The sequence below is a fragment of the Psychrobacter glacincola genome (assembly GCF_904846075.1).
Taxonomy (GTDB): domain Bacteria; phylum Pseudomonadota; class Gammaproteobacteria; order Pseudomonadales; family Moraxellaceae; genus Psychrobacter; species Psychrobacter glacincola_C.
The window spans coordinates 461,371-519,041 of the sequence record NZ_CAJGZH010000003.1; the positions used below are offsets into that span (position 1 = coordinate 461,371).

Annotated in this window: 41 protein-coding genes, 1 tRNA gene and 1 pseudogene (2 of these 43 only partly in view); 7 read left to right on the forward strand and 36 right to left on the reverse strand. The window is 43.5% G+C overall.

Annotated features, from left to right (window positions below; translation table 11 throughout):
• On the forward strand, positions 1-238 hold the 3' portion of the coding sequence (locus JMW85_RS13155) for a Cof-type HAD-IIB family hydrolase (protein WP_227681881.1). It extends 593 nt beyond the left edge of the window; 238 of the gene's 831 nt are visible here — the last part of the coding sequence; its start codon lies off the left edge, out of view; the stop codon is at positions 236-238.
• 75 nt (positions 239-313) lie between these two features.
• Here the strand turns inward: JMW85_RS13155 and JMW85_RS13160 are convergent, their stop codons facing one another.
• Positions 314-577 carry a hypothetical protein gene (locus JMW85_RS13160; RefSeq protein ID WP_201582069.1) on the reverse strand — a complete coding sequence of 88 codons (264 nt, stop codon included), beginning with the start codon at positions 575-577 and terminating at the stop codon, positions 314-316.
• A gap of 418 nt (positions 578-995) precedes the next feature.
• On the opposite strand from JMW85_RS13160, the gene JMW85_RS13165 reads away from it, so the two are divergent.
• Complete coding sequence (locus JMW85_RS13165) at positions 996-2,117, forward strand: ABC transporter substrate-binding protein (RefSeq protein WP_227681884.1); 1,122 nt, start codon at positions 996-998, stop codon at positions 2,115-2,117.
• A 214-nt stretch (positions 2,118-2,331) separates the two neighbouring features.
• Here the strand turns inward: JMW85_RS13165 and JMW85_RS13170 are convergent, their stop codons facing one another.
• The 12 genes from JMW85_RS13170 to JMW85_RS13225 all read right to left on the reverse strand — a co-directional run bounded on the left by JMW85_RS13170 (position 2,332) and on the right by JMW85_RS13225 (position 20,692).
• Positions 2,332-3,576 (reverse strand): FUSC family protein, encoded by a 1,245-nt coding sequence (locus tag JMW85_RS13170; RefSeq protein WP_201582070.1) that lies wholly within the window; start codon positions 3,574-3,576, stop codon positions 2,332-2,334.
• A 236-nt stretch (positions 3,577-3,812) separates the two neighbouring features.
• Positions 3,813-5,048, reverse strand: a complete 1,236-nt coding sequence (locus JMW85_RS13175; protein ID WP_201582071.1) for an FUSC family protein — start codon at positions 5,046-5,048, stop codon at positions 3,813-3,815.
• A gap of 162 nt (positions 5,049-5,210) precedes the next feature.
• Positions 5,211-6,632 carry an FAD-dependent oxidoreductase gene (locus JMW85_RS13180; RefSeq protein WP_201582072.1) on the reverse strand — a complete coding sequence of 474 codons (1,422 nt, stop codon included), beginning with the start codon at positions 6,630-6,632 and terminating at the stop codon, positions 5,211-5,213.
• Between the two features lie 180 nt (positions 6,633-6,812).
• Positions 6,813-11,276 (reverse strand): glutamate synthase large subunit, encoded by a 4,464-nt coding sequence (gene gltB, locus JMW85_RS13185; protein WP_201582073.1) that lies wholly within the window; start codon positions 11,274-11,276, stop codon positions 6,813-6,815.
• A 911-nt stretch (positions 11,277-12,187) separates the two neighbouring features.
• Positions 12,188-13,261, reverse strand: a complete 1,074-nt coding sequence (locus tag JMW85_RS13190; RefSeq protein WP_201582074.1) for a hypothetical protein — start codon at positions 13,259-13,261, stop codon at positions 12,188-12,190.
• Positions 13,262-13,390: 129 nt separating this feature from the next.
• Positions 13,391-14,500 carry a 3-dehydroquinate synthase gene (gene aroB, locus JMW85_RS13195; protein ID WP_201582075.1) on the reverse strand — a complete coding sequence of 370 codons (1,110 nt, stop codon included), beginning with the start codon at positions 14,498-14,500 and terminating at the stop codon, positions 13,391-13,393.
• A 118-nt stretch (positions 14,501-14,618) separates the two neighbouring features.
• Positions 14,619-15,179, reverse strand: coding sequence for a shikimate kinase AroK (gene aroK, locus JMW85_RS13200; RefSeq protein ID WP_201582076.1), 561 nt, complete (start codon positions 15,177-15,179; stop codon positions 14,619-14,621).
• Positions 15,180-15,343: 164 nt separating this feature from the next.
• Positions 15,344-17,683, reverse strand: a complete 2,340-nt coding sequence (gene pilQ / locus JMW85_RS13205; RefSeq protein WP_201582077.1) for a type IV pilus secretin PilQ — start codon at positions 17,681-17,683, stop codon at positions 15,344-15,346.
• Between the two features lie 27 nt (positions 17,684-17,710).
• Positions 17,711-18,244: a pilus assembly protein PilP gene (locus JMW85_RS13210; RefSeq protein WP_045453409.1), complete on the reverse strand. Its 534-nt coding sequence runs from the start codon at positions 18,242-18,244 to the stop codon at positions 17,711-17,713.
• Positions 18,244-18,978, reverse strand: coding sequence for a type IV pilus inner membrane component PilO (locus JMW85_RS13215; RefSeq protein ID WP_045453405.1), 735 nt, complete (start codon positions 18,976-18,978; stop codon positions 18,244-18,246). The genes JMW85_RS13210 and JMW85_RS13215 overlap by 1 nt, the downstream gene beginning before the upstream one ends.
• Complete coding sequence (locus JMW85_RS13220; RefSeq protein ID WP_193009080.1) at positions 18,975-19,637, reverse strand: PilN domain-containing protein; 663 nt, start codon at positions 19,635-19,637, stop codon at positions 18,975-18,977. The genes JMW85_RS13215 and JMW85_RS13220 overlap by 4 nt, the downstream gene beginning before the upstream one ends.
• Positions 19,637-20,692 carry a pilus assembly protein PilM gene (locus JMW85_RS13225; RefSeq protein WP_201582078.1) on the reverse strand — a complete coding sequence of 352 codons (1,056 nt, stop codon included), beginning with the start codon at positions 20,690-20,692 and terminating at the stop codon, positions 19,637-19,639. Before JMW85_RS13225 ends, JMW85_RS13220 begins: the two co-directional genes overlap by 1 nt.
• A gap of 193 nt (positions 20,693-20,885) precedes the next feature.
• Between JMW85_RS13225 and JMW85_RS13230 the strand changes: the two genes are divergently transcribed.
• Positions 20,886-23,534, forward strand: coding sequence for a penicillin-binding protein 1A (locus JMW85_RS13230; protein ID WP_201582079.1), 2,649 nt, complete (start codon positions 20,886-20,888; stop codon positions 23,532-23,534).
• Between the two features lie 185 nt (positions 23,535-23,719).
• On the opposite strand, the gene JMW85_RS13235 is transcribed toward JMW85_RS13230, so the two are convergent.
• The 15 genes and pseudogenes from JMW85_RS13235 to JMW85_RS13305 form a co-directional block, all read right to left on the reverse strand.
• Positions 23,720-24,241, reverse strand: coding sequence for a DUF6586 family protein (locus tag JMW85_RS13235; protein WP_201582080.1), 522 nt, complete (start codon positions 24,239-24,241; stop codon positions 23,720-23,722).
• 167 nt (positions 24,242-24,408) lie between these two features.
• Positions 24,409-28,641 carry a DNA-directed RNA polymerase subunit beta' gene (gene rpoC / locus JMW85_RS13240; RefSeq protein ID WP_201582081.1) on the reverse strand — a complete coding sequence of 1,411 codons (4,233 nt, stop codon included), beginning with the start codon at positions 28,639-28,641 and terminating at the stop codon, positions 24,409-24,411.
• Between the two features lie 188 nt (positions 28,642-28,829).
• Positions 28,830-32,948, reverse strand: coding sequence for a DNA-directed RNA polymerase subunit beta (rpoB, locus tag JMW85_RS13245; RefSeq protein WP_201582082.1), 4,119 nt, complete (start codon positions 32,946-32,948; stop codon positions 28,830-28,832).
• A gap of 805 nt (positions 32,949-33,753) precedes the next feature.
• A complete protein-coding gene (gene rplL, locus JMW85_RS13250; protein WP_011514491.1) occupies positions 33,754-34,125 on the reverse strand; it encodes a 50S ribosomal protein L7/L12 in 372 nt (123 codons plus the stop codon).
• A 126-nt stretch (positions 34,126-34,251) separates the two neighbouring features.
• Positions 34,252-34,779, reverse strand: coding sequence for a 50S ribosomal protein L10 (gene rplJ, locus JMW85_RS13255; protein WP_045443904.1), 528 nt, complete (start codon positions 34,777-34,779; stop codon positions 34,252-34,254).
• A gap of 446 nt (positions 34,780-35,225) precedes the next feature.
• Positions 35,226-35,927 (reverse strand): 50S ribosomal protein L1, encoded by a 702-nt coding sequence (gene rplA / locus JMW85_RS13260; protein ID WP_045443901.1) that lies wholly within the window; start codon positions 35,925-35,927, stop codon positions 35,226-35,228.
• Entirely contained in the window at positions 35,928-36,359 is a 432-nt protein-coding gene (gene rplK / locus JMW85_RS13265) for a 50S ribosomal protein L11 (RefSeq protein ID WP_010201717.1), read from the reverse strand.
• Between the two features lie 91 nt (positions 36,360-36,450).
• Positions 36,451-36,981: a transcription termination/antitermination protein NusG gene (gene nusG / locus JMW85_RS13270; protein ID WP_045443893.1), complete on the reverse strand. Its 531-nt coding sequence runs from the start codon at positions 36,979-36,981 to the stop codon at positions 36,451-36,453.
• A gap of 57 nt (positions 36,982-37,038) precedes the next feature.
• Positions 37,039-37,527, reverse strand: a complete 489-nt coding sequence (gene secE, locus JMW85_RS13275) for a preprotein translocase subunit SecE (protein WP_201582083.1) — start codon at positions 37,525-37,527, stop codon at positions 37,039-37,041.
• A 51-nt stretch (positions 37,528-37,578) separates the two neighbouring features.
• Positions 37,579-37,654: transfer RNA gene (locus JMW85_RS13280), tRNA-Trp, on the reverse strand.
• A gap of 381 nt (positions 37,655-38,035) precedes the next feature.
• Positions 38,036-39,226, reverse strand: coding sequence for an elongation factor Tu (gene tuf, locus JMW85_RS13285; RefSeq protein WP_055124836.1), 1,191 nt, complete (start codon positions 39,224-39,226; stop codon positions 38,036-38,038).
• Positions 39,227-39,450: 224 nt separating this feature from the next.
• A pseudogene (gene fusA, locus JMW85_RS13290) lies at positions 39,451-41,576 on the reverse strand (elongation factor G).
• A 345-nt stretch (positions 41,577-41,921) separates the two neighbouring features.
• Positions 41,922-42,395 (reverse strand): 30S ribosomal protein S7, encoded by a 474-nt coding sequence (rpsG, locus tag JMW85_RS13295; RefSeq protein WP_021814163.1) that lies wholly within the window; start codon positions 42,393-42,395, stop codon positions 41,922-41,924.
• Positions 42,396-42,601: 206 nt separating this feature from the next.
• A complete protein-coding gene (gene rpsL / locus JMW85_RS13300) occupies positions 42,602-42,976 on the reverse strand; it encodes a 30S ribosomal protein S12 (protein WP_011281154.1) in 375 nt (124 codons plus the stop codon).
• Between the two features lie 458 nt (positions 42,977-43,434).
• Positions 43,435-44,628, reverse strand: a complete 1,194-nt coding sequence (locus tag JMW85_RS13305) for an EcsC family protein (RefSeq protein ID WP_201582084.1) — start codon at positions 44,626-44,628, stop codon at positions 43,435-43,437.
• Between the two features lie 496 nt (positions 44,629-45,124).
• Between JMW85_RS13305 and JMW85_RS13310 the strand changes: the two genes are divergently transcribed.
• Together JMW85_RS13310 and JMW85_RS13315 are read left to right on the forward strand one after the other, a co-directional pair.
• Positions 45,125-46,360 (forward strand): beta-ketoacyl-ACP synthase II, encoded by a 1,236-nt coding sequence (locus JMW85_RS13310; RefSeq protein WP_060491876.1) that lies wholly within the window; start codon positions 45,125-45,127, stop codon positions 46,358-46,360.
• Positions 46,361-46,398: 38 nt separating this feature from the next.
• A complete protein-coding gene (locus JMW85_RS13315) occupies positions 46,399-48,051 on the forward strand; it encodes an anthranilate synthase component I family protein (protein WP_227681886.1) in 1,653 nt (550 codons plus the stop codon).
• Positions 48,052-48,175: 124 nt separating this feature from the next.
• On the opposite strand, the gene hisC is transcribed toward JMW85_RS13315, so the two are convergent.
• The 8 genes from hisC to JMW85_RS13355 form a co-directional block, all read right to left on the reverse strand.
• Positions 48,176-49,309 carry a histidinol-phosphate transaminase gene (gene hisC, locus JMW85_RS13320; RefSeq protein WP_201582086.1) on the reverse strand — a complete coding sequence of 378 codons (1,134 nt, stop codon included), beginning with the start codon at positions 49,307-49,309 and terminating at the stop codon, positions 48,176-48,178.
• Between the two features lie 79 nt (positions 49,310-49,388).
• A complete protein-coding gene (gene hisD / locus JMW85_RS13325; RefSeq protein ID WP_201582087.1) occupies positions 49,389-50,684 on the reverse strand; it encodes a histidinol dehydrogenase in 1,296 nt (431 codons plus the stop codon).
• Between the two features lie 289 nt (positions 50,685-50,973).
• A complete protein-coding gene (hisG, locus tag JMW85_RS13330; RefSeq protein ID WP_045447985.1) occupies positions 50,974-51,669 on the reverse strand; it encodes an ATP phosphoribosyltransferase in 696 nt (231 codons plus the stop codon).
• A gap of 147 nt (positions 51,670-51,816) precedes the next feature.
• Positions 51,817-53,085: a UDP-N-acetylglucosamine 1-carboxyvinyltransferase gene (gene murA / locus JMW85_RS13335; RefSeq protein WP_201540651.1), complete on the reverse strand. Its 1,269-nt coding sequence runs from the start codon at positions 53,083-53,085 to the stop codon at positions 51,817-51,819.
• Between the two features lie 105 nt (positions 53,086-53,190).
• A complete protein-coding gene (locus tag JMW85_RS13340) occupies positions 53,191-53,436 on the reverse strand; it encodes a BolA/IbaG family iron-sulfur metabolism protein (protein ID WP_025652491.1) in 246 nt (81 codons plus the stop codon).
• Positions 53,437-53,564: 128 nt separating this feature from the next.
• Complete coding sequence (locus tag JMW85_RS13345; protein WP_227681887.1) at positions 53,565-54,572, reverse strand: alpha/beta hydrolase; 1,008 nt, start codon at positions 54,570-54,572, stop codon at positions 53,565-53,567.
• Positions 54,573-54,848: 276 nt separating this feature from the next.
• Complete coding sequence (locus tag JMW85_RS13350; RefSeq protein WP_087814772.1) at positions 54,849-55,679, reverse strand: BON domain-containing protein; 831 nt, start codon at positions 55,677-55,679, stop codon at positions 54,849-54,851.
• 216 nt (positions 55,680-55,895) lie between these two features.
• Positions 55,896-56,381, reverse strand: a complete 486-nt coding sequence (locus JMW85_RS13355) for a YraN family protein (protein WP_201582088.1) — start codon at positions 56,379-56,381, stop codon at positions 55,896-55,898.
• A 135-nt stretch (positions 56,382-56,516) separates the two neighbouring features.
• On the opposite strand from JMW85_RS13355, the gene rsmI reads away from it, so the two are divergent.
• Together rsmI and JMW85_RS13365 are read left to right on the forward strand one after the other, a co-directional pair.
• Positions 56,517-57,485 (forward strand): 16S rRNA (cytidine(1402)-2'-O)-methyltransferase, encoded by a 969-nt coding sequence (gene rsmI, locus JMW85_RS13360; protein ID WP_201582089.1) that lies wholly within the window; start codon positions 56,517-56,519, stop codon positions 57,483-57,485.
• A gap of 54 nt (positions 57,486-57,539) precedes the next feature.
• On the forward strand, positions 57,540-57,671 hold the start of the coding sequence (locus tag JMW85_RS13365) for an adenosine kinase (RefSeq protein ID WP_198330257.1). It continues 888 nt past the right edge of the window; the window shows 132 of its 1,020 coding nt (coding positions 1-132); it begins with the start codon at positions 57,540-57,542; its stop codon lies beyond the right edge, outside the window.

Consider the following 57,671-nt stretch of genomic DNA (forward strand, 5'->3'; position numbering starts at 1 on the left):
AGAGGCATCCAAGGCGCGAGGCATTAAAGACGTCTGTCAATATTATGGGGTAGATGCCAGTGAGTGTATGGCGTTTGGTGATGGAATGAATGATTTAGAGATGTTTGACTTGGTCGGCTATGCGGTGGCGATGGGTGATGCAAAGCAAGAGTTGATTGCGCGCGCAGACTTTGTTACGGGTACGATTGAGGAGCGCGGTATTCAGTCGGTGCTTGAGCAGTTTCATATTGCGTCTTAATAATCAGACTTTGCAAATTGCTATTTATCTAGGACGTGTTTTCATTTTTAAAATAAGGACACGTCCTAGATAAATCTAATCACGCTTCGTCATTAAACTATAAATCCAACTACCAATTTTATAAAATCCGATCACGATCAAAATAAGCACCACCGCTGCCAGCACATAGGCCAACCAAACAGGCACATTACTCAACCAGCCAATCGTAAATGCCAAACCCATGTACGTCTCAACCGGCCAATTAACGATAGGTGTCGGCGAGCCAGCGTTAAACATGGTCATAAAGGCAATTATGCCAAGCACAGCAGTAATCAGTCCAGCGCGTTTACGATTATTCATCTTTTGCCTCTTTTAATTCGAACCATTTAATTAACATTCGATTGTTTTTATTTTATCAGTAATCTTTGCATCTTATAAAAACCACGTTGTAAACTCATGGCTTAAGGGTAAAGCAGCTCTCATCATAGCATGATTATTTACGCTTATTATCTTACTCAAAGACAGCAGTAAATCTCATATTTGTGCTTTTATAGATTCTTCAGCCATTTATCAGTGCCACTTTTAACAATATTATGAAGAACGAACTTCCTCCTTGCCCTTTAAATTCTTAACAATCATAGCCATAATAGTTTCACAACTGGCTCGATACCTTATATTCAGCACTTAGTATTCAGCACTTAGTATTTAGCCCTTAGCTTCCATTATCTATCATTTAACTTTTTACTCATTTGCATCATTCTTATTTAGGAGAGATATTTTGACTCATTCATCATCGCCCCACAACATTGCTCGTAGCGCTCATATACTACCAAAAGCACTATTAGCCGTGGCTGTTGGGCTAGCACTTGCTAGCTGTAGTAAGTCAGACAATACGGCGGCTGATGGTACAGCGGCGAGTGCTGAAACGCTCAATCTGTATAACTGGTCAGAGTATATGCCGCAAGAAATCCTTGACGGCTTTACTGAGGAGACAGGTATTCGGGTCAATTACACCACTTTCGATTCTAATGAAGCCATGTATGCCAAGCTCAAACTACTCGACGATTCTAGCCAATATGACTTAGCCATCCCATCGACCTATTATGTCGAAAAAATGGCCAAAGAAAGCTTACTGCAAGAGCTCGATAAATCCAAATTGAGCAATTTTAAGAATCTTGATACGTCTTTTACCAATACCAAGGTTGATCCAGAGAACAAATATTCGATTCCTTATATGTGGGGCAGCACCGGTCTTGCCATTAATGGTGACAAGGTAGATCCTGCAACCGTAAATAGCTGGAACGATTTATGGCGTCCTGAGTATAAAGGGCAAGTGATGCTGATGAACGATATGCGCGAAGTGTTTGGCATGGCGCTATTGACCCTTGGGCATTCAGGTAATAGTAAAAATCCTGACGAAATCAAAGCCGCTTATGAGAAGCTCACGACCTTGATGCCAAATGTAAAGACCTTTAACTCGGATGCCTCGCGCATGCCTTATATGGAAGGCGAAACCACGGTTGGTATGAGCTGGAATGGTGAAGCTATCATCGCCAATAACGAAGGCTTGACCAGCTTGGTTTATAAATATCCAACTGAAGGCGCTATCTTGTGGATGGATAATTTTGTGATTCCGAAAAACGCCAAACAAGTTGATGCAGCCCACAAGTTTATTGACTACTTGCTGCGTCCTGAGAACTCTAAAATCGTCAGCGAAGAGATTGGTTATGCCTCGCCTAATATGGCTGCGCGTGAGATGATGCCAGAAGAAGTGAGAAACAATCCAACCATCTATCCGAGCAAAGACGTACTGGCAAAAGCGGAATTCCAAGAAGATGTGGGCGATGAAGCATTGCAAGTCTATCAGCAGTATTGGGATAAGCTAAAAACTGGTCGTTAATCACTGTTTGTTGATAGCTGTTTTAATCACTGTTACCGCAAAAAAATGCTGACTTAATAAAGTCAGCGTTTTTTATTTATTCTTTATTGGCTTTTATTTAGCTTTTATAGTCGGTTCAATATAATTTGGATACAAGGAAGGCGAGCGAAAGTACTACCAATAGTAGACTAAGCGAGCCTGACACCGTATCTGATTTATATAGGATTGACTGTATTTATAAGTGCAAATCAGTTTCACTACCTTTATGCTCGATACGGCGCTGCTCGCGGCGTTGATAGCGCAGACCGGAGGCGGCAAACCATTGCGGCTTAGTCGTTTGCAATAAATCACTGAGCCGCTGCAATTGTACTTGTAAGGTTTGCGTGAGCCAAAAATAGCCTTGCCACTCAAAGCCTAAGTTTTCTACGCTTGGATATTCTGATACGGCGATGCGCGTAATCGGTCGAAATACTTCATCATTTGGACTACGTAATACCGCCGCCATATGCTGCATCGCTTGCGTCAATTCGTGCTGATAATGGATAAGTAAAATATGATTTTCATCGTCAATCTCAATATTAGCCAAACGCGGTGCGGCACTTAACAGTAAATCAATGGTGCCAATGATATTACGATGAGTACGCTGAATGGTTTCTAGTGTTTCCTTTTCAATACCCGATTCACTTGCTGTGGCGGCGATATGCGGGCGCACGGCAAGCAAACGCTTATTGATTTTTTGTAGCGCTTTCACCAAAGACTTATTGACGGGTGTATCTGGTATAGAGCTGTTCGATGGATAAATAATACTGGCCGAACTGGTCGCCTTACTATACTTAAATGGCTTGGGCACTAATACATCCGCATCAATATGATTGCCAACCCCTGCATACAAATTGCTGCAGGTTTCAAGATTACTGGCCAATAAAAACCGCCACATCAACGTCGACTTCAGCGGTAAAATTAACGTCGCGGCCACCGCTACTCCTGCACCAAGCAAAATATTGAACGCGCGATATAAGCCATCTTGAGTAATATTGCTGTGGTCAGGACTCGACACAATCATCAGCATGGTAATACCTGTCAGCAGACCGATATAGCCCAATTGCTTGACTGCCACATAACCGATGATGCCACTGATAATGCCAATCAGTGCATAATATAGCCACAACCAGCCACCGATATCTTTAATCAGCCATAAGAAACTAAGCCCAACCACTACCCCAAGCAAAGTACCCAATATCCGCTCTTTAGCCTTGGTATAAATCGCCCCTTGATATTGCAACAAACCCAAAATCACGAACACGGTAATGGTCGTCCACTCACCATGCGGCAAGTGCGTAAACTCATTTAACAAGAGCGCAATAAGTACAGCCAGACCCAAACGCACGGCATGCAAAACATCTGCATGCTGATAACGGGCATAAGGCTCTACAAACGGGGCGGTCAATCGTTGCCAAAAAGTCGGTTTCACGCAGGGCATCTCTTATAAGTGAAAGAATAAAAAATCGGTTAAATTCTAGCTACTGGCTTAACCACTGATAAAGCGCTGATAAAGTCATGACCAAAAAATAACGCCTTTTACCTATTAAAAGATAAAAGATGCTGAAGGTCAAAACATGCTAGCACATAACGACAAAAAAACACCCTAACAACATCGCATTTGGCTATTGGTAATGCTGAAAGGTGCTGACAAATACTTGCCAGCATCTCCTATATTTACAAGTGTAAATCGGACTCGCCCCCCTGCTCTTTCATTCTACGCTGCTCACGCCTTTGATAGCGCAGACCAGAAGCAGCATACCACTGCGGTTTGGTCGTTTGTAGCAGATCACTTAACTGTTGCAGTTGTGCTTGCAACGTTTGCGTCAACCAAAAATATCCTTGCCACTCAAACGTTGCATACTGTACGCTAGGATATTCTGATAGCGCAATGCGCGTAATAGGTCGAAAAGTCTGATCGCTTGGACTGCGTAGTACTGCCGCGATATGCTGCATGGCTTGGGTGAGCTCGTGTTGATAGTGAATCAGTAGCGTATGATTATTGTCATCGATATCGATATTCGCCAAACGCGGTGCTGCACTGAGCAATAAATCGATGGTACCAATGATATTGCGATGGGTACGCTGAATCGTTTCTATCGTCTCTTTATGAATGCCGGACTCGCTTGCTGTTGCAGCGATATGTGGACGTACTGCGAGTAATCGCTTGTTTATTTGCTGCAGCGATCTTATCAACGCTTTATTAACAGGCATATCTGTAGTAGCACTATTTTTGGGATCGTTTGGGCTAGCTGAGCTTATCGTCTTAGTATAAATCATCGATTTAGGAGCCACTATTTCAGCATCGATATGATGCCCGACACCAGCATAAAGCGTACTACAGGCTTCTAAATTATTTGCCAATAAAAATCGCCACATCAACGTCGACTTTAGAGGTAAGACCACTGTCACCATGACCGCAATACCTGTACCGATTAAGATATTGAGTGCACGATAGACACCATCTTGCGCCATATTAACTTGATTCAAGTTAGAGACGATCATCAGCATAGTAATGCCAGTGAGTAACCCAGTATACCCTAGCCGCCTGACCGAAAAATAACCAATAATCCCACTGACGATACCAATAAGTAGGTACTCTATCCCTAACCAAGCCCCCGTCCCTTTATTGAACCATAAGATTGCAAATGCCACGACAATACCCAAAACCGTGCCTAGTACTCGCTCTTTGGCTTTGGTATAAATAGCGCCTTGATACTGTAGCAATCCTAAAATAATAAAGACGGTGATCGTCGTCCATTCTCCGTGTGGAAAATGGCTTATTTGATTGGCTAATAGGGCGAGCACGATGGCTGCACCGATACGTATGGCGTGCAAGATATCAGCGTGCTGATAGCGCGCATAAGGTTCAATGAATGGTGCAGTAAATCGTTGCCAAATTTTTGGTTTCACGCACAGGTACTCTTATTAATTGAAGAATATATAGTCAATGAAAAGTAATCTCGAACCATCATGTACTGCTGATATCAAAAAAAACGTCTCTTACCTGTTAAAAGGCAAAAGACGTTTGAGATCTAAATAGAGCTATCAATAATTGGATGTCAACCAAACCCATTATACCTCTAAGAAGTCCAAAATACCTTCAGCGGCTTCACGACCTTCCCAAATCGCGGTCACGACCAAATCAGAACCACGTACCATATCACCACCAGCAAATATCTTGGGGTTTTTGGTTTGGAATTTAAAGGTTTGCTTTTCTGCTGCCAGCACGCGACCGGAACTGTCCATTGTCACTTGCTGAGACTCAAACCAGTCAGCAGGGCTAGGACGGAAGCCAAAGGCCATAATCACAGCATCACATGGGATAATTTCTTCTGAATTAGGAATCGGCTCAGGACGCTGACGACCACGATTGTCTGGCGCACCCAAGTGAGTCGTGACGACTTTCACGCCATTCACTTTACCATTCAAACCAATGATTTCTGTCGGTTGACGATTGAATAGAAACTCAACGCCTTCCTCGCGAGCATTGACCACTTCGCGGCGCGAACCTGGCATGTTCTCTTCGTCACGGCGATAGGCACAAACTACTTGCTCAGCGCCTTGGCGAATACTGGTACGGTTACAATCCATCGCAGTATCGCCACCACCTAGCACCACCACTCTTTTGCCTTTAAAGTCGATATATTCTTCAGGATTTTTTTCCCAATCGTTGCAGCGATTGACGTTGGCAATTAGGTAATCTAGCGCATCATGAACGCCTTCTAGTTCTTCACCAGCAAAGCCGCCACGCATATAAGTGTAAGTACCCATGCCCATAAATACCGCATCGTACTCACTTAACAGTTCATCAATACTAATATCAGTACCGATTTCTGTCTCAAGACGAAATTCCATGCCCATGCCTTCAAAGATGACACGGCGGTTACGCATGACGTCCTTTTCCATTTTAAATTCTGGAATACCAAAAGTCAGTAAACCACCAATTTCAGGACGCTTATCAAACACAACTGGTTTTACGCCGTTTCTAACGAGTATATCCGCACAGCCCAAACCTGCTGGCCCTGCACCGATGATCGCGACTTTTTTATCTGTCCAAACCACATCAGACATATCCGGACGCCAGCCAAGTGCAAAGGCGGTATCGTTGATGTACTTTTCGACATTACCAATGGTCACAGCGCCAAAGCCATCATTTAAGGTACAAGCGCCTTCACATAAGCGATCTTGTGGACAGACGCGGCCGCAGACCTCAGGCAACGTATTGGTGCGGTGACACAATTCAGCCGCTTGAAATATCTGCCCTTCGGTGGCCAATTTGAGCCAGTTAGGAATATAGTTATGTACAGGGCACTTCCATTCACAATAAGGGTTACCACACTCCAGACAGCGGTGCGATTGCTGCGCAACGGCTTCACTCTCGAACGGTTTATAAATTTCAACAAATTCCGTTGAGCGCGTTGCGATGTCTTTTTTGGTCGGCTCAAGCCGTGGTACATCTAAAAACTGAAAGCTATTTTCTAAGCGTTTTGCCATGGTATTGTCTCTTTAATATGAGGCTTTTTATATCAAGCTTTTTTAAAGTGGGCGGTGACAGTCAACGATGTCTCATTTATCGCAAAATTAAGAGCTTTATATCGTGACCGTCACTTACCTGCTGAAAACCTCTGAGTTAAAAGGTTTTTAAAAGCGGAACATTGGATAATCCAAGCAAAGCTATTGTGGGTCAGCCATGGTGGTTTTGAGAAGGCTCGCAATGTTTGCCGCTTTAGGCTTCACCAAATAAAACTTACGAACATAGTGCTCAAAGTCAGCCAATATCGTCTGACCCCACGCGCTGCCTGTTTTATTAACATGTGCTTCAATCACTTGCTGCAAATGAATACGATGCTCTTCGGTTTGCTCACTTGAGATACGATTCAGATCGATCAGCTCATGGTTACAACGGTCAAAGAAATCACCTTCCATATCGAGTACATAAGCGAAGCCGCCTGTCATACCTGCTCCAAAGTTGAGACCCGTACGCCCAAGAATAGTGACAATACCGCCTGTCATATATTCACAGCAATGATCGCCTGTGCCTTCGATGACTGCGTGCGCGCCAGAGTTACGTACTCCAAAGCGCTCGCCAGCAGTACCAGCTGCATATAGTTTGCCGCCCGTTGCGCCATATAAGCAGGTATTACCAATAATGGCAGTCTCTTGCGCCGTAAAGCTTGAGTCTTTTGGTGGATAAATAACAATCTCACCGCCAGCCATGCCTTTGCCGACATAATCATTGGCATCGCCTTCTAGCTCAATATTTAGACCACCTGCATTCCAGACACCCAAACTCTGCCCAGCAGTGCCAGTCAGATGCAGTTTAATTGGCATATCACTCATGCCAAGGTTGCCCCATACTTGCGCAATCTCACCAGAGATACGCGCGCCAATAGAGCGATCACAGTTACCGACATAATAGCTATAATCGCCGCCATTACCTTGACGAATATTGAGCAGCATATCACTAATCATCTGTTCAGCGAGTAAGCCTTTATCAAACGGCTCATTACGCTCAACCTGACAGGTTTGGGCTTTACCACTACTGGCCGGATGGCTAAATAATAATGGCGTTAAATCCAAATGACGCTGCTTATCCGTGTTGCCTTCTAATACTTCAAGCAAGTCAGTACGTCCAACCAACTCTTCCATACTACGCACACCAAGGGCGGCAAGCCATTCACGCGTTTCAGTTGCTACAAATTTAAAGAAGTTAATCAACATCTCTGCTTCACCAATGAAATGCTCATCACGTAGCTTGGCTTTTTGCGTCGCAACCCCAGTCGGGCAATTATTAAGATGGCAAATGCGTAGGTATTTACAACCAACGGCAATCATCGGCGTGGTACCAAAGCCAAAGCTTTCTGCCCCAAGGATGGCGGCTTTTACCACATCAAGACCAGTCTTTAGACCACCATCAGTTTGAATACGAACTTTATGACGCAAGCCATTTACTCGTAGTGATTGGTGGGTCTCAGCCAGTCCTAGCTCCCATGGTGAGCCTGCATGATGGATAGACGATAGCGGAGAGGCTGCTGTGCCGCCATCATAGCCTGAGATAGTGATTAAATCGGCATAGGCTTTTGCCACACCAGTCGCGATAGTACCAACGCCCGGACGTGAGACCAGTTTCACCGATACCAAGGCATCTGGATTGACTTGCTTTAAATCAAAAATCAGCTGCGCCAAATCTTCGATAGAATAGATATCATGATGCGGTGGCGGTGAAATCAACGTCACACCCGGTACAGAATAACGTAAGCGCGCAATCAGAGCATTGACCTTACCACCCGGCAACTGACCTCCCTCACCCGGCTTGGCACCCTGTGCAACCTTGATTTGCATCACTTCGGCTGAACGCAAATACGCTGGGGTGACGCCAAAACGACCCGAGGCAATTTGTTTGATCTTTGAGTTACGCAGCGTGCCATAACGTACTGGATCTTCGCCGCCCTCACCAGAGTTTGAACGTCCACCGATGGTATTCATCGCCATGGCAATCGCTTCATGGGCTTCAGGTGACAATGCCCCTAACGACATGCCCGCCGAGTCAAAGCGCGTCAGAATGGATGAGATATCCTCTACGTCATTCACATCGATAGAGTTATCTGTTTTTAATTGCAATAAATCACGCAAGGTCGCCACAGGACGGCTATTAACCAAATCAGCATAATGACGATAATTGTCGTAATCACCCGTACGAACCGCGGTATGCAGGCTATTAATCACGTCTGGGTTAAAGGCATGATATTCTTTGTTGAAGACAAACTTCAGTAAGCCACCTTGATCGAGTGGCGCGCGGCGCTTGAAAGCATTCGCCGCTAGCTGTGCTTGATCGGCAGCTAAGTCAACAAAGGTCGCACCTTTAATACGACTCTGTACGCCTTTGAAACATAGGCTCACCACCTCTTCAGAGAGTCCGACTGCTTCAAATAACTGCGCGCCGCGATAAGAGACAATGGTCGAGATGCCCATTTTTGATAAGATTTTTAGCAAGCCTTTATCCAAGCCTTTACGGAAATTAACCCGCGCTTGAATCGGATCGCCAAGCAGCTCGCCAGTCGCTACTAAGTCGTCAATAACATCATAAGCCAAGTATGGATACACGCAAGTCGCACCAAAACCAATCAATACTGCCACTTGATGCGAGTCGCGCGCCAAACCAGTCTCAATGATTAAATTAGCATCAGTACGAATACCTTGACCAATCAAATAATGATGCACCGCACCCGTTACCATGATGGCGTTGGCTGGTACTTTATCGGCATCGATGTGTTTATCAGACAACACAATCAAAGTGTGACCAGCTCGGATGCTGTTAGCCACTTGCTCGCAGATAGCCATGATGGCTTCTGATAACTCAAGGGTGCGATCATAGTTTAAATCAATACGCGCCATTTTAAAGGCTGGATCACCCAAGGTCTCAAGCTGCTGCATCTTGCTGGCTGACAGTACAGGCGACGATAAGATAATACGGTGTGCATCTCGCGCTGATGGCGCAAACACATTGGTCTCAGCACCGAGGCAGGTCTGCAATGACATCACGATAGATTCACGCAATGGATCAATCGGTGGATTGGTCACCTGTGCGAACTGCTGGCGGAAAAAGTCACCGACATGGCGGATTTGCTGCGACAACACTGCCATGGGCGTATCATCACCCATTGAACCGACAGGCTCTTGACCATTTTCGGCGTTGGGGCGGATAATTTCAGTACGCTCTTCATTGGTGATGTGATACATTTTTTGCAGTGTTTTTAGCTCATTACCACGGCATGTTTGCGCTGCTAATTCTTCCTCTAAACGCTCATCATCACGGATACGGGTTGCTTCTTCACGCAGCCATTTACGATACGGATGGGCTTTTTTCAGTAATGTCGCAATCGCTTTAGTATCTAAAATTTGACCCGTTAAAGTATCAATAACGAGCATTTGACCAGGGCCAACGCGTCCTTTTGCCAATACATCTTTTGGCGAGTAATCCCACACACCAACTTCAGAAGCAACGGTGATATAGCCGTTCTTGGTCGTCACCCAGCGCGATGGGCGCAGACCGTTACGATCAAGCATACAGACCGCATAGCGTCCATCTTGAATCACCAAACCTGCTGGACCATCCCACGCTTCCATGTGCTGCGAATAAAACTCATAAAAGGCGCGCAAATCCATATCCATGCTATCGACATTCTGCCAAGCAGGTGGCACGAGAATCGACATCGCATGGAATAGATTCATACCACCTGACATGAGGACTTCAAGCATATTATCTAAGCTTGATGAGTCAGAGCCCGTACTGTTCACCAGTGGCGTCAACTCATTCAAATTGGGCAGTTTTTCTGATTTTAGTTTTGGCGTCCGTGCCTCAGACCAGTTGCGATTGCCTGTGATGGTGTTCAACTCGCCATTGTGGGCAAGATAACGAAACGGCTGCGCCAAAGGCCAACGCGGCAAGGTATTGGTGGAGAAACGTTGATGAAATACCACGATATGCGATGCCAAACGCGCATCTTGTAGATCCAAGAAAAATGCTGGCAAGTCTGATGGCATCACCAAACCTTTATAGATAATCGTCTGACAGCTTAATGAGCACACATAAAACAGCTCATCATCAGCCAAGCGCTGCTCTGCTTTTTTGCGTGCGACAAACAGTTTACGGTTAAAGTCATCCGCTGCCAAATCATCGGGTGCGTTGACAAACACTTGCTTAAAATCAGGTAAAGTCTCACGGCCAATGTCACCGACGATGCTCAAATCAAGCGGCACATCACGCCAGCCAGCAACCTCTAATCCTTGGGCGACAATCTCATCGCTAAGCACTTGGTGGCTATCACGAGCTTTTGTCTCATCTAAATTGACAAAGATCATACCAACGGCAAAGTTGTCAGTAATCGCGAACCCTTGCTCAGCAGCAATACCTCTAAAAAACTCAACAGGCGTCGCCAGTAGTAGACCACAACCATCACCCGTTCTACCATCAGCAGCAACACCGCCGCGATGGGTCATACAGCTTAGACTATGAATAGCAGTTTTTACCAAATCATGGCTGGCTTGTCCCTCAATATGAGCGATCAAACCAAAACCACAGTTATCAGAAAAATCATCTGGCGTGGCCAGGTGGGTTTGCGAGGAAATCATTGACATGGCTAGTCCTTTTAGGTGAACGGGCAATTTATGCATCCAATGCAGATCATAAACTGAAGACCGTAAGCAGAACGGGCTAATAATTAATATTCGTATATCCGAATTAATAAATGGTGTGACGCTCATAGACATCATACTTTGAGACTAAGGTGAAAGCTTTGGCACTTCCAGTCATTGCATGATATTTCAATAGATCATTAACATATTAAAAGATAGTAAACGGTCGCCCTTGGCAATGACATACAGCCCTGTATACCCGTTACCTAATCATCAATAACGCAATGTCGCTATCTTGAGTGTCACTTGTTATCACACCATGCCTAGCAATCCAGACTGATTGACTACGCATGTAATAACCGTGCATTTGATTAATTTTGAATATCTGACGCTCTGTAATCAAGCGCTTCATTCACTCTAAAGAGAGCGATAATAAGAGAGGTTGCGCCACTTGCAATAGCTTAATTATAGATAGCAAGTGACAACGCTTGAGACAAAAAATTTTAGTAACGTATCTTTTAAATGATAGAAGTTTACCAATTCACTGTTAAAAAACAATTTTTACGATAACTATACAGAACGTCGCCCACAGTTATATTAGTTAATGACGGACAAAAAATCTAGTCTTTTCTATCGATTCACCCACCATATTTTGTAAGAGAACTTATTACTATTGGTTATAGGATGATTAAATGTTCTATGCAAATTTTGATACATAGTATCTGTGACAAGGCTTAGTTGAGATACTTAATTAAGATCAACTTCTTTTGGAAATGTATTTTTAGTACTAGTTATATGCTGGATGATGCTCCAAAAAAAACCCCACTAACCAGCTTGTCAGTGGGTTTTTGTCAATCATAGTGGTAACGAGGTTATCATAACTATCAACGATATGGTCAAAGGACAGATATACTCTAATTATTTTTGTCTTCTATCAGCGTTTTCATACTATCGTTACTGTTCTTAGGAGGATTGGTATTCTTGCTAGTAGCGTTTGCGCCAGAATTTGTGCTACTGGTACTACTTGGCGGCTTTGGTGTTGCGACTACTGGGGGTTTTTTAGTGGTATTTTCAGTGCCTGATGTCGCTGGTTTTTTATTCTCTGATTCAGACTTAGTTCCACTACCTTCATTTTTAGGTGCTGTGACAGAGGAGACTTCCTCTTCATTGCCAACAATACGCTCTTCAGTGACCGATAAAGTATCGGAGGTATCCGCTGACTGACGGATACTTTCATTGTCGCTGTTACTGGCAGTTTCTTGACTGCTACGACCAGCATTGTCCCCATTATCCGTTTCTGGCAGTGGCTGGCGCACTGGCACTTCGCGCTTAGTCGGTTTTAAATCAACAGAACGTGTGCGTCTGATACTCAAATCTTTAACTGGATCAGGGCGTTCATAATTATCAATGATACCGACATAACGATTGATCTCTTCTGGCAACACGCGCACATTGGCTGGCAACTTAAAGTCTATCAGTTTTGCCGCGCCAACGGCTTCTTGTGGACTACTCATGAGCCCATAAGTTAACATATAGCGAACTTGATTTTCATCGTCAAGATAACGGAAATAAGCAAATTTATTACGGTCTGCGCGGCCTTCTAGATAACTGACAATCACATCGTTTTCGGCGACATTCATCACCTGCACTGTCCACTTACCTTTATTCGCCAACAAATAACGTTTGTCTTTAAACTCAGCAGGATAATTGCGCAAATCACGCACCGTCGTATCAAAACTAATGGGCTGCACGTCGGTATCAAGCTCGTGTAACGACTCTATTTTTAAGGGCTGCTCAAGCTCAGCACTCAATGGTTGCGGTGCTGATATGGGGGCATTTTCAATTTTGGCACCCATTGCTGGCGTTTGACTAAACATCCAAATCAGAGCCGTAACCACACCCAGCAGCAAGGTCATTATCAGCCAAATCAACGCTTGACGGCGATATGACTGGCTAGCGGTACGCGGCGTCGATCTTGAAGCTGCCATGGGAGTATCCTTGGTGAAAATAAAGTTGACCGCATTCAAGAGATGCGCAGTAAGTAGAATGGCGGCGAGCCAGTCTGCTTTAAACCGTTGCGTTCAGTGAGCATTCACGAGCACTAAAGCGTTAAGACATTATACGCGGTGTTGTGACAATACCTCGTGCAAAAGACCTTCATCGAAATCATTGGTCAATACGGCCTGACCCAGTGATTTTAACAAAATCAGGCGGATTTGTCCGTGTTTCACTTTTTTATCATGTCCCATCAAGCTCAGCGCCGTTTGTGTATCAATGCGTGGCGGGGTGATAGGCAAATTCGCTAAGGTTAAAATACGCTTAATACGAGCAACGTCTTCGACCATTAACCATCCCATTTTCTGTGATAACTCTGCGGCTTGTACCATGCCAGCAGCGACTGCCTCACCGTGTAGCCAATTGCCATAGCCTTCATGTGTTTCAATGACATGACCAAAAGTATGACCGAAGTTTAACAATGCTCGCACGCCTGACTCTCTTTCATCTTGCGCGACGACATCCGCTTTATACTGACAGCAGCGTTTTACGGCATCACCAAGTACCGCTAAATCCAAATCCATCATCGCCGGCAGATTGACTTCCAGCCAATCTAAAAACGTGATATCCATAATGAGCGCGTATTTAATGACCTCAGCCAACCCTGCTGACAACTCGCGCGCTGGCAAAGTCTTGAGCGTACTCATATCAGCAAGGACCATTTGCGGCTGCCAAAAAGCGCCAATCATGTTTTTGCCTTGAGGGTGATTGATGCCCGTCTTACCACCAACGCTCGAATCCACTTGTGACAGTAGCGTGGTTGGAATCTGAATAAAATTTACACCACGCATAAAGCTTGCTGCAGCAAAGCCAGTCATATCACCAATAACGCCACCACCTAAAGCAATAAGCGTAACGTCACGATTAAAATGCGCTGCCATTAATACATCGTAAATTTGATTGATACTGGTCTGATGCTTATATTGCTCACCATCTGGCAATACGCAAACACGCACAATGAACTGCTCTGTTAACTCTTTTTCTAAAGCATTTAGGTATAAAGGCGCAACAGTATCATTAGTGACAATCAATACTTGGCGACCACGAATATAAGGTGTGATCAGCTTTGCCATACTGTTGTGATCTATCGCTGTTTTTTCAGTAATGACGATTGGATAGTCATGGCTTTGCGTATGAACCGTTAAGCCGTCATGAAACAGTGGCGTTGCCATTAAACACTCCCTAAACATTTTGAATGAGATAAAAGTAGCTGAGCTTAACTAGGGCGCGTCCTGATTTTTATCGCCATTTTTAAATGAGGACACGCCTTGATAAAGTTTACCATTATGGTTAATTTTCTTTATCTTCTGCTGCTATAGCAGTCGAGTCAGTAAATGACTCTAGTTGCTGTAAGAGCTGATTGACCATATGACGGGGATAAGTATGACCAGTTGGCATAATAATATGAGCGACTTGGCGATATAAGGGATCACGGGTGCTATATAAATCTTGCAAGATTTTTCTAGGATTTGGCTGCTGTAACAGTGGTCGTGATTTGTCTTTAGCCGTGCGAGCCATTTGCACATCAACTGGCGCATTCAAATAAACCACGATGCCGCGCTGATGCAAAAACGCTCTGTTTTCAGCACACATCACAGCGCCACCACCGGTCGCTAAGACGATTTGGTCTTTTTGAGTCAACTCATCGATGGCGCGCGTTTCACGCTCACGGAAGCCCGCCTCGCCTTCTTTAGCGAATATCCAAGCAATGTCAGCCCCTGTCTGCGATTCAATGTACCAATCACTGTCTACAAAGGTGCGCCCCAACTGCTTAGCCAGCAATTTACCGATGGTTGTCTTCCCTGCTCCCATCGGCCCTACTAAAAACACCGACGGCAATTCCTCCACCATAATACTTACTCAGCTAAATTAGCTATGATACAACGTCATTGATATTCTGGCTAGTAATGAGCGTTGATTATTGTTAGTAAAATTCAATCAATATGGAAATTTTCCCATAAAAAAAGCAAGCGTTGATGCTTGCTTCTTTTAAGCGAAAACCAATCAATAAATGATTAATCTATGCGGCTAATACCATCATTGATTAATTTTGGCGTGATAAATATCAATAACTCTTCTTTAGAATTACTACGCACGTCTTTACGGAAAGCGCGACCAATATAAGGCAGGTCTCCCAAGAACGGTACTTTATCAACACCATTGCTGGTACGATTCTTAAAGACACCACCCAACACAACCGTTTGACCATCTTCGACAATAACATTGGTTGAAATAGAGTCTTCAGCAATAGCAACCTGATTGTTAATAATGGTTGGCGTACCGTTAGTGATTAACAATTGCAAACCGATTTTGCCATCTGGGGTGATATTTGGTGTGGCCTCTAAACTCAATGCTGCTTCTTTAAAGCTAGTGGTAGTTGCTCCACTGGCAGACGCTTCTTGATAAGGAATCTGCGTCCCTGAAGAAACTTTCGCCGTTTGCTTGTCTGCTGTCAGAATCTTCGGCGTAGAAATCACTTCACCGCGATTATCCGCTTGCAGTGCTGACAATTCAAGATCAAGCATCACATCTGACATGCTAAGCAAGCCAAAGGCAATGCTACCAGCAGGGTTGGCAACCCCTAAATCGACGTTTAAGTTATCAGGACGAGTAATATCGTATGAAGGATAAGAAACTGTTTGACCATTTACCGTCGTCGTTTCTACATCAAAGTCTTTTAAATCCCATAGCGTTTGATTACTACCACCGACCAATAAATTACGGTTGTTAGCAGCACCATTTGACAAGATACCCCAACGAACCCCAATCTCTTTACTAAAGCTATCAGTGGCACTCACAATACGCGCTTCAATCATAACCTGACGGACTGGAATATCAATTTTACCAATCAACTTATGGATATTCTCGATACTGTCAGCCACATCTTTAATAATTAAGGTATTGGTACGCTCATCTACCGTTACCGTTCCACGATTAGACAATAAGGTATTGTTATCAGCAGCATTTGCATTGCTGCCACCTGATGAGCCACTGCCTTGAGAAATAAGTGTCAAAACATCTGGCGCTTTTGCATAGCTAAGACGAATATATTCTGTGCGTAATGGCGCAAAAGATTCAACCGCTTGCTGTGCTTCAAGCTCACGTGCTTCTTGCTCAGCAAGCTCGGTGGAAGGCGCAACCAAAATGACATTGCCATTTTCACGCTTACCAAGATTCTTACTCTTTAGAATAATATCTAGCGCTTGATCCCATGGGACATTAATCAGGCGTAAGGTGATATTGCCCGCGACTGAATCACTAGCCACAATATTCATTTCTGTGAACTGCGCTAGGATATCTAAGACACTGCGAATCTCAACGTCTTGAAACTCCATAGATAGCGCTTCACCGCTATAGACTTTTTCTTCAAGTGTTGGCTCACGTAGTAGCTCAGGTTTTCTGATATTAATATTCAGCTGATTGCCTGATTGATAAGCCTGATACTCATAATCTTCTTTGACATTAATAGTAATTACACCATTTTGACCTTGGTTTTTAGTATCAATACTATCAACCAGACCACTATTAATATTCAAACGGCGCAATAAATTTCTTGGCACGGTGCTACCCGTTAAGCGTACCACTAACTTGTTGCCTTGACGTTGTACATCAACGGGAATGGCTTCATTGGTAAGTGCGATGCTAACGTTGCCACCACCATCATTTCCTGCGGCAAAATTGACGGCACTCAAACCATCATAGCTATATTGCTTACTCACTTGCGATGCAGCAAGTTGTGGGCTTAATAATGGGTTAACTCTGACCACCATGGTATCAGCAGGCACTTGATTTTTAACCACCGTTTTACTGGCTATATTGACTGCCGGTGCACTACTGGTTTCTACAATCGGTGTAACGACTGCTGTCGTCGTGATCGCATTATTGTCATTGAGTACGTCTTGGATAGGATCATTGGTCATTACTGGACGATTAGGATCGGTAATGGTTAATAGTAAATCGTTACCCTCAATCGATGTCGTATAGTTACCTGCCTGTTTTAGCTCAACAATCAGGCGCGTAGTACTGTCACTATTTAACGTCGTGACCTTATCAATCATACCAATATTGTATTCATTAAAGCGACTAGCAAGTCCATTCTGTACTTTTTCAAAATCTAGTACCAAACGGCTAGGGTTATCAAGCTGATAGGCGGCAGGTAACACTGGCAAACCGTCAAATCCCAAACGCATTTGCGTCACTGCTGGTGCAGTTTGTACCACAGAAACTTCGTTAATGCGCTGTGCGGCATGGGCACTATTACTCACTGCTACCATGCTGATTGCCAATGCTGAAATGGCAAAAGCAGAAGATACGCGGTTGCTCATCATCATTACCTTGTTATTGCGTACTGTCATTATTTATTCCTCAAAAAATCTGCCGACTTAGCTTATGGGTGAAACCAACGACTGGGGTTTTTCAACAAACCCAGCGCGGCTGTCTGGCACAATTTCAATCAAGTTAATCTGGGTCGGCGTGATTTCAACAATACGGCCGTCATTTAGTCCAAGATAATCACCTACTTTCACACTCGCGACTGAACCATCAGGGCGTTGTACCAACGCATATCGCTGACCTTCAGGTGAAATTACGACACCACGAAAAATCAGTTGCGATAGCTCATATTGCTCAAGAGGTTCTTTCACTCTGGTAATGTCAGGACGCACACCATCGATGGAAGTGGTAGGACCTTGGACATTGACTAAACTCGGTGGTAAGAATGGACTGCGCTGTGCGCTGGCACTATAAACAAAGTCTTCTACTAGCTCAGCTTTGGGCGGTGGTTCAATAGGTTGAGCTGGCTGATTACGGATATCGGTCATTGATTGCTCCGCCATACCAATGCGATCCGCACACCCTGTTATGGACAATACAGCCATGCTTAAAACCAATAGCGTAGGCAGTTTTTGAATATTCATTAGTTGCCTCCTGCATTATCAGTGGTCGCAGCGTCAGTGACAGCAACCGTTTCATCACCCTCAGGGTCAGCTTCTTTTGAACGATAGGTTTTGGTTTGCAATACCAAATTAAGCTCCGGTAAGACATCCAATGTCGGCTGCGGATTGCTGACCTCAAAATCATGCATAGTAATGATTCGTGGTAAGGCGGCAAGACCACTAATAAAGCTACCGAACTGATGATATTCACCCAAAGCAGCAATGCGGATAGGTTGCTCAATAAAAAATTCGTTTTCAATCTCAGGCTCTACTGAAATGTCTTGAAAACGTATATTGCTGCCGACACCCGTCATGTTAATGCCCTCAACCAGCTCTGATACACGCGTATCTTTTGGTAGCTGATCGAGTAAGGTATTGAACTCAGCTTCCATTTGGACAACTTGCTCTTGGTAAGCTTTTAAATGACGCGCGCGTGATTCTTTTTCACGATAGCTATCAAGTAACGTTTGTTGCTGGCTCTCAGCAGCATTGATCTCATCGATCTTACTACTAATCGGTAAAGCCCACGCCAACGCTGCGATGAGCGTAATGATAAGCCCTATTACCGTTACCTTTACAGGTAATGGCCAGCTGCCGTAGTTTTCAGAGTCCAACGATTCAAAACTGCGGCGGAATTCCTGTAAATCAAACTGTTGCTTTGGTTTCAAGGCTGTTTTTTTGGTTTTAATCAGGCTTTTTTTACGGTTAAGCTTCATAACTCACCTCCAGGTACAGTGGTACCGTCAGCACCTTCTACAGGAACGGCTGTTTCCGACTGTACTTTGGTCGTGATCACAAACTGTACATAACTGTCTTCAGGATAAATAGGACGCGGCTGTTCGCCAGCGGTGACCGTATTATTAAGCACTGGTGCAGATTCGTAAGCACTGATATTTTGTTGGATATTACTAACGGCTGAATCACCCATCCATTTACTATCATCAAGATTACGAATCAAACTTGATACAATATTAGGATTATCAGCTCGACCTGTCAGCGTCAAAACATCGCCTTCACGTTTGAGGTTATTCAAATAGAGTGCCGGCGGGATAGCTTTAGCAAGATCATCCCATAAACGAACAGGCACAGGACGTCGACCCTGCAAGTCTTGAATGACTTGCATACGTGAAATAATATCGTCACGGCGCTGCTCCAGACTATCAATTTCAGTCAAAGCCGTATCTAAAAGCGCATTTTCTTTTTCAATCAATGCGTTCGCATCAAGTTGTTCATCAAGCTCGTTGTTAAAGTAGCTCCATGAAGCAAATGCAGCCAATAAAGTAAGCAAAGTCACTGCCACTACTAACGTGAGAAATTCTTTATTGCGACGCTCGCGCTCTTCTTGGCGCCAAGGTAATAGGTTAATACGAGCCATTAGTCGAAGCTCCTTAACGCAAGACCGCATGCAGCCATTAAACTTGGTGCATCAATGGCCAGTTGCTCATTATCGATATTTGGGGCAATAGTCATATTGATAAAAGGGTTGGCAATACTGACAGTCACCCCAAGTTTTTGCTGTGCCATACCAGCAAGACCAGCAATAGAGCTACTACCACCAGCAAGAACCACATGATCGATACTACTGTATTGGCTTGAAGAGAAGTAAAATTGCAACGAACGAGTAATTTGTTGGATGGTATTCTCAATAAAAGGCGTCAATACATCAAGGTAGTAGTCATCTGGTAAGGTACGCTCACGCTTGCTGATAGCCGCTTCTTCAGCAGATAGTCCATAACGATTTTGTATCGCTTCTGTCAACTGAACACCACCAAATAGTTGTTCACGGCTATAGATAAACTCACCGTTCTTAGCGATATATAAAGTCGTTTGATTATGACCAATATCTATCAAAGCCACTAATTCTGGGGCATTTGGCAAATTATCTACCATGAGTCCGAAAGCACGCTCTATCGCATGGGATTCGATATCCATGACCTTCGTTTGAAGACCACCAAAGGTTAAGGCATCAACTCTTTGGTCGACATTTTCCGAGCGTGATGCGGCAAGTAAGACTTGCACCATATCATCACTTGCCAAAGAAGGCCCTAAAACTTCAAAGTCTAAGTTGACGTCTTCTAATGGATAAGGTATGTATTGATCAGCATCTAAACGTATTTGAGCTTCGCGCTCAACATCGCTTAGCGCAGCATCCATATCAATAATTTTAGTAATCACTGCTGACCCTGATACGGCAGTTGCAGCATTACTACCAGCGACGTGACAGCGCTTAGCTAAGTTAGCAATGATATGACCGACCGCTTCGGTGTCTACAAGAAGTTTATCGACGACTATACCTTCTGGCAATCTTTCGATGCCATAAGATTTTAGATGAAACATGCCTTGCTGACGCTGTATGTCAACCAACTTTACTGAAGTGGCACAGATATCAACACCAATCAAATGTCGACTTTTTGAAGTAAATAGCCTCACAAACTCTATACCTTATATTAAGTGTACAATCTGATAGTTATTTGTAATAATTCAGTACAATACTTTACTTAACAGATAGATTCAAGCATTTAAATAAGTTATTAAGGTCAACTTACACATTTATTATGACCTGCTGATTTTGTTCAAGGTATAATACATTACCTGTTGCAAATTTTAATTGATAAGTCTTCTTATGACCAAAAAAAATGCTACCGCCCGTCTCATTCACTTTTTGGTGGGGCTTGTTATCGCCTGCTTGGCATTGGCAGTTATCTTAGCACTTGCTGTGCCCATTGGTTTTTATGGGATGGCGATGTATTTATCGCCTACCCTGCCTAGCATTCAAGAGATTAAAATAGCAAATTTAGAGATGCCATTACAGATATATAGTAGTGATGACAAACTCATTGGCCAATATGGTAACCGTTTGTCTTTACCCGTTACTTTTGAAGATATTCCTGAAAATTTGACTCATGCTTTTTTAGCAGCAGAAGATGCGTCCTTTTTCCAGCACAGTGGTATTAGTATTAAAGGTCTTGGTCGCGCAGTGACAGAAGTAGTGACTGATGACGACAGCCAAACGGGCGGCTCTACCATTACTATGCAGGTTGCCAAAAACTACTTCTTAAGTCCAGAGCGTACCTTAAATCGCAAATTAGTCGAGCTATTTTTAGCACGTAAAATAGAAGATGAGCTCAGTAAAAATGATATCTTGACGCTTTATGTCAACAAAATCTATCTAGGCGAAGGCGCTTATGGTATCCGCGCCGCGGCAAAAAAATATTATAGTAAATCACTAGAAAATCTCACTATTGCTGAAACAGCAATGTTGGCAGGTCTGCCCAAAGCCCCTTCTAAATATAATCCTGTTGCCAATCCCAGTCGCGCGCTGACTCGCCGCAACTGGATTATTGGACGCATGCACGAGTTAGGCTATATCAGCGAAGCACAACGCGACGAAGCGATCAGCTCACCAGTAGGCATTAACCTCTATAAAGAGAAGCTCGACGTCAATATGCCATATTTGGCAGAAATGACACGCTCTACATTGGTCAATCGCTATGGTGAGCAAGTGATGCATAGTGGATGGCGGGTACGCCTTACGGTTGATAGCAAAGCACAGACAGATGCGGAAACAGCGGTACTGACCGGTTTGGTGGCTTACGAACATCGTCATGGCTGGCGCGGGGCTGAAGCAAATGATGAACCGCTAGAAAATTTCAGTCGCTATAGCAATATGACTCCTGCCAAAGTCACCAAGGTTAATGCTCGCAGTTTTGAGGCGACAATGCCCTCTGGTGAAAATGTGACCGTTGGTTGGTCTGGGATGAGCTGGGCACGCAAGTATATTTCTGCCAATCGTATCGGTTACTTTCCTGACAACGCCCGCCAAATTGTAAATAAAAACGATATCATTCGTTTGATACCGACCACGAATGGTAATTGGCAGTTGGGACAAATTCCCAAACTACAAGGAAGTCTGGTCTCCTTGAATCCAGAAACTGGCGCTGTTAAAGCATTGGTCGGTGGCTTTGACTTTAATCACAGTAAATTCAATCGTGCTCTACAAGGCTGGCGTCAACCAGGCTCAACCATTAAACCGCTTGTCTATACTGCTGCTCTAGAAAAAGGCTATCGCCCAGATAGCATTGTTTCGGATCGACCGATTCAAGTGGGTGACTGGAAACCGAAAAATTCTGATCAACGTTTTTTAGGCGAAATCACTTTACGCCGTGGACTTTATTTATCTCGTAACTTAGTCTCTATTCGTCTCTTACAAGCCATTGGTATCTCTGATACCCGCGACCTATTAGATGAATTCGGACTTGATAAAGAAAAGCTACCGACGACTCTGTCGTTAGCGTTAGGTGCAGGACAAGCAACACCATTACAAATGGCAACAGCCTATGCCACGTTCGCGAATGGCGGTCACCGTGTACAGCCGTATTTTATCGAACAAATTTATAATTATAATAATAACCTCCTCTTTCAGGCAAACCCACGCCAAGCGTGTGCCACCTGCTTCAATGAAAAACTTGAAGACCTCAATAAAAATCTCATCGAAGATTATAAGAAGTCAATTGAAAATGAAGACAGTGCTATCGATGATGAAGTGATGGTTAAAGAACAAAATTTAGAAAATATTGATAACATTGAACAAAACGGTAAAGCGCTAAATTTAAAGGTTTATGATGCTAGCCCACAGGCCGATCGCTTAAAAGCACCCGCGGTTCAATATGCAGTGGCTAAGCAAGCACCTCGAATCTTACAACCCAGAGTCGCTTTTGAGATGGCAGATATCTTACGTGACGTCGTACAGCGTGGTACGGCAGTACGAGCAAAGGCTTTAGGTCGTGATGATATTGGTGGCAAGACCGGTACCACCAATGAAGCAAAAGACGCTTGGTTTGCAGGTTTTCATCCTACCAATGCAACGGTCGTATGGATGGGTTTTGATCAACCATCAACCATGGGTCGTCGCGAATATGGTGGTGTGGCAGCCCTACCCGTTTGGATGGATTTTATGAAAGCCCAACTTAAAGACACGCCTCATCAATGGGTATCTATCAATAACCGCGCCAAATCGAAAAAGCAAAAACAAAAAATTATAGAAATGACTGATGATGGTATTCTGGCCGATGATGAAGATACGGATAGCAGCGAATCAGAAAAACCAGTTAAGACACAGACTCAACAGCGTAAATCACCACCAGCTGAGCCTGTTGAAGTACAAACTAGCTCTCAAGCAGCCAAACCTAGTAACAGTCGTAGTAATGATAGCGTGCCGCAAAACCCTTTATCGGTAACACCCGTTGAGCGCATGCCACCGATACCAGAGTAGACAACCATTAATAATATAAACTTATGACGCAAAAAAAGGCTTATTTGGCACTCGCTAAATAAGCCTTTTTTATACTCAATACTTTGCTCAATACCACTCTATTAAAGGACAGTCATCAGTCAACTAGGACACGTCTTCATTTTAAAAATGGTGATAAAAATGAGATAAATTTTTAATAACTATTTTTAGAACTCAACCATACCAGCACGTAATTGCTCAATCAGCTCTAAGAACTGCTGACGCCATTCTCGTATTGTCGTCTCATCTGGCAGCCATTGATTTGACAAGGTCACAACGTTAACAATAAGATCAGGCGAGGCAGTATTGCTTGGTGTTTGATCTACGATAGTATCTGGCGGCACGGCGTACAGACAACGCTGATACGCACGCTCTATATTGGCCAAAAAACCCTGCTGCTGTAACTGCTGTAACCGCTGAATCTCAGGCGATACTTGGGTACGCTCGCTCAATGCTTGCTCGATATCTGATAATGTTGGTGCGCTCATGTTTAAACTATAAAAATAACCTAGCTCTTGGATAAATGCGAGAAAGGCACCGTATAGATGAAAAATAGCAGTTTCACAATGCGCTTGATAGTTCTGCTTATCATCGGTACTTCCCGCCGCTTGGCAAGATAGACGACAGAAATACAGTTTTTGATTGGTTCGATCTGCTTGATATTTGGCAACGCGGGTTTTACCTGCCATTTGCGACTTATCCTTATATGAAGTGTAAATTAGGGCATATTTTCCAGTGTACTATTTTTTTAGATAACAGTACCATGCATTTCTCACTTTATTGCACACACAAAAAAGCCAGCAACTTAGGCTGGCTTTTTATCAAATTAACAATAAATTAAAGACGCTTAATACTATTAATTATCCTGATTAAGCTCTTGTGCAAAGGCTTCATCAAAGCTTGCGAAGTCTTTACTATCCGTGCTCGCTGACATATCAAATGCTGCATTGTCAAACCCTGCTTTAAGATCTTTATCTAGCAGTTTTTGCTCCGCTTTCTCTTTGCGTGCTTTATGATAAGCAAGACCCGTACCAGCAGGAATCAAGCGACCAACGACCACGTTTTCTTTCAGACCACGTAGCTCATCCACTTTACCAGTCACGGCAGCCGCAGTTAGTACACGAGTCGTCTCCTGGAACGATGCTGCTGAAATAAAGCTTTCTGTTGCCAGACTTGCTTTGGTGATACCTAGTAATTGACGCTCGAACTGTACTGGGAATTTATCTTCCGCTTCCAGCTTCGCATTCAATGCTTTGATATCAGAGTACTCTGCTTGATCGCCTTTGAAGTGGTTTGAATCGCCGCCATCGGTAATTTCAACTTTACGCAGCATCTGACGAATGATAACTTCGATATGCTTATCGTTGATTTTTACACCCTGCAAGCGATAAACGTCCTGTACTTCGTTAACGATGTAATCAGCAAGTGCAGTCTGACCTTTCAAACGTAAGATATCATGTGGATTCTGTGGACCATCAGCGATCACTTCACCACGTGCTACCGTTTCGTTTTCAAAGACGTTGATTTGACGCCATTTCGGGATTAGCTCTTCATGAATCTCACCATCTTCATTGGTAATAATGAAGCGGTTTTTACCTTTAGTCTCTTTACCAAAGCTAACCACACCTGACATTTCTGCCATGATGGCGTGATCTTTCGGACGACGTGCTTCAAACAAATCAGCAACACGCGGTAGACCACCGGTAATATCTTTAGTACCTGAAGAGGCTTGTGGTACACGACCCAAAATCGAACCAGCTGCTACTTTTTCACCATCGCTGACGCGAATGATGGTTTCAGCTGGTAAGAAGTAAACCACTTCTTTACCTTCATCAGTGTTCAAGATAATCGCAGGACGTAAGTCTTTTGCTGAACTTGAACGGTCACGAGTAGCAAGAATCTCAAATGAGCTCATACCAGTCGCATCATCAACTTTTACGGTAGCAGTTAAGCCATCAGTAATCTCACTGAAGCGTGCAGTACCAGCAAATTCTGTGATAATAGGATGCGTGTGCGGATCCCATTTAGCGATGGTTTGACCAGCATCAACCTGATCTTCGTGTTTCACAAGCACGCTAGAACCATAAGGCACTTTATAACGTTCACGCTCACGACCAAGCTCATCGGTCAAGGCGATTTCAGCTGAACGCGATACGATGACTAAGTGACCATCGGTATGTTGAACCGTTTTCATGTTTTCGAAATGCGCTTGACCAGCACTACGAACTGAGATGCTGTTATCCACTGATGCTGAGCTTGCTGCCCCGCCCACGTGGAATGTACGCATCGTTAACTGAGTACCTGGTTCACCGATAGACTGTGCCGCCATAACACCGACTGACTCGCCAATGTTCACTTTATGACCACGAGCCAAATCACGACCATAACACTGTGAACAAACACCATGCTCAACATTACAAGTGATAACTGAGCGTACCCAGATATCATCAATCGCATTGTTATCAAGCACGTTTACCCAATGCTCATCGATCAAAGTACCTGCTGGAATCAATACCTTATCGGCATCATCGTTATAAGTCACATCACGAGCCGTCACACGACCTAGTACTAGTTCACCTAGCTTCTCAATGATTTCACCACCTTGAATATGTGGTTTCATGAGCAAGCCTTGCTCAGTACCACAGTCATCACTGGTAATAACCAAATCTTGTGCCACATCAACCAAACGACGCGTTAAGTAACCTGAGTTAGCCGTTTTCAGTGCCGTATCCGCAAGACCTTTACGTGCACCATGCGTTGAAATAAAGTACTGAAGTACGGTCAAGCCTTCACGGAAGTTTGCTTTAATTGGCGTTTCGATAATTGAACCATCTGGCTTAGCCATCAAACCACGCATACCAGCCAACTGACGAATCTGAGCCGCACTACCACGAGCACCAGAATCTGACATGATAAAGATAGAGTTGAATGACTTCTGCTCTTCTTCTTCACCTTTGGCGTTCATGATTTTATCAGTGGCTAAGTTGTCCATCATCGCTTTAGCGACTTTGTCATTGGTACGTGACCAGATATCAACCACTTTATTATAGCGCTCACCAGCGGTCACAAAACCTTGCTCGAATTGATCTTCGATTTCGCGAACTTCGCCTTCTGCCACTTCAATGATTTGCTTTTTCAGTGGTGGAATGACCATGTCATCAATACCGATAGACACGCCTGACAACGTCGCTTGGGCAAAACCAAGATACATCAATTGGTCAGCAAACATGACACTTTCTTTAACGCCAACTTTACGGTAGCAAGAGTTGATCAAACGAGAAATATTTTTCTTCGTCATTTCTTGGTTACATTCATCAAAAGACATACCTTTAGGCATGATGTTCCAGATCAATAAACGACCTGCAACCGTTTCTTTTAAGCTGATTTCTTTAGTCTCATTGCCGTCTTCATCGATATGCGTCTCGGTGACACGCACTTTGATCTTAGCGTTTACATGCAAATCGTTTGAACCAATCGCACGCAATGCTTCATTAACGGTGGCAAAAATCATGCCCTCGCCTTTAGAATTGATTGATGAGCGGCTAATATAGTAAAGACCAAGTACCACATCTTGTGACGGTACGATGATTGGATCACCGTTCGCAGGCGACAAGATGTTATTGGTAGACATCATTAGCGCACGTGATTCAAGCTGTGCTTCTAGGGTCAATGGCACGTGAACGGCCATTTGGTCACCATCAAAATCGGCGTTAAACGCGGTACAAACGAGCGGATGCAATTGGATTGCTTTACCTTCGATTAGTACTGGCTCAAATGCCTGCAAGCCCAAACGGTGAAGTGTTGGTGCACGGTTCAAGAGTACTGGATGCTCACGAATAACCATGGCCAGCATATCCCACACTTGCGGCTCTTCACGCTCTACCATCTTTTTGGCAGCTTTGATCGTGGTCGCTAAACCATGAGACAATAATTTGTTATAAGTAAATGGCTTGAATAATTCAAGTGCCATTTTCTTTGGTAAACCACACTGATGTAGACGTAGCGTTGGACCAACAACAATCACCGAACGACCAGAGTAGTCAACACGCTTACCAAGTAAGTTTTGACGGAAACGACCTTGCTTACCTTTGATCATATCAGCCAAAGATTTCAATGGACGCTTGTTACTACCAGTGATCGCACGACCGCGACGACCGTTATCAAGCAAGGCATCAACTGATTCTTGCAACATACGCTTTTCGTTACGTACGATGATATCAGGTGCGCTCAGCTCAAGCAGACGCTTTAGACGGTTATTACGGTTAATGACGCGGCGATACAAATCGTTTAGATCTGAAGTCGCAAAACGACCACCTTCTAGTGGTACTAGCGGACGTAAATCTGGTGGTAGTACTGGCAAGATGTTCATCACCATCCACTCAGGCTTGTTATTAGAATCACGGAAGGCTTCTAATAATTTAAGACGCTTAGACATCTTTTTAAGCTTGGTTTCAGAACCAGTTTGCGGAATCGCTTCGCGCAAATCATCGATTTCAAGATCTAAATCGATATCTTTCAATAGGTCTTGAACCGCTTCAGCACCCATTTTGGCAGTGAATTCATCGCCAAATTCTTCAAGGGCTTTATAATAGTCTTCATCATCAAGCAGTTGATACTTCTCTAGAGAAGTCAAACCTGGCTCAGTAACGATATAGCTTTCAAAATACAGAACACGCTCGATATCACGTAGCGTCATATCTAGCAATAGACCGATGCGGCTTGGTAATGATTTTAAAAACCAAATATGCGCCACTGGACTGGCTAGGTCAATATGACCCATACGATCACGACGTACTTTCGCAGTCGTCACTTCTACGCCACATTTTTCACAGATAACGCCTTGGAACTTACGGCGCTTATATTTACCACATAAACATTCAAAGTCTTTTACTGGACCAAAGATTTTGGCACAAAATAGACCATCACGTTCAGGCTTAAACGTACGATAGTTAATCGTTTCAGGCTTTTTCACTTCGCCATGTGACCATGACTTAATGACGTCAGGTGAGGCTAAAGTAATTTGAATGCTATCAAACTCTTGATTACCGTTGCCGGTAGGGCTTTGCATGATATCGAGTAAATCTTTCAAGTTGCTTCTCCGTTATCTTTATAATCATCTGATAGCGTATTATTGACGCAAATAAGATGAATGAAGGCAATGAATAGGGTTGAGACAAATCACTAAAAGCAGCAGCGATGCGCATACTGCTTTTAGGTTGACCACTAAGGATAATAATTGACTGAGACCATGTTAAATATAATCTCAATCAGCCGTGCTTAATGGGTTTGTTTTAACTCAATATTAATACCCAATGATTTGATTTCTTTGGTCAGTACGTTAAACGATTCAGGCATACCTGGATCCATATACTGCTCACCATCAACGATGTTTTTGTACATACGCGTACGGCCTTCAACATCATCCGACTTCACAGTCAGCATCTCTTGTAGCGTATAAGTCGCGCCGTAAGCTTCTAGTGCCCAGACTTCCATCTCACCGAAGCGCTGACCACCGAACTGTGCTTTACCGCCGAGTGGCTGCTGCGTCACTAGTGAGTAAGAACCGGTTGAACGCGCATGCATTTTGTCGTCAACCAAATGGTTAAGTTTGAGCATGTACATGTAGCCAACGGTTACTTTACGGTCAAACTTCTGACCAGTACGACCATCATACAACGTCTGTTGACCATCGCGATCCATACCAGCAAGCTCTAGCAAATCTTTAACTTGGCTTTCTCTTGCGCCGTCAAATACTGCTGTGCCCATTGGTACACCAGCGCGCAAGTTATCTGCTAGCGCCATGATGTCATCATCACTCAAGCTATCAAGATCAACTTGCTCACCGCCAACTTGGTTATAGATTTTGTCTAAGAAGTCACGTAAATCTTTGATCGCTGCTTGAGATTTGAGCATACCATCGATCTTCTCGCCCAAACCTTTCGCTGCCATACCCAAATGCGTTTCTAGAACCTGACCGATGTTCATACGAGATGGTACACCAAGCGGGTTCAAGACGATGTCAACGGTATTACCATTTTCATCATAAGGCATGTCTTCGACTGGCATAATGCGCGATACCACACCTTTGTTACCATGACGACCCGCCATTTTATCACCAGGCTGAATACGACGCTTAACCGCTAGATATACCTTAACGATTTTTTGTACGCCATGTTGTAAGTCATCACCAGCGGTTAATTTGCGTTTTTTCTCAGCAAACTTCACATCGATATCTTTTTGCTTATCAACCAAGTACTCAGCGATTTGCGTTAGACGCTCAGAGATTTCTTCTTCAACTGGTTGGATATCCAGTAAGGTCTCAAGGCTCATATCTTTCATATCAGCCAATGCCATCACTGTACCGGCTTTTAGACCAGAACCACCGCTGACTTTTTGACCATCTAACAAGTTACCAATACGCCCACGAGCTGCTTCTTCAAAGATACGTAGCTCTTCTTTTAAATCTTTACGATAGCTATCAAGCTGTGATTTTTCAATTGCTCTTGCACGTGCATCTTTTTCAACGCCGTCACGAGTAAAGACTTGCACGTCAATAACCGTGCCTTTGCTTGATGTTGGTACACGTAGCGACGTGTCTTTAACATCAGCCGCTTTTTCACCAAAGATAGCCCGGAGCAATTTCTCTTCTGGCGTCAGTTGTGTTTCACCTTTTGGCGTCACTTTACCAACTAAGATATCACCAGCGTCAACTTCAGCACCGATATAAACGATACCTGCTTCATCAAGACTTGATAGCGCCGCTTCACCAACGTTTGGAATATCCGCAGTAATCTCTTCGGTTCCAAGCTTGGTATCACGTGCCACACAGGTCAATTCTTGGATATGAATGGTCGTGAAACGATCTTCTTTAACCACTTTTTCAGAAAGCAAGATTGAATCTTCGAAGTTGTAACCATTCCATGGCATAAATGCGATGCGAATGTTCTGACCCAATGCAAGCTCACCAAGATCCGTTGATGGACCATCAGCCAAGATATCACCTACAGCAATAGCATCACCTTGGTTGACGATAATACGTTGGTTGATACAAGTATTTTGGTTAGAACGCGTGTATTTAACGAGGTTATAGATATCAATACCAGCTTCACCAGCAATCATCTCATCTTCGTTGACACGAACCACAACACGTGATGCATCAACGTCTTCGATCACACCGCCACGCTTAGCGATCACACAAACACCTGAGTCACGCGCAACGTGACGCTCCATGCCCGTACCTACTAACGGCTTATCAGCACGTAGCGTAGGAACTGCCTGACGCTGCATGTTCGAGCCCATAAGCGCTCGGTTAGCATCATCATGCTCTAGGAATGGAATTAGACCTGCTGCAACTGATACCACCTGACTTGGCGACACATCCATATGCGTCACTTTTTCTGGCGGCATACGCACGAATTCACCATAGCTACGCACACTGACCATTTCATCAGATAACGCGCCTTCTGCGGTTACTGGTGAATCAGCCTGTGCAATGACCGTACCTACTTCTTCAATCGCTGATAGATACTCAATAACGTCTGTTACTTTACCATCAACCACACGGCGATAAGGCGTTTCTAAGAAGCCAAAGCTGTTGGTCTTTGCAAAAGTCGCTAATGAGTTAATAAGACCAATGTTTGGACCTTCAGGAGTCTCAATCGGACATACGCGACCATAATGGGTATCATGTACGTCACGTACTTCAAAGCCTGCACGTTCACGGGTCAGACCACCAGGTCCTAGTGCTGATACACGGCGTTTATGGGTAACTTCAGACAATGGATTGTTCTGATCCATAAACTGCGATAACTGGCTTGAACCAAAGAATTCTTTAACCGCAGCCGCAACAGGCTTCGAGTTAATCAAATCTTGTGGTGACAAGTTATCAGATTCCGCTGAGCTTAAACGCTCTTTGACTGCACGCTCAACACGTACTAGACCAACACGGAATTGGTTTTCTGCCATCTCGCCGACCGAACGAATACGGCGGTTACCTAAATGGTCAATATCATCGACTTCGCCACGACCATTACGTATCTCAATCAATTCTTTTAGGACATTAACGATATCGGCATTGGTCAATACGCTACGAGCGCGTTGGATGTCTGGATCATCAGTATTATCAAACTCTAACCCTAAACGACGGTTGAACTTCATACGACCGACGTTCGATAAGTCATAACGATCCGCGTTAAAGAACATGCTGTCAAATAGTTTTTCAGCGGTCTCAACCGTTGGTGGCTCGCCTGGACGCATAACTTTATAGATTTCAATCAATGCTTCTTCACGGCTTGACGTACTATCAGCACGCAAAGTGTCGGCAATATAACTGCCTTGATCGATATCATTGGTGAATAGAATGCTGAATTCTTTGATAGACTCGCTGGCTTCAAATGCACTTAATTTAACCAATAATTCATGGTCAATTAGAGTATTCGCTTTAGCGATAACTTCGTCATTCACCACGATATCTTCAGCTAAAATACGCTCATAGAGATACTCATCAGGTATCGCAATCTTCGTCATACCTGCTTCTTCAAGCTGACGAATACGGCGTGCATTAATACGCTTGCCCTGCTCTACGATGACATCACCTTCTGGTGATACGATATCGAACTGAGCCATTTCACCGCGCAAGCGATCAGCGACCAGATCAATCTCGAACTGCTCTTCACCTTTATATACGGCGACTTTATCAAAGAACAAATCTAAGATTTCAGACGTTGTTAAACCAAGCGCACGTAGAATAATTGAAGCCAATAGCTTACGACGACGGTCAATACGAGCAAAAACTAAGTCTTTGGCATCAAATTCAAAATCTAACCATGAACCACGGTAAGGAATGATACGGGCGTTATAAAGCACTTTACCACTTGAATGCGACTTACCTTTATCATGATCAAAGAACACACCAGGTGAACGATGTAACTGAGATACGATAACACGCTCAGTACCATTGATAATAAAAGTACCGTTAGCTGTCATCAACGGCATCTCGCCCATATAGACACTTTGCTCACGAATATCTTTGATAGCCGCTTTGCTGTCTCTGTCTTTGCTGTCTTTGTCTTTAATGATCAGACGGATTTTGACACGCATCGGTGCAGCAAACGTTGAGCCACGCAAGATACACTCACGCTCGTCAAATTCAGGCGTGCCTAAATAATATTCAACGAATTGTAGCTCTGCGTTACCAGAGTGACTCTCAATTGGGAAAATAGAGGAATACGCAGCTTGCAAACCAGTATTCTCACGAGCTTTTGGCTTTTTGTGCTCTTGCAAAAATTGCTCGTAAGAATCTACTTGAATAGACAGTAAATAGGGAATGTCCATCACAGTGGGCAATTCAGCAAAACTTTTGCGAATACGCTTTTTTTCAGTATAAGAATATGCCATCGAGAGTCCTTACAGTAAACGTGGAAACAAATTAAAAGCGTGGCCAGCGTGCATAAATACGATGCAAACTTGGCGACGTAAACGATAATATAAAACAGGTAATCGTGTTCAGTTGATATCTTTTGTCAATTACTACTTCTGCTATCAGTGCTTACTTAGCACCCTTACTTTCATTTTATGATCGGTATCTAAGTCAGTCTATATGACCACTCAGACGACCAAATTCAATGTCACATCATCTGAAACATATTGTTTTTTAAGCAAAACTTACTCATAAAGGTAAGAAAAATGACTCGTTCAAGGGTATTTCTAAGTTATCTGCTATCAAAACTGATTGTATTTAGTCATTTTTCTTTCAAAAAATCGGCTTTTTCAAAACCAACAATTCTATCAAAACTAATATCGTCGCTGATATGTACCGTCTATAAGCCTAACTACTGACAGTAATACCCTGCGAAACGGACAACCTAAACTTAATAGCTTTTCAGAATTAATAATAATCGGGGTAACTATAACTTTTAGAATCAGTATAAACTATAGTGTTAATGGGAAAGCATGCAGACACAAAAAAATGCCAAACATCTATGGACGTTTAGCTTAAATTAACTGATTTCAAAAACTGGCATGTGTGCTTGCACTGTGTTTATTTGCATAGCTATCGTCTGTCCTTTTGATGGGTATCCACCGTGATGTTGCATACGACTGTTGGCAGACACAAAAGGTCAAGCTACGAATTATAGTAAAAAAAAGCTGGCAATGCAAGGCATTACCAGCTTTTTTTGTACAACACTAAGATAAGCGAAGCTTATTTTAGTTCAACAGTTGCACCAGCTTCTTCAAGTTTCTTTTTCAACTCTTCAGCTTCAGCTTTGTTAACGCCTTCTTTGATTGGAGCTGGAGCGCTTTCAACCAAATCTTTCGCTTCTTTCAAGCCAAGACCAGTAGCTTCACGTACGGCTTTAATTACGCCAACTTTCTTCTCGCCAAAGCTGGCAAGAACTACGTCAAACTCGTCTTTTTCTTCAGCAGCAGCAGCAGCAGGGCCAGCAGCAGCAGGTGCAGCAGCAACAGCAGCTGTTACGCCGAATTTTTCTTCCATAGCGCTGATTAATTCAACGATATCCATTACTGACATTTCAGCGATTGCGTTTAACACGTCATCTTTAGATAGTGCCATGAGAACTCTCCGTTATCTGATAAAAATTAATTGATTTTAAAATCGCTTGGATTGCTTGCCAAATTTTCAAATAGTGTTGGCAGTAAAGTGCAATCGGCGATGTCAAAGTTACGTTAAAACAAGCAATTATGCCGCTTCTTTTGCGTCTTTGATTGCTGCTACCGTGCGAACAAGCTTACTAGGAACAGCGTTCATAGTTTGAACAAGCTTGGTAACTGGTGCATTCATAGTAGCCATCAAGATAGAGATTGCTTCGTCGCGAGTTGGTAGCTTCGATACGCGCTCTAGCTCTTCTGGACCATAAACAACACCACCAACTGATACCAATTTGGTCTCTAAAGCTTTGTGATCTTTACTGAACTCGAAAACAACTCGAGCAGCAGATCCCAAATCTTCCATAGAGAAAGCCAAAAGTAATGGACCAGTCATACGGTCTGACATGCTCTCAAACTTAGTGCCTTCAAACGCACGTTTTGCTAGGGTATTTTTTACCACTTTCAAAACGACGCCTTTTTCACGGGCTTGTTCGCGCAGCTTAGTAAGCTTTGCAACACCAATACCATGATATTCGGCAGCTACTGCTGAGTAAGCATTAGCAGCAACTTCAGACACTTCAGCCACAACTTGTTGTTTTTGCTCTAGCGTTAATGCCATAAGTTGACTCCTTTAATCTTATCAATCAGCTGAATATTTAATCATTTAAACCTAAGCTTTTAAACATTGGCATTCAATAATTAAACGAATCGCTTAGACTGACTTGATACGACACGTTATCAGCATATTTATTCATAATAAATTTACTCATAACGACTGATTACGGCACCGTTATCAGAATGACATCAAGTGATAGATTGAACTATCGGCTCTTATCAACAACTGGGTGGGTCACCGTCTGCGTAGGACAACTAAGATTTTCATCTTTCGTCGATTAACAAAAGCAGCTCGTTGTTATTACTAATGATCCGAAAACAATTAATAAAAACGTAAAACTGCTTTCTACCTACGGTCTTAGACAGCATAGCGTTTGCTACGCTGACCTAATTCTTTAAAATATTTTTGCAGCCTTTATTTAAAATCGTCAAATAAAGGCACATATCTAATTATTTTGCTGTGCGATATGGAACTGGATCAATACTTAGACCAGGACCCATCGTGCTAGACAAGGTAATTTTCTTAATGAAAGTACCTTTAGAAGTAGCAGGCTTAGCACGTCTTAAATCTGCAATCAGTGCTTCAGCATTCTGGATTACTTGCTCAGCAGTAAAACCAACTTGACCGATAGTCGTGTGGATGATACCTGCTTTGTCTACACGATACTGTGCTTGACCGGCTTTAGCGTTAGTAACCGCTTCAGCAACGTTAGGCGTAACCGTACCGACTTTAGGGTTAGGCATTAGACCACGTGGACCTAGGATAGTACCTAGTTGACCAACAACACGCATTGCATCAGGAGCAGCAATAACGATATCAAAGTCCATGTTACCAGCTTTGATTGATTCTGCTAGGTCTTCAAAACCAACGATATCTGCACCAGCTTCTTTGGCGGCTTCAGCAGCAGCACCTTGAGCAAATACAGCAACGCGTTTGGTTTTACCAGTACCAGCAGGTAGGTTGGTAGCGCCACGAACCACTTGATCAGATTTACGTGGGTCAACACCCAAGTTAATCGCAATATCAATTGACTCTTTGAATTTAAGAGGTGGTAAATCGTTTAGGATTTGAACCGCTTCTTCAACTGTATACTGCTTTTCATGTACGATACGGCTTTGAATTTCTTTTTGACGTTTGGTTAGCTTGCTCATTTACACACCCTCCACGGTAATACCCATTGAACGTGCAGTACCAGCGATGGTACGAACAGCAGCATCAAGATCAGCAGCAGTTAAATCTGCATCTTTGGTCTTAACGATGTCTTCTAGTTGTGCACGGTCAACTTTACCGACTTTAGCGGTATTTGGTGTACCAGAACCTTTAGCGATACCAGCAGCCTTACGTAGTAAGTATGCAGCTGGTGGTGACTTCATGATGAAAGTAAAAGACTTATCGCTATATACAGTGATCTCAGTAGGAATCGGTAGACCCGGCTCTTGGTTTGAGGTCGCAGCGTTAAATTCTTTACAGAACGCCATGATGTTCACGCCTTTTTGACCCAATGCTGGACCAATCGGTGGTGAAGGATTTGCTTTGCCTGCAGGGACTTGTAGTTTGATGTAACCATCAATCTTCTTAGCCATGATTTTCTCCTAAATGGGTAATAGCGCCAAATCAATGTGGTATAAACCTTATTGACTAACAGCTCCCCGGTTGATGAACTTTTTTGCTGACTTAGTCTAGCTTTTCAACTTTACTAAATTCAAGCTCGACCTGAGTCGGTCGATTAAATACGTTTACCGTTAAATGTAGTTTAGACTTCTCGTAATCCACCTTTTCTACCAACCCTTTAAAGTCAGTAAATGGACCATCGATAACCAACAGCTCTTCGCCCGGCTCAAATAGAGTCTTAGGACGTGGGTCAGTTTCAGTTTGATTCAAACGGTTTAAAATACGATCCGCTTCTACTTGCGTAATTGGCGCTGGTGTTTCAGGTGTGCCACCGATGAAACCCATAATACGTGGGCACTCTTTAACGATGTGCCAAGTATTGTCGTTCATTTCCATCTGGATCAATACATAACCCGGAAAGAACTTACGCTCACTCTTACGCTTTTTGCCGTCTTTCATTTCGACGACTTCTTCAGTAGGAACCAATACGTCACCGAATGATTCAGCAAAGTCACTACGATTAATACGATCAGTTAATGAACGCTGTACTTGCTTTTCATATCCTGAAAACGCTTGGACAATATACCAACGCATATCACGCTCCTGATCATTATAAGTAAATTTTGGGGTAAGACTCACTAATACGTGCGACTAACCAATAAAGATGCCAACGAACCAATTGAAAAAGTTATCTAATAACCAAACCAGAAAACCAACAATGGCAATCATGACAATGACCTGCCAGGTATATTGAAACGTTTCATCCTTACCTGGCCATGTCACTCGGCGCAATTCAATAGCAGCGTCTTTCAATAATATTTTAAAAGCGCGGCCTTGATGCGTTAATGCCAAGCATACTAAGGCGAATACAATAAGGGCAACGATAATACCAATACGTACCCAGACATCATTGGCAGGTTGCCAATAGCCAGGTAAATACTGATTAACTAACGTCGCCCCGATTAATACTGCTGCGGCAAGTAGCCACAGTACCACATCTTTTATTGAGCCTGTTTTAGCCACTTCTACAGCAGTTGTTTGATTGCCCGCTGAGATGTGCTTACCTTTAGACAGCATTCCACCAGCACCCGCCTTGGCATCAGATAACTTAGTCTCGAGGTTATCTTGATCATTGCTCATAAAGAACTCGCTTCGGAGATGGTGAGGTATAACAAAGATGTGATAAGAAGATGGCAGGCGATGTAGGACTCGAACCTACAACCCTCGGTTTTGGAGACCGATGCTCTACCAATTGAGCCAATCGCCTATGGGTGTAAAGGACAGCATTATACAATATTTGATATAAAATGCAAGCCTTTAGCGGTAAAATTATTATTTTTACCTAGTTTTACTCTTATTTGAATGTGCTATTGAATCATCATTATTTTAACAAAATGAAGATACAAGCGACTAATAAGAAGCAGCGTTAATATAGCAAGCTCCGCTAAGAATTACAATAGATTGGAAAGTAAATTATAAACGTTATAGGTATAACTGGCTAATCATGTTGCTAAGACAACGAAAGGTTTGATCATACTACTGAAGAATAACCATATTTCCTGATCATTTGATCTAAAAAAAGCCACCCTTATAAACAAGGATGGCTTTTTTATGACTAACTTACAATCTCATTACTGAGACTGATAGATTAGTTTAGTACGTTAGCAACAACACCAGCGCCTACAGTACGGCCGCCTTCACGAATTGCGAAGCGAAGACCTTTGTCCATAGCGATTGGGTGGATAAGCTCTACGCCCATCTCAACGTTATCACCAGGCATGACCATTTCAGTACCGTCTTGTAATTGGATTGCACCAGTTACGTCAGTAGTACGGAAGTAGAACTGTGGACGATAGCCGTTTAGGAATGGCGTGTGACGACCACCCTCTTCTTTTGACAATACATAAACTTCAGCGTCAAACTTGGTGTGAGGCGTGATTGAACCTGGCTTAGCTAGTACTTGGCCACGTTGTACGTCTTCACGCTTAGTACCACGTAGTAGTACGCCACAGTTTTCGCCTGCACGACCTTCGTCAAGCAGTTTACGGAACATCTCTACACCAGTACAGGTGGTTTTTTGAGTGTCACGGATACCGACGATTTCGATTTCGTCGCCTACGCGTACGATACCAGATTCAACACGACCTGTTACAACAGTACCACGGCCTGAGATTGAGAATACGTCTTCGATTGGCATTAGGAATGCTTTATCAACGTCACGCTCTGGCTCTGGGATGTAGGTGTCAAGAACGTTAAGAAGTTCTACAACCGCTGGTTGGCCGTATTTTTCTTGTGAGCCTTTTAGGGCTTCAGTCGCTGAACCATGGATGATTGGGGTATCATCACCTGGGAAGTCGTAGTCATTAAGAAGTTCACGAACTTCCATTTCTACGAGTTCTAGCAATTCTTCGTCATCAACAACATCACATTTGTTCATGAATACGATGATGTACGGTACGCCAACCTGACGTGAAAGCAGGATGTGCTCACGGGTTTGTGGCATTGGGCCGTCAGTTGCTGATACGACTAGGATTGCGCCGTCCATTTGAGCGGCACCGGTGATCATGTTTTTAACATAATCGGCGTGACCTGGGCAATCGACGTGAGCGTAGTGACGTGCTGGGGTGTCATATTCTACGTGTGAGGTGTTGATGGTGATGCCACGTGCTTTTTCTTCTGGTGCTGAGTCAATAGACGCGTAGTCTTTGGCTTCGCCACCAGAGGTGATTGCTGCTACCGTTGCGATGGCAGCTGTTAGGGTTGTTTTACCGTGGTCAACGTGTCCGATTGTACCGACGTTGACGTGTGGCTTTACGCGTTCAAACTTGGCCTTTGCCATGGGTATTTCCTCTTTTTTTGGGGTCAAATGCTAAGCTCGTATAAATACGATAACAAAGACGATCTTGACCACATTAAGATAATTGTTAAAAGGGTACACATACTAATGTGCAGATATTATAAGAAAATCACCGCCAATAACAAGTCTTTTAACCAATTATTGGCGTATTCTTCTATGACAACATAGAGATAATAGCTACATTGTCATATTTAATAGACGATTACTTACTCGTCATCATCTTTATTGTTGAATTTAGAGATGATGTCAGCAGCAACTGATTTTGGAATCTCAGCGTACTTTTGGAATTCCATTGAATAAGTAGCACGGCCTTGTGACATTGAGCGCATTTGTGTGGCATAACCAAACATTTCTGCTAATGGCACTTCAGCACGGATCTGCTTAGTACCGCCAGGTAGGTCTTCCATACCCTGTACCAAACCACGACGACGGTTAAGATCGCCCATGATATCGCCCATATAATCTTCAGGCGTTTCAACTTCAACTTTCATGATTGGCTCAAGTAGCGCTGGATCTGCTGCCATGAAGCCTTTTCTGAATGCCATAGAACCAGCCATCTTAAATGATAGCTCATCCGAGTCGACGTCATGGTAAGAACCGTCATACAAGGTCGCTTTTACGCCAACCACTGGATAACCAGCAAGTACGCCATTTTTCATGCGTTCTCGGATACCTTTATCAACAGCACCATGGAATTCTTTCGGTACAGTACCACCAACAACTTCTTCAGCGAATTCATATTCAGTATCGCCCGCTGGATCAAGTGGCTCAAGACGTAACCAAACGTGACCGAATTTACCACGACCACCAGTCTGACGTACGAATTTGCCTTCTTGCTCAACCGTGTTACGAATCGTTTCACGATAAGCAACCTGCGGCGCACCGATGTTCGCTTCAACGTTAAACTCACGCTTCATACGATCAACAAGAATCTCTAAATGCAGCTCACCCATACCACTGATGATTGTCTGACCAGACTCTTCGTCAGTATGTACACGGAACGATGGATCTTCTTTCGCCAAACGACCCAAAGCGATAGACATTCTTTCTTGGTCAGCTTTGGTCTTAGGTTCAACCGCTAGGCTGATAACTGGATCTGGGAATTCCATGCGCTCAAGCGTGATAACATTTTGCTCATCACATAGCGTATCACCAGTCGTTACATCTTTCATGCCGACCAATGCAGCGATATCACCAGTACGGATTTCTTGCAACTCTTCTTGAGAGTTAGCCATCATCTGTACGATACGACCAACGCGCTCACGCTTCATTTTAACTGGGTTATAAACACTGCTGCCTTGCGTTAAAACACCTGAATAAACACGAACGAAGGTTAAGTTACCAACGAATTTGTCATTCATGATTTTAAATGCTAAAGCTGAGAATGGTGCTTCATCTGACGCTTCACGAGTGCCTTCAGTTTCATCTTTGTCATCAAGGATACCTTTAATAGCAGGTACATCCATTGGTGCTGGAAGATACTGAATAACCGCATCCAACATCTTTTGTACACCTTTGTTTTTAAAGGCAGTACCACAAAGTAATGGAATGATTTGGTTATCAATAGTCAATTGACGAATAGCAACGTTGATCTGCTCTACAGACAACTCGCCATTTTCTAGATACTCATTCATCAATTCTTCTGTTGCTTCAGCCGCATTTTCTACAAGAATCTCACGATACTCTTCTGCTTTTTCTTGTAATTCAGCTGGGATTTCGCGCTCTTCAAACTCCATACCTTGAGATGCTTCATCCCAATAAAGAGCTTTCATGGTAACTAGATCAATAACGCCTTCGAAATCATCTTCTTTACCAATTGGAATAACCAATGGTACAGGATTACCGCCTAGACGAGTTTTGATCTGCTCAATAACACGATAAAAATCAGCGCCAACGCGATCCATTTTGTTTACAAATGCAAGACGTGGCACTTTATATTTATTTGCCTGACGCCATACGGTCTCAGACTGTGGCTGAACGCCGCCTACTGCACAGTAAACCATGCAAGCGCCATCAAGTACACGCATAGAACGTTCAACTTCGATCGTGAAGTCAACGTGACCTGGGGTGTCAATAATGTTGATACGATGTTCGTCAAACTGTTTTGCCATACCTGACCAAAAACAAGTTGTCGCTGCTGAGGTAATAGTAATACCGCGCTCTTGTTCTTGCTCCATCCAGTCCATAGTGGCTGCGCCATCATGTACTTCACCAAGTTTGTGACTAACACCGGTATAAAATAAAACACGCTCAGTAGTGGTTGTCTTACCAGCATCGATGTGCGCTGAGATACCAATGTTGCGATAGCGTTTTAGGGAGTTTTACGAGCCATAGTGTTTTCCTAGGAAAAGTCGTGTATATAATAATGTATTGTGTCTCTACCTCATACTCTATGACAAAGCGGTCAGCTTCATATTACTTACTGATTATTGAGCCTAATACGGACAAAAAAAGAGCAAATACTAAGAATAGTGCGGCATCAGATTTGGGATGCTCTCTTGTGACAAGCATACTTAATTAAGAGAGACATCTTGATAGATGTCCGCCATCTCGTTGTTGATAGTCAAAAACTACTTACAACAAGATAAACGATGGCGGCAATCAATAGAATAAATAACAATGTAAGATGAGCTGACTTCAGCCAGCTAATCTAAAGCTACTACTAATAGACAGTAGCTTAGAAGCGGTAATGAGAGAACGCTTTGTTAGCATCTGCCATGCGGTGAACTTCGTCACGCTTTTTCATAGCAGCACCTTTGCCATCAGCAGCATCATTCAATTCGCCAGCCAAACGCAAAGCCATTGATTTTTCAGAACGCTTAGCAGCAGCTTCAGCTAACCAACGCATAGCCAAGGCAGTACGACGGGAGGGGCGTACTTCCATTGGTACTTGGTAGGTTGCACCACCAACGCGGCGAGCTTTCACTTCTACCATTGGGCGTACATTTTCTAAAACTTCTTCGAAGAAAGATACTGGATCTTCGATTTTACGTTTTTCGCTTACTGTTTCAAGTGCACCGTATACGATACGCTCAGCAGTAGATTTTTTACCATGACTCATTACATGGTTTATGAATTTTGCAACAGTTTGGCTACCAAACTTAGGATCCGGTAGGATCTCACGGGTAGCAACGACGCGACGTCTTGGCATAATAATAATCCTTTTCTTCAGGAGTGTCTGACATTCACAATCTCGCACCAATTAATATTGGATGGCGTTATATCGAGTTGTCAGTCAGCCTTACTGCACGGCGGTATGTTTTAACAGTGAATTACTAATTTAATAATACTGTCAACACCAGACCCATGCACAGTTAATGTTTGGTATAAAAAAGATTAGCTAATAACGATTCGTTATTAAACTTTAGGCTTCTTAGCACCATATTTAGAGCGACCTTGCTTACGGTCTTTAACGCCTGCGCAATCTAATGCACCACGAACGGTGTGATAACGTACACCTGGTAGATCTTTTACACGACCACCACGGATAAGAACAACACTGTGCTCTTGTAAGTTATGACCTTCGCCGCCGATGTAGCTTGATACTTCATAGCCTGAAGTCAAACGTACACGACATACTTTACGCATTGCTGAGTTAGGTTTTTTAGGGGTAGTAGTATATACGCGAGTACATACACCACGACGTTGTGGGCACGCTTCCAACGCAGGAACTTTTGACTTTTCCTTGATGGTTTTGCGACCTTTACGAATCAATTGGTTAGTTGTTGCCATGAGGCATCCTTCTCCCGTTTGGTATAAAACAAAAAAATGGGGAAACGCACCATCCATCTGACTTTAATGACAGATTTTGGTACACCCATTTTTAGGACAGTGTATTATAAAGAGTTGTTGCTGCTATTTCAACCACTTATGCGTGATTGCACTTTACAACATTTGATAGATATGCATTCACCCTACTACTATAACACTTTATCTATTTTTAGTTAAAAATCAGCTAAAAAGTAGATTGTCATACAGTATATCGAAAGTAGCATTACGAACGATTTAAATAGAATGTTTGACTATAAATAAATAGCAATTTATGAGTACTAAATGGCGATATTATCTTGTTTTTCAAGAGAAAGAAGATAATATCGCCAAAATTAGCAGTAGATATCCAGCTCATAATCCTTCTATGATATAAGCTGTCTTAAGAAAAGTAACACTTAAGTCTGATTGTTTAGACGCTCTTATTTGCTTTTCTTGTTAGCCGTCTTGTTTGATTTGCTGTCAGAGGATTTGTTCTGACTGCCTTGCTTGTTATTATCGTCATTGTCGTCTTTCTGCGTTTCTTTCACGACCTTTTCATCAGCTTCTTGATGGTTATTTTTTTCTTCAGCAGTATCTTTCTTGCTATCGGTATCCTTGCTTGACTCTTTCTCAGCATCTTGCTGCTTGTCATTGTCAGCTGTTTTGTTTACCTTAGCTTCATTACCGCTATCATCAGTGATTGCACGATTGGCAAGTTTGGCTTCTGGGGCAAAAGTCGCTTGAGCCACGCCAATCACTTCATCAATGAGCTGGCTGTTGTAGCGCATACCAACGATAACAGCGGTAACTGGTAAGAATTTGCGTATCCATGTTAAATTGATTTTATCCAGGTCAATACCGACCTGACTGGCAATGCTGTCAACTTGTTCTGCATAAAAGTTGACATTTTTATCCTTTAGACCTAGGTTTTTTAGCTCATTGTGTAGACCACTGCTTTGGGCATTATCCAATAAACCTTTACCAATGCCAATACCTGCTAGCAATGCTTGTTTTTCTTGCATCTTGCTCAGATCAGCATTTGCTAGCAGCTCGTATGCCATTTTGACACCTTGCTTACCTGTGAGGGGTTTATTGTAGACAGCACCCAACTGATAGACGGTACGTAATGATACCAATAAAAGCCATAGCGTATCAGCCAGTAAACCAGGAAGCCCAGCCAAACCTGTTAAGCCCCCTATCGTTGCCAATGCACGGTTTTGATTGGCGATATCAGTGGCTAATGCATAACGCTCTTCATCATCTAAGCTTGCGATATTGGCGAAACGATGCTCATTAGGTAAATCAATCTGACTCCAATTAGATGCAAGGTTTGCCACTTGTGCAAAAGCGCCATCGACCGTCGACTGAAAAAAACTGTTTGGCACTACTTTTTTGGCATATTTACCATAGGTGGCAAAACGTGGCCCTAACAATTGCTGAGTGGCTTTTAACGTTTGCTCACGGAACAAATCCTGCTGATAGTCTTCATCGCCTAAGTTGACAGCTTTGTATTGACGCGGTTTTCCCGTCTTAGCATTCATGCTATCAATCATAGCGCCCACGCGCTCTAGATTATTGCGAGTAAAAGAGCCAACGGTAGTGATACCTTTAGAGAGAGTGCTACGCTTCGCCATCGTGATGTCCTTAATGTGATGAGTAATTTTGTTTTATTGTAAGCGATTTATAATAATAGATGTGCCATTCTAGTCAATCACTATAATCGATGTCAGTGCGAACAATGTTATCGCAATCACAAATTTTGTATCCAAAAGTATCACTTGATGTATGATTGATACCATCATATAAGCTGTCTTCAAGCAAATAGTCTTTTTAGATGGCTTTAGACAGCAAGCGCGATTTTGTCGTTATTTTGCACTTGTAGAAAGATTTTGGGCGCTCGATACGTTATCATGTGCCATAACTCACAGTACACTTGTACTTCTATTTATAAGTAGTTCGTTACTTATAAATAATCAGTTACCAAGCATATAGTTTTACTATGATCATCACAATGATTGTAAAATGAGACTTCGACGCTCAATACACCCTAATATTAAATAATAGAAATACATACTTAAAAACGATTATTAAACGTAATTGTGAAAAATCGTTACTCATAAGGAATAGAATATGCGCCGCGTTGTTATCACTGGAGCAGGGATTGTCTCTTGTATCGGACATGATTTAGCCACGGTCACTGCCGCTTTAAAGCAAGGGCAGTCTGGCATTACATTTAATGAGGCTTATGCTGAGCATGGGTTTAAATCACACGTTAGCGGCAGTATCGACCAGTCGACGCTTGATACTAGTGGTATCGATCGTAAGTTGAAGCGGTTTTTTAGTGATGCCAGTCTATACGCTTATGTCAGTGCTTTAAACGCCATTGAGCAGTCTGGTTTGTCGCTTGAAACCATCAATAATAATCCACGCGTGGGCGTGGTCGCAAGTTCTGGCGGCGCATCGACAGAGAATATTGTCAATGCCATAGATGCCATGCGGGATAAAGGTCTGCGCGGTGTCGGCGCGATGGCTGTGCCAAAAACAATGGGCAGCTCAGTATCAGCGGCGCTTGCTACAGGTCTAAAAATCCAAGGCGTATCATACTCGCTCACCTCTGCTTGTGCCACCTCAACCCATTGTATCGGTCATGCGGCTGAACTTATTCAGTTAGGCAAAGCAGATGTGATACTCGCGGGTGGTAGCGAAGCGGAACATTGGACACAGTCTTGTATGTTTGATGCCATGGGTGCAGTCAGTACGCAGTATAATGAAACACCGCAGCGCGCCTCAAGAGCTTATGATAAAGATCGTGATGGCTTTGTAATTGCTGCTGGTGGTGCGATGGTCGTAGTTGAAAGTCTAGAGCATGCCCAAGCACGTGGTGCCAACATACTGGCTGAAATCGTCGGTTATGGTGCCAGCTCTGATGGTGCTGAAATGGTTGCGCCAAGTGGTGAAGGTGCCGTGCGCTGTATGCAGCAAGCACTAGCCGAAGCTGGTTTGCAAACTGTCGACTATATCAATAGCCACGGTACTAGTACGCCACTTGGTGACATCACTGAGCTTAAAGCCATTGCTAAAGCATTTGGCGATGATATCAGTCAAGTACCTGCGATCAGCTCTACCAAATCTATGACAGGTCACAGCCTTGGTGCCGTTGGTGCGCAAGAGCTGATTTATTGCTTGTTGATGCTAGAAGAAGGCTTCATTGCGCCCAGTATCAATGTTGATAATTTAGACCCTGCGGCTGAAGGCTTTGATATTGTCACCGAAATGCGTGAAGCCAAGCTTGAGACATTAATGAGCAACAGCTTTGGCTTTGGCGGTACTAATGCCACATTAATCATTAAAAAGTTTGACGCCTAACTATGCTCGCAGCACATCCTCTCAAAACTGAGCAAATAATGTCTGATCCATCGCCAGCTACTAAACCTAGCTGGCGTTTTGGTGACCTATCGGCTGCAGAACTTATGCCGCTGCTACAGCAGTATTTAATCGCACAAGATACTAAGGCAAACTGGCAATTGGTTTGGCTCAACAATGATGGCCGACCGGTGATTGGCTTATTGCCAAAAGTAAGCTGGTCTGTTCAAGATTGTGCTGAAAACACGCCTGATTCGAACGAACAAGCAGTTCTTTATCAAGTCACAAAAACCTATCGTGACGCCGTTCACAATGATATCACTCATATGAGTTATAGCGACTGGCAAGATGAATTAATCAGTTATAGTCAAACTTATGAGACTGATAATGAAACCTCAGAATCTGTAAGCGATTTAAATGAAAAACCAAGTTATCATCATGGTCTGATAGGTTTTATTGGTTATGATATTGCGGCTCATGAGCTAAGCCCAGCCGCCAAAATTGAGCGAGCAGCACAGCCTTGTGCCGTATTAGGACATTATGATATTTACCTAGCACCTGATGGAGATCATGGCAACACGGGTTGGAAATTAACGATAAAGGCAACTGCTAACGACTCTGATAATCAGCAAAAAAATAAAATTATCAAGGCACTTGTCTCTTATTTAGATATAGTAGATAAAAATCTGGCTGATAACTGTCTCAATAAAACGCAACTGACAGCATCACCACTGCCTGCTCCTTTAGTATTAAAGTCACGATGGCGCAAACAAGACTATCAACAAGCATTCAATCAAACCCAAAAATATCTACAGCAAGGCGACTGTTATCAAATCAACCTAACCCAAGAATGGCAAGGTTTTTTTGATCATAACCCTAGCGATAATAGCGCTTTGCCGATGCTGATTGATTACTTACCTGCTTTACATCGTAATACCCGAGCACCTTTTGCTGGATACTTAGCGGTTAATCCCTTTAACCGTGAAATCAAAAATAATACGTCCCAGCATCCGTTTGAATTATTGAGCTGCTCGCCTGAGTTGTTTTTTACATTTACCAAGGATATCGATACTGGCAAGCACCATATCATCACTAAGCCCATCAAAGGGACCATGCCGCGCAGCACCAATATTCAACAAGACCATGCTTATAAACAGCAACTGACTGATAGTGAAAAGGATCGCGCCGAAAATGTGATGATTGTCGATTTATTGCGTAATGACTTGGGTAAATATGCCAAGATAGGCAGCGTAAAAGTGCCGCAGTTATTCGCAATTGAGAGTTTTAGCAATGTGCACCATATGGTCAGCACCATTACCGCAGAATTACAGACGGACACTCACCCACTCGCCGTTTTGTTTGGTAGTTTGCCTGCTGGCTCGATTACTGGCACACCAAAAAAGCGAGCGGTTGAAATTATATCTGAGCTAGAAACTGCACCGCGCGGTGCTTATTGCGGCACATTGGGCTATATGAACTTTGATGGTAGTGGTCAATGGAATGTGCTCATTCGTACGCTGCAAGCTAACACTTCATCACATAATGAGTTGGATCAAAAAAGACATATCAGCTTATGGGCAGGCGGTGGTATCACTGTCGCCTCTGATTGCCATGCTGAATACCAAGAATGTTTGGATAAAGTCGGTAATCTATTAAGCGTTTTAACTCAAGAAAATATCCATAAATATCCTTAAGGTCGTTCTAAAAGTACGACCAAAGAAGTCCATCAAAAAGCCTGCTCAACACAATGTTGGCAGGCTTTTTGATCAATACAAGCATCGTGATGCAATTATAAAGATTTAAATCGCGAACCAGATATTAATCAGCAATGATTTCAGCCTCTTTTTGCAACATCTCTAGAGCATCTATCAAACGGTTGTTTTGCTCTGCTGTACCGGTAGTGATACGCAAATACTCATTGATGCGTGGCTTGTCAAAATGACGGACGATGATGCCTTGCTCACGTAACGCATTCGCTACCGTATTAGCATTACCGTCTTTAGGACGGGCAAAAATAAAGTTGGCATGTGATGGCAAGACATCAAAACCTAACGCTGTCAGCTCTGCTGTCAGAGAGTGGCGTAAGTCGATGACTTGCTGGCAGGTCTGGGTAAAATACTCAACATCCAATACACTGGCAGTCGCCCCTACTTGCGCCAGCTTATCCAGTGGATAGCTATTAAAGCTGTTTTTCATACGGGTTAAGGCTTCAATCAATGAGGCATTACCAAAAGCCATACCGACACGTAATCCAGCAAGCGAACGTGACTTTGAAAAGGTTTGGGTCACAAGAATGTTGTCAAATTCATTGATTAAGCTCACTGCTGAAATTTCTGCATCTGAGCTACCGTCAACTGCCCGCGCAAAATCAATATAAGCCTCATCAATCACAATCACTGAGTTTGAGTGCTCACTAGCCAGCTTGCGAATATCGGCAAGCGATAATAGCAGTCCAGTTGGTGCATTTGGATTGGCAATGATAATGCCGCTACAAGGCTGGCGATAGGCATCAGGATCAATACTAAAATCTTCTTCCAAGGCGATTTGTACCAGCTCGATACCAAAGGTTTGCGCATAGACTGGATAGAAACTATAGCTGATATCGGGTGCTAAAACAGGTCGCTCTTTTAGGAAAAAGCTGGCAAATACTAGCGCCAATACTTCATCAGAGCCATTGCCAACAAACACTTGGTTGATATCAATATCATAGAGTTGTGCCAATGCGGCACGCAAATCATCAGACTCAGGCGCTGGATATAAACGCAGATCATCCGCTTGCTGCTCTAGAACCTTTGCGATTGCCTCGCCTACTTTCGGTGACGGCGGGAATGGGTTTTCATTGGTATTTAATTTGCATAAATTTTCATGCTGAGGCTGCTCACCAGGAACGTAAGGTGACAAATTACGCGCTTTAGATGACCAAAGTCTGGTGTCTATCTTTAACTCACTCATAAGTTATCCTACTATTAGCCACATAAATTATTAAATATAAATCTCAAAAGTACAATTCAAAAGTAATCATTAAGCCACGTTACTGATAACGATAACGGGCTGAGCGCGCATGGGCTTCTAAGTCCTCACGTTGCGCTAAAATATCTGCGGTCTCAGCCAATGGCTTACTACCAGCTTCAGTACAATAAATAATAGAGGATTTCTTTTGGAAATCATAAACACCAAGCGGTGAAGAGAACCGCGCAGTGCCAGATGTTGGCAACACGTGATTGGGTCCTGCACAGTAGTCACCAATCGCCTCAGGCGTGTGACGTCCCATGAAAATAGCACCTGCATGACGAATATCGTTGAGTAGCGCATCAGGATGATCAACTGACAACTCTAAATGTTCTGGGGCAACCCGATTAATCACCGCCATGCCTTCCACGCGGTCTTTGACTAAAATAAGTGCGCCACGATTTTTTAGCGAATCACGGGCGATATCGGCTTTTGGCAACTCTGCCAAGGCTTTTTCAATCTCAGCCGCTACTTCTGCAAGCTGCTGTTCACTGGTCGTGACAAAGATAGCTTGAGCGATACGGTCATGTTCAGCTTGTGACAATAAATCCATCGCCAACCAATCGGCGCGATCTTGCGCCTCGCCTTCTGCATAGACCAATACTTCAGAGGGACCAGCGATCATATCAATCCCAACTTGACCAAATACTGCCCGCTTTGCCGCTGCAACATATTTATTACCAGGGCCAGTGATCTTATCCACCGCTGGAATCGTTTCGGTACCATATGCCAAGGCAGCAACCGCTTGCGCACCGCCTATGGTAAAGACACGGTCGACTTGTGCCAAATGTGCGGCGGCTAACACCAATGGATTGAGCACGCCTTTTGGCGCTGGCACCACCATGATGACCTCTTTAACACCCGCCACTTTGGCAGGAATGGCATTCATCAATACAGAAGATGGATAAGAGGCCAAACCACCAGGGACATAGATGCCTACTCGATCAAGTGCGGTGACTTTTTGACCCAAGCGATTACCAAGCTCATCTTCATACTGCCAAGTCTCTTGTACTTGGCGCTCATGAAAGGTCTGCACACGCGTTGCTGCGGTGGTCAATGCGGATTTCACTGTATCATCAAGATTCGCAAACGCTTCAGCAAGCGCCTCTTTAGACAGCTCTAGCTCTTGCATCGTCGTCGCCGGATGCTGATCGAATTGCTGGGTTAACGCCAGTACGACGCGATCGCCATCATGCCGAACTTGCGCGATGATATCATCAACGGTCTTTAACAAATCGGCATCATTGACGGTTTCAAAGGCAAGTAACTCTGTCAATTGACTGTCAAAATCGGCATCTTGGGTACTTAGTTGGCGCATGACTTAATCCTATATCTGAGCATAAAAGACTGCTGAAAATTAGCGATGTAAAAATGAGGGGTATTGAGTATTAATAATAATTGTGATGGCTGATATACCAGTTTCTATATATTTAGTTTGTTCAGATTATACTAACCTCATACTTTCTGGCAAGCAAATACAACAAAACCAGTTTAGCACGCTATATCTATCTTATAGCGCTAAACTGGTTTAAAAATTTGTATGACAATGCTTGAGATTACCAATGATTAGTATCGTTTGATAAAGCATTGATTCATTAGGAATTAATTTATGAAGCGCTGGCAATACTGTTTTTGAAGCTATCTAAAATCGGCTCAAGTAACGCAAATTTACGCTTGTAGCTCACTTGATTGACGATAAGGCGTGAGGACACATCGCAAATATGATCGCGTGCTTCAAGACCGTTGGCGCGCAACGTATTACCTGTATCAACCACATCGACGATCAAATCACCCAATCCGACCAACGGCGCAAGCTCCATAGAGCCATACAGTTTAATCACATCCACTTGCTGACCTTGGCTGGCAAAGTAAGCGCGGGCAACATTGACGTATTTGGTCGCAATACGTAGGCGACGATTGGGTAGCGGCGCATCTTTCACGCCAGCTGTCATCAACTTACACTGAGCAATTTGCAAATCAAGCAATTCATAGACATGGTTGGCACCATGTTCAAGCAACACATCTTTACCCGCCACCCCAAAGTCAGCCGCACCATGCTCAACGTAGGTTGGCACATCACTGGCACGCAAAATTAATACACGCACATTGGGGTTTGAGGTTGGAAAAATAAGTTTGCGTGAGGCTTCAGGATCTTCTAATAACTCAACACCAGCTGCGCGTAGCAATGGCATGGTCTCTTCTAGAATACGACCTTTTGATAAGGCCAGTGTTAAGCCTGAAAACTCATCATTTACTTCATTTAATAAACCATCATTTGGTAGGCTATTGCTTGCTTCAGTCATAATGACATCGTGTCCATGTGCAGTTAACACCCCCGCTGAAGGGGGCTTTTAGTGGTAGGTTACTAATAGTGGTAGATTGCTAAGCTATTCATATCAACGCCAATCGTATCAATCATTCAGATCATGGATTTGATAAGTAAATCGATATTAGTCATTAGTATTGATACGTTCGATATTGACCCCAAGCGCACGCAGCTTTTCTTCGACATGCTCATAGCCACGATCAATATGATAAATGCGGTCGATTAAACTTTCACCTTCAGCAGTTGCCGCTGCCATCACCAATGACATAGATGCACGTAAATCAGTCGCCATCACAGGGGCAGCGGTGAAGTTTTCGACGCCTTTTACTACGGCCGTATGACCATCTACTTGGATAGAAGCGCCTAGACGATTAAGCTCAGGGACATGCATGTAGCGGTTTTCAAAAATATTTTCGATAAAGGTACTCGTACCATCCGCCAGACACGCAATAGCCATGACCTGCGCTTGCATATCGGTTGGGAAACCTGGATGCGGCTGAGTACGGATATCAACCGCTTTAGGGCGACCTTTCATCTGCGCACGAATCCAACCATCACCAGTGGTAATAATGGCACCCATATCTTCGAATTTTTCTAACACAGGTGTTAGTAATAACGCAGAGGTGTTTTTAGTCAACACATCGCCACGCGTCATGAGTGCACCAGCAAGGTAAGAGCCTGTTTCGATACGGTCTGGTACGACTGAATACTCACAGCCATGTAAGCGCTCGACACCTTCGATGGTCATGATTGAGGTGCCGATACCGCTGATTTTAGCACCCATCGCGACCAACATATTGGCCAAATCAACGACTTCTGGCTCAAGGGCACAATTACCTAAGACGGTCGTACCTTTGGCAAGTGCAGCTGCCATAATGACGTTTTCAGTACCGCCCACGGTAATCATATCAAAAGAGTAGTTACAACCAATCAGCTTACCACCTTTTGGCGCTTGTGCTTTTACGTAACCATTTTCGACACTAATTTCAGCACCCATTGCCTCAAAGGCTTTTAGGTGTTGGTCAACAGGACGTGAACCAATGGCACAGCCACCGGGCAATGACACTTCTGCCTCACCAAAACGTGCTAGCAATGGTCCAAGCACTAAAATTGAGGCGCGCATGGTTTTTACTAAATCATACGGTGCATAGAAATTATCGATATTCTTGGTATCGCAGGTGACAGTATCGTCCTGCTTTTGGATTTTGATACCCATACCACCGATCAATTCAATCAACGTCCGTACATCTTGTAACGATGGCACATTGTGCAATGTCGTTGGCGTCTCGGCCAATATCATAGCGGCAAGTAACGGCAAAGCAGCATTTTTGGCGCCTGAGATAGTAACTTCCCCTGCGATACGACTACTACCAGTGATTAAAAATTGATCCATAGAAGTGACAACCTAACGATGAGTATTAAAATAGTAAAAATCAGACCGATCACACCCAGCCAATATAATAGCCAGTCTAATAAGCCCAATCATATATATAACGGTCTAGCCTTTGGATTGAACGTCCCATTCAGCAGGCGTCAGCGCTTGAATATTGAGCGCATGAATATCGCCACTGGCGATCTTATCATTGACTAATGCATAAATCGCCTGCTGACGTTGCACGGCACGTTTACCTTCAAAACTGGCATCAACCACGCGTACATCAAACTTATTACCTTGATTAGCAGCTTGAATAAAAGCGTCTGGGAAGTGAGTCTGTAAAAATGCAATCAAATCGTCAGCGTTCATGCTCATAGAATATTCTGCCTTAAAGTGTCAGATAGGGTATAGATTTAAAGTGACGACATTATAACAAGAGTTTAAGCATCTTACAGTACTGTCTTACGCAACTGCACCTAACTTCTGATTGCCATCCATTATTTGAGCATTTTATCCAAGTACGTCAGTACTTGCGCGCGTACATCATTGACCCAACGTAGCGGCGGTGCCATCGCACCAATACTGGTCGCATGACTGGCACCTTTTATTTCACCGTTTTCTACGTTGACGCCCGCCTCTTGTAACGCTTTGGTCATTTTAATCGTATTGGTCGCATACACCACTTTGTCTTTTTCGGCAGTTAACAATAAATACGGGGGCTGCTCGCCTTTGATTTGACGGTCTGGCATAACGTCGTCTGGCGTAGCATCAGCAGCAAAGGCGGTGGCGCTATCAAATTTACGGAAGTCATAACTATAAGGACCAGCAATACCCACGACCGCGGTAATATCCTTTGGCTTAATACCATAAGGCGCTAAAAAATCTTCATTGGCGACCGCTGCAACCGCGTTAAATGCACCAGCAGAATGTCCAATTACCGCCAAGCGTTTAGGATCAGCATGTAAGCTCGGAGCATTATTGATACTCCAAGCAATCGCTTGCGCCGTATCTTTGACATAATCAGGGTACACATGCTCAGGCGCTTTACGATAATTAATTACGGCGGTGACATAACCTGCTTGCGCCAAACTCTGACCAACAAAGGCATACTGTTCTTTATTACCACTCTCCCACGAGCCACCGTGGACAAACACCACCATCGGATAGCTATCATTAATCGCACCATCATTGATGGCGCTTTGGGCTTTCATCGCTTGTGCTAATGGCTTGGGATAATAAATATCCAAATCTTGATCGGGCTCATCACCATAGAGAATGTTTTTGCTGACGCCAACGCCGCCACTAGCAGTAATGCCATTGACGATAGCCAGTGGCGATAGAGCTTGCGCATTCTGGGTGGCTAGGGCAACGCTACCCAGTGCTAAGGCAGCGACACCTGTGAATTTTAGAATACCTAATTTGCTAGCACTATTATTAATCATGCTTTCACTATTTATTTTTTGACGGCTTTTATTATATTCTAAGCGCTTGTTTGCATCCTTCATTGCCAGTATCCCTATTATATTTATACATGGATCAAAATTAACAGCACTGCGACCGCCCTTTTATAAAATAAGCACTAATACTGTCTCGTCTATTCTTCGCTTTTTATATCTTACTGGCTGGCTCAGAAGTTCTCGTGTTTTTCCTGTTAACAGTGTTTAGGTTTCTTGTCATTAAACACTGTTTAAACTGACGGGGCAAATAGCTTACCCTACAAGCTATTTAGCCACTGTTTTTTTGTTTTATTGATAAATAACAGCTGTGTTTTAGAACACTTTTTACGGATCTTGATACAGGTCTATATATGGGCTTGATGACGGTTGCTCAACGGTTGTGCCATCTTCGGTCACGACGATAGGAGTCGATGTGCCAACGGACGCTGGCGCTTCAGAATTATTAACGCTAGCAGCATCCACAACGACTGGCGCTGAAGCAGGATTTACCAAGTTATTTTCAGACATAATGTCGTCTTTACTTATCTTTACGCCCCTGTCATCAACGACGGTCGTCAGCAGCACCAGCTCAGTCACACCAACGGTGCTATTGGCAATATCGATTAGGTGACTCTGCTGAGTCGGTGTCATACGTCCCATAATATAAACCACACCATCATTGGTCACGGCTTTGATCTGTGAGGCTTTGACGCCATCACTCGCGGCGACTTTTGCCAGCAGCTTTGAGGTGATATATCCATCATGAACCGTCGAGCTATAGCCTTTAGACGCGCTGACGTTTAGCTCATTATAGACATGACGCACATCTGGCATAGAGCTGACGACTTTTTCGACTTCTACTTTGATGGCCTCAGTGGGTACTTCACCTGTCAATAACACTTCACTATTAAAGCTATCAATACCCATACGGCTGGTTTGTTGCAGGTCTTCTTTTAACCCATAAACATTGATTTTGACGGTATGTTCAATACTGCGATCCAGTAGTCGCTGCGGAATGGTACGCTCTGTCATCGGCACACCATACGTACCTTCTGTACTATTGGTCAAATAATTGGTGGTACAGCCCGTAGTAACGATGCTGGTCATTAGCATGACGCCTATCGCGGTGCGGCGTGATGAGCCAAAAATAGCAGTGCGCAAATGCATCCGTGTCATGATTTACCTCTTAGAACGTGAGTATGACGATCATATAAAGTCAATTGATTGAGCCAGTTTTAATCTAGTAACGTTTGTTTTGACAACTGTTAATTCAGTTAATAACAACTTAGCTACTTTACTTAATTTTTACTATCAGCGGTTAGGTTTTTGGTAACGCTCACTCGATGATAAGTATTTACTACCTTCTAGTTGGGTAGCTTTTGCATCCTAATATCACGTATCTGCTATAAAAGCACCTTTGAACCATTGTGGTTGATTTTCTACATTTTGACCACTGGTCTTAAGATGATTACCTACCGTATCATAAGCGATGACATCGAACCGGCAGTCATAATCCTCATACTCAGGATGCTGTTGCAAAAAATATTGCGCCGTTTTAATCACTTTACGTTGTTTGCTTGCCGTCACGCTCAGTGCAGCACCACCAAAACCTGAACGCTGCCGTTGACGCACTTCGATAAATACCAATGTCAACCATGCTGAACCTGTCTCCAGCATAATCAAATCCAGCTCACCCACTTTGGGCTGCTGCCAATTTTGGGCAATCAAAATCAATCCTTGCGATTGTAAAAACTCACACGCCTGCTGCTCGAACAGACTGCCTTGGCGCTGCTTTGGTGAAGTGAGGTTCAAAGGTTTATGACTGCACATAAGGTCGATAGGTCTGGTTAACATTTCAGAATTATCATAGCACATCATGCTAAACTAGCCACTTTCGCGTGCAGATGCTGGTATGGTGTTTTATGCTTTGCTTAAGTTCTATTTTTGACCAGTTTTGTCAGTCAGCGCGCCACATTATATTTTAATTCCCGCTTTTAATACTCCGAGGTTTTCATGTCTAGCCCTACCGCGATGCCAGCTTGTCTATATATCGTTGCCACGCCAATTGGCAATATGAGCGATATGACGCCGCATGCCATTGATGTTTTGAAGCAAGTCGCCATCATTGCCTGTGAAGACACCCGTACCTCAGGCAAGCTATTGTCGCATTTTGGCATTGATACCAAAGGCAGTAAAGCCGACGACGAAAAAGAGTCAGAAGCTCCCAACACTAAAAATAATACCGATAATAACGTGACAGACGCTGATATCGCGACCAAGCAAAAAGGTCATAACAAGCTTTGGGCATACCATGAGCACAATAGTGCCATTCAAACACCCAAAATTATCGAGATGATCGAGCAAGGTCATTCGGTTGCTTTGATTAGTGATGCTGGTACGCCACTCATCAGTGATCCAGGTTATCAACTGGTACAGGCCGCTCATGTCGCTGGCGTTAGAGTCTCTCCTATCATTGGTGCCTCTGCTGCCATTGCCGCACTGTCAGTCGCAGGATTGCCCTCAGACCGCTTTAGCTTTATCGGGTTTTTACCCGCCAAAACCCACGGTCGCCAAAAGCAATTAGCAGCATTAAACTCACGTACTGAAACGTTGATATTTTATGAAGCGCCGCATCGTATTATCGCCAGTTTAGAAGACATGGCGACTATATTTGGCGCAGATCGTGAAGTCACTTTTTGCCGTGAATTGACCAAAACTTTTGAGACTGTCCATAAAAGCATTCTTGGGGATTTGGTGGAATTTGTCAAAGCTGATGACAATCAACAGCGCGGTGAGATAGTCGTGGTCGTCGCAGGCGTGAATGTGGCGCAGGATGCGGATGACATCAGTATTCATGATAAATTATTACAGCGCTTGCTTGAGGACTTATCGGTTAAAAAAGCCGCTGCATTGGGCGCTGATATCACTGGCGTCAAAAAGAATGCGCTATATCAGCGCTTACTTGAGCTACAAGCTGAATAATTTTTGGATATTAATATTAAAGATAGTTATAAAACCATTGAGGAGAAGTGAGCAATGTACAATGTAATGGCGATAGGCAACGCATTGGTTGACCATGAATATGTATTGTCAGATGCGGCGCTAGAAGAGACTGATTTGACCAAAGGCAATATGACGCTGGCAGGTATCGACGAGCAACAGCAATTG

Coding starts and splice junctions, on each gene's coding strand:
- hisD (WP_201582087.1), bottom strand. CDS start 50,684: ATGCGCCAACTAAGTACCCAAGATGCCGATTTTGACAGTCAATTGACA.
- rpoB (WP_201582082.1), bottom strand. CDS start 32,948: ATGGCATATTCTTATACTGAAAAAAAGCGTATTCGCAAAAGTTTTGCT.
- JMW85_RS13220 (WP_193009080.1), bottom strand. CDS start 19,637: ATGGCTCGTATTAACCTATTACCTTGGCGCCAAGAAGAGCGCGAGCGT.
- JMW85_RS13310 (WP_060491876.1), top strand. CDS start 45,125: ATGCGCCGCGTTGTTATCACTGGAGCAGGGATTGTCTCTTGTATCGGA.
- murA (WP_201540651.1), bottom strand. CDS start 53,085: ATGGATCAATTTTTAATCACTGGTAGTAGTCGTATCGCAGGGGAAGTT.
- tuf (WP_055124836.1), bottom strand. CDS start 39,226: ATGGCAAAGGCCAAGTTTGAACGCGTAAAGCCACACGTCAACGTCGGT.
- JMW85_RS13305 (WP_201582084.1), bottom strand. CDS start 44,628: ATGGCGAAGCGTAGCACTCTCTCTAAAGGTATCACTACCGTTGGCTCT.
- rplK (WP_010201717.1), bottom strand. CDS start 36,359: ATGGCTAAGAAGATTGATGGTTACATCAAACTACAAGTCCCTGCAGGC.
- hisG (WP_045447985.1), bottom strand. CDS start 51,669: ATGACTGAAGCAAGCAATAGCCTACCAAATGATGGTTTATTAAATGAA.
- JMW85_RS13190 (WP_201582074.1), bottom strand. CDS start 13,261: ATGGCAGCTTCAAGATCGACGCCGCGTACCGCTAGCCAGTCATATCGC.
- rplL (WP_011514491.1), bottom strand. CDS start 34,125: ATGGCACTATCTAAAGATGACGTGTTAAACGCAATCGCTGAAATGTCA.
- nusG (WP_045443893.1), bottom strand. CDS start 36,981: ATGCGTTGGTATATTGTCCAAGCGTTTTCAGGATATGAAAAGCAAGTA.
- JMW85_RS13180 (WP_201582072.1), bottom strand. CDS start 6,632: ATGGCAAAACGCTTAGAAAATAGCTTTCAGTTTTTAGATGTACCACGG.
- rpsL (WP_011281154.1), bottom strand. CDS start 42,976: ATGGCAACAACTAACCAATTGATTCGTAAAGGTCGCAAAACCATCAAG.
- rplJ (WP_045443904.1), bottom strand. CDS start 34,779: ATGGCATTAACGCTAGAGCAAAAACAACAAGTTGTGGCTGAAGTGTCT.
- rpsG (WP_021814163.1), bottom strand. CDS start 42,395: ATGCCAAGACGTCGCGTCGTTGCTACCCGTGAGATCCTACCGGATCCT.
- gltB (WP_201582073.1), bottom strand. CDS start 11,276: ATGTCAATGATTTCCTCGCAAACCCACCTGGCCACGCCAGATGATTTT.
- JMW85_RS13235 (WP_201582080.1), bottom strand. CDS start 24,241: ATGGCAGGTAAAACCCGCGTTGCCAAATATCAAGCAGATCGAACCAAT.
- JMW85_RS13230 (WP_201582079.1), top strand. CDS start 20,886: ATGACCAAAAAAAATGCTACCGCCCGTCTCATTCACTTTTTGGTGGGG.
- JMW85_RS13340 (WP_025652491.1), bottom strand. CDS start 53,436: ATGAACGCTGACGATTTGATTGCATTTTTACAGACTCACTTCCCAGAC.
- JMW85_RS13315 (WP_227681886.1), top strand. CDS start 46,399: ATGTCTGATCCATCGCCAGCTACTAAACCTAGCTGGCGTTTTGGTGAC.
- JMW85_RS13350 (WP_087814772.1), bottom strand. CDS start 55,679: ATGACACGGATGCATTTGCGCACTGCTATTTTTGGCTCATCACGCCGC.
- pilQ (WP_201582077.1), bottom strand. CDS start 17,683: ATGACAGTACGCAATAACAAGGTAATGATGATGAGCAACCGCGTATCT.
- aroK (WP_201582076.1), bottom strand. CDS start 15,179: ATGGTGGAGGAATTGCCGTCGGTGTTTTTAGTAGGGCCGATGGGAGCA.
- hisC (WP_201582086.1), bottom strand. CDS start 49,309: ATGAGTGAGTTAAAGATAGACACCAGACTTTGGTCATCTAAAGCGCGT.
- JMW85_RS13210 (WP_045453409.1), bottom strand. CDS start 18,244: ATGAATATTCAAAAACTGCCTACGCTATTGGTTTTAAGCATGGCTGTA.
- rsmI (WP_201582089.1), top strand. CDS start 56,517: ATGTCTAGCCCTACCGCGATGCCAGCTTGTCTATATATCGTTGCCACG.
- JMW85_RS13355 (WP_201582088.1), bottom strand. CDS start 56,381: ATGATGTGCTATGATAATTCTGAAATGTTAACCAGACCTATCGACCTT.
- JMW85_RS13215 (WP_045453405.1), bottom strand. CDS start 18,978: ATGAAGCTTAACCGTAAAAAAAGCCTGATTAAAACCAAAAAAACAGCC.
- JMW85_RS13160 (WP_201582069.1), bottom strand. CDS start 577: ATGAATAATCGTAAACGCGCTGGACTGATTACTGCTGTGCTTGGCATA.
- JMW85_RS13170 (WP_201582070.1), bottom strand. CDS start 3,576: ATGCCCTGCGTGAAACCGACTTTTTGGCAACGATTGACCGCCCCGTTT.
- secE (WP_201582083.1), bottom strand. CDS start 37,527: ATGAGCAATGATCAAGATAACCTCGAGACTAAGTTATCTGATGCCAAG.
- rplA (WP_045443901.1), bottom strand. CDS start 35,927: ATGAGCAAGCTAACCAAACGTCAAAAAGAAATTCAAAGCCGTATCGTA.
- aroB (WP_201582075.1), bottom strand. CDS start 14,500: ATGGCAACGCCACTGTTTCATGACGGCTTAACGGTTCATACGCAAAGC.
- JMW85_RS13345 (WP_227681887.1), bottom strand. CDS start 54,572: ATGAAGGATGCAAACAAGCGCTTAGAATATAATAAAAGCCGTCAAAAA.